The sequence below is a fragment of the Pseudomonas extremorientalis genome (genome assembly GCF_001870465.1).
Classification (GTDB): domain Bacteria; phylum Pseudomonadota; class Gammaproteobacteria; order Pseudomonadales; family Pseudomonadaceae; genus Aquipseudomonas; species Aquipseudomonas extremorientalis.
The window spans coordinates 1-56,066 of record NZ_MDGK01000017.1; the positions used below are offsets into that span (position 1 = coordinate 1).

General features: G+C 61.0%; 52 protein-coding genes and 1 pseudogene. 36 read left to right on the forward strand and 17 right to left on the reverse strand.

The genetic code is table 11. From position 1 onward, the window contains the following. Positions 1–150 precede the first annotated feature (150 nt). From recC to BFN10_RS07480, 9 genes are all read left to right on the forward strand, one after another. Positions 151–3,603 (forward strand): exodeoxyribonuclease V subunit gamma, encoded by a 3,453-nt coding sequence (gene recC, locus BFN10_RS07440; protein WP_071489139.1) that lies wholly within the window; start codon positions 151–153, stop codon positions 3,601–3,603. Next, entirely contained in the window at positions 3,600–7,274 is a 3,675-nt protein-coding gene (recB, locus tag BFN10_RS07445; protein WP_071489140.1) for an exodeoxyribonuclease V subunit beta, read from the forward strand. The genes recC and recB overlap by 4 nt, the downstream gene beginning before the upstream one ends. Beyond that, positions 7,271–9,340 carry an exodeoxyribonuclease V subunit alpha gene (gene recD / locus BFN10_RS07450; protein WP_071489141.1) on the forward strand — a complete coding sequence of 690 codons (2,070 nt, stop codon included), beginning with the start codon at positions 7,271–7,273 and terminating at the stop codon, positions 9,338–9,340. Before recB ends, recD begins: the two co-directional genes overlap by 4 nt. 142 nt (positions 9,341–9,482) lie before the next feature. Continuing rightward, positions 9,483–10,058: a regulatory sequestration protein YfiR gene (gene yfiR, locus BFN10_RS07455; protein WP_071489142.1), complete on the forward strand. Its 576-nt coding sequence runs from the start codon at positions 9,483–9,485 to the stop codon at positions 10,056–10,058. Continuing rightward, on the forward strand, positions 10,055–11,317 hold the full coding sequence (gene dgcN, locus BFN10_RS07460; RefSeq protein ID WP_071489143.1) for a diguanylate cyclase DgcN/YfiN: 1,263 nt from the start codon (positions 10,055–10,057) through the stop codon (positions 11,315–11,317). Before yfiR ends, dgcN begins: the two co-directional genes overlap by 4 nt. A gap of 4 nt (positions 11,318–11,321) precedes the next feature. Next, a complete protein-coding gene (yfiB, locus tag BFN10_RS07465; protein ID WP_071489144.1) occupies positions 11,322–11,813 on the forward strand; it encodes an outer membrane lipoprotein YfiB in 492 nt (163 codons plus the stop codon). A 288-nt stretch (positions 11,814–12,101) separates the two neighbouring features. Next, the gene (locus BFN10_RS07470; RefSeq protein WP_071489145.1) at positions 12,102–13,049 is read left to right on the forward strand and encodes a TauD/TfdA family dioxygenase; all 948 of its coding nucleotides are present in this window, start codon (positions 12,102–12,104) and stop codon (positions 13,047–13,049) included. Positions 13,050–13,102: 53 nt separating this feature from the next. After that, the gene (locus BFN10_RS07475; protein WP_071489146.1) at positions 13,103–13,951 is read left to right on the forward strand and encodes an EamA family transporter; all 849 of its coding nucleotides are present in this window, start codon (positions 13,103–13,105) and stop codon (positions 13,949–13,951) included. Continuing rightward, positions 13,951–14,898, forward strand: coding sequence for a LysR substrate-binding domain-containing protein (locus tag BFN10_RS07480; protein WP_071489147.1), 948 nt, complete (start codon positions 13,951–13,953; stop codon positions 14,896–14,898). Before BFN10_RS07475 ends, BFN10_RS07480 begins: the two co-directional genes overlap by 1 nt. Before the next feature lie 45 nt (positions 14,899–14,943). Here the strand turns inward: BFN10_RS07480 and BFN10_RS07485 are convergent, their stop codons facing one another. Continuing rightward, entirely contained in the window at positions 14,944–15,234 is a 291-nt protein-coding gene (locus tag BFN10_RS07485) for a DUF3077 domain-containing protein (protein WP_071489148.1), read from the reverse strand. A 326-nt stretch (positions 15,235–15,560) separates the two neighbouring features. Continuing rightward, positions 15,561–16,508, reverse strand: coding sequence for a LysR family transcriptional regulator (locus BFN10_RS07490; RefSeq protein ID WP_071489149.1), 948 nt, complete (start codon positions 16,506–16,508; stop codon positions 15,561–15,563). Positions 16,509–16,637: 129 nt separating this feature from the next. Here BFN10_RS07490 and BFN10_RS07495 point away from each other — a divergent pair, with 129 nt between their 5' ends. Both BFN10_RS07495 and mmsB read left to right on the forward strand, forming a co-directional pair. Further along, positions 16,638–18,155, forward strand: a complete 1,518-nt coding sequence (locus BFN10_RS07495; protein ID WP_016974890.1) for a CoA-acylating methylmalonate-semialdehyde dehydrogenase — start codon at positions 16,638–16,640, stop codon at positions 18,153–18,155. Positions 18,156–18,169: 14 nt separating this feature from the next. After that, entirely contained in the window at positions 18,170–19,057 is an 888-nt protein-coding gene (gene mmsB / locus BFN10_RS07500; protein ID WP_071489150.1) for a 3-hydroxyisobutyrate dehydrogenase, read from the forward strand. 48 nt (positions 19,058–19,105) lie between these two features. On the opposite strand, the gene BFN10_RS07505 is transcribed toward mmsB, so the two are convergent. After that, the gene (locus BFN10_RS07505) at positions 19,106–19,450 is read right to left on the reverse strand and encodes a cupin domain-containing protein (RefSeq protein ID WP_010206533.1); all 345 of its coding nucleotides are present in this window, start codon (positions 19,448–19,450) and stop codon (positions 19,106–19,108) included. Between the two features lie 375 nt (positions 19,451–19,825). Here BFN10_RS07505 and kynB point away from each other — a divergent pair, with 375 nt between their 5' ends. Both kynB and kynA read left to right on the forward strand, forming a co-directional pair. Further along, the gene (kynB, locus tag BFN10_RS07510; protein WP_071489151.1) at positions 19,826–20,476 is read left to right on the forward strand and encodes an arylformamidase; all 651 of its coding nucleotides are present in this window, start codon (positions 19,826–19,828) and stop codon (positions 20,474–20,476) included. Further along, positions 20,473–21,330 (forward strand): tryptophan 2,3-dioxygenase, encoded by an 858-nt coding sequence (kynA, locus tag BFN10_RS07515; protein ID WP_071489152.1) that lies wholly within the window; start codon positions 20,473–20,475, stop codon positions 21,328–21,330. Before kynB ends, kynA begins: the two co-directional genes overlap by 4 nt. 97 nt (positions 21,331–21,427) lie before the next feature. On the opposite strand, the gene BFN10_RS07520 is transcribed toward kynA, so the two are convergent. The 4 genes from BFN10_RS07520 to antA all read right to left on the reverse strand — a co-directional run bounded on the left by BFN10_RS07520 (position 21,428) and on the right by antA (position 25,876). Further along, a complete protein-coding gene (locus BFN10_RS07520; protein ID WP_071489153.1) occupies positions 21,428–22,831 on the reverse strand; it encodes an amino acid permease in 1,404 nt (467 codons plus the stop codon). 71 nt (positions 22,832–22,902) lie between these two features. Further along, the gene (gene antC / locus BFN10_RS07525) at positions 22,903–23,910 is read right to left on the reverse strand and encodes an anthranilate 1,2-dioxygenase electron transfer component AntC (RefSeq protein WP_071489154.1); all 1,008 of its coding nucleotides are present in this window, start codon (positions 23,908–23,910) and stop codon (positions 22,903–22,905) included. Positions 23,911–23,993: 83 nt separating this feature from the next. Continuing rightward, on the reverse strand, positions 23,994–24,485 hold the full coding sequence (antB, locus tag BFN10_RS07530) for an anthranilate 1,2-dioxygenase small subunit (RefSeq protein ID WP_071489155.1): 492 nt from the start codon (positions 24,483–24,485) through the stop codon (positions 23,994–23,996). Then, a complete protein-coding gene (gene antA, locus BFN10_RS07535) occupies positions 24,485–25,876 on the reverse strand; it encodes an anthranilate 1,2-dioxygenase large subunit (protein ID WP_071489156.1) in 1,392 nt (463 codons plus the stop codon). Before antA ends, antB begins: the two co-directional genes overlap by 1 nt. 311 nt (positions 25,877–26,187) lie before the next feature. Here antA and BFN10_RS07540 point away from each other — a divergent pair, with 311 nt between their 5' ends. Then, positions 26,188–27,168: an AraC family transcriptional regulator gene (locus BFN10_RS07540; protein ID WP_071489157.1), complete on the forward strand. Its 981-nt coding sequence runs from the start codon at positions 26,188–26,190 to the stop codon at positions 27,166–27,168. A 131-nt stretch (positions 27,169–27,299) separates the two neighbouring features. Here the strand turns inward: BFN10_RS07540 and BFN10_RS07545 are convergent, their stop codons facing one another. Continuing rightward, positions 27,300–28,175 carry a LysR family transcriptional regulator gene (locus BFN10_RS07545; protein ID WP_016974899.1) on the reverse strand — a complete coding sequence of 292 codons (876 nt, stop codon included), beginning with the start codon at positions 28,173–28,175 and terminating at the stop codon, positions 27,300–27,302. A gap of 114 nt (positions 28,176–28,289) precedes the next feature. Between BFN10_RS07545 and BFN10_RS07550 the strand changes: the two genes are divergently transcribed. Genes BFN10_RS07550 through catA form a run of 3 tightly spaced genes read left to right on the forward strand, consistent with a single transcriptional unit; the run spans position 28,290 to position 30,691 of the window. Continuing rightward, positions 28,290–29,417, forward strand: coding sequence for a muconate cycloisomerase family protein (locus BFN10_RS07550; protein ID WP_071489158.1), 1,128 nt, complete (start codon positions 28,290–28,292; stop codon positions 29,415–29,417). A gap of 12 nt (positions 29,418–29,429) precedes the next feature. Further along, positions 29,430–29,720, forward strand: coding sequence for a muconolactone Delta-isomerase (gene catC / locus BFN10_RS07555; RefSeq protein WP_071489159.1), 291 nt, complete (start codon positions 29,430–29,432; stop codon positions 29,718–29,720). A gap of 41 nt (positions 29,721–29,761) precedes the next feature. After that, complete coding sequence (gene catA / locus BFN10_RS07560) at positions 29,762–30,691, forward strand: catechol 1,2-dioxygenase (protein WP_071489160.1); 930 nt, start codon at positions 29,762–29,764, stop codon at positions 30,689–30,691. A gap of 122 nt (positions 30,692–30,813) precedes the next feature. On the opposite strand, the gene BFN10_RS07565 is transcribed toward catA, so the two are convergent. After that, a complete protein-coding gene (locus tag BFN10_RS07565; protein WP_071489161.1) occupies positions 30,814–31,287 on the reverse strand; it encodes an Lrp/AsnC family transcriptional regulator in 474 nt (157 codons plus the stop codon). Between the two features lie 144 nt (positions 31,288–31,431). Here BFN10_RS07565 and kynU point away from each other — a divergent pair, with 144 nt between their 5' ends. After that, the gene (gene kynU / locus BFN10_RS07570) at positions 31,432–32,682 is read left to right on the forward strand and encodes a kynureninase (RefSeq protein WP_071489162.1); all 1,251 of its coding nucleotides are present in this window, start codon (positions 31,432–31,434) and stop codon (positions 32,680–32,682) included. A 166-nt stretch (positions 32,683–32,848) separates the two neighbouring features. Next, positions 32,849–34,255, forward strand: coding sequence for an amino acid permease (locus BFN10_RS07575; protein ID WP_071489163.1), 1,407 nt, complete (start codon positions 32,849–32,851; stop codon positions 34,253–34,255). Here BFN10_RS07575 and BFN10_RS07580 read toward each other — a convergent pair. Continuing rightward, positions 34,201–35,091, reverse strand: a complete 891-nt coding sequence (locus BFN10_RS07580) for a LysR substrate-binding domain-containing protein (RefSeq protein WP_071489164.1) — start codon at positions 35,089–35,091, stop codon at positions 34,201–34,203. The two genes, BFN10_RS07575 and BFN10_RS07580, sit on opposite strands and share 55 nt — an antisense overlap. An 82-nt stretch (positions 35,092–35,173) precedes the next feature. Here BFN10_RS07580 and BFN10_RS07585 point away from each other — a divergent pair, with 82 nt between their 5' ends. The 5 genes from BFN10_RS07585 (at position 35,174) to BFN10_RS07605 (ending at position 40,213) form a co-directional block, all read left to right on the forward strand. Next, positions 35,174–35,938 carry a sulfite exporter TauE/SafE family protein gene (locus BFN10_RS07585; protein ID WP_071489165.1) on the forward strand — a complete coding sequence of 255 codons (765 nt, stop codon included), beginning with the start codon at positions 35,174–35,176 and terminating at the stop codon, positions 35,936–35,938. 121 nt (positions 35,939–36,059) lie between these two features. After that, positions 36,060–36,650, forward strand: a complete 591-nt coding sequence (gene mdaB / locus BFN10_RS07590; protein WP_071489166.1) for an NADPH:quinone oxidoreductase MdaB — start codon at positions 36,060–36,062, stop codon at positions 36,648–36,650. A gap of 30 nt (positions 36,651–36,680) precedes the next feature. Continuing rightward, a complete protein-coding gene (locus BFN10_RS07595; RefSeq protein WP_071489167.1) occupies positions 36,681–37,577 on the forward strand; it encodes a LysR family transcriptional regulator in 897 nt (298 codons plus the stop codon). A 103-nt stretch (positions 37,578–37,680) separates the two neighbouring features. Next, positions 37,681–38,574 (forward strand): NAD-dependent epimerase/dehydratase family protein, encoded by an 894-nt coding sequence (locus tag BFN10_RS07600; RefSeq protein ID WP_071489168.1) that lies wholly within the window; start codon positions 37,681–37,683, stop codon positions 38,572–38,574. A 193-nt stretch (positions 38,575–38,767) separates the two neighbouring features. After that, positions 38,768–40,213: a SulP family inorganic anion transporter gene (locus tag BFN10_RS07605; protein ID WP_071489169.1), complete on the forward strand. Its 1,446-nt coding sequence runs from the start codon at positions 38,768–38,770 to the stop codon at positions 40,211–40,213. Between the two features lie 4 nt (positions 40,214–40,217). On the opposite strand, the gene BFN10_RS07610 is transcribed toward BFN10_RS07605, so the two are convergent. Then, positions 40,218–40,598, reverse strand: a complete 381-nt coding sequence (locus BFN10_RS07610; RefSeq protein WP_071489170.1) for a lysozyme inhibitor LprI family protein — start codon at positions 40,596–40,598, stop codon at positions 40,218–40,220. A gap of 247 nt (positions 40,599–40,845) precedes the next feature. Between BFN10_RS07610 and BFN10_RS07615 the strand changes: the two genes are divergently transcribed. The 4 genes from BFN10_RS07615 to BFN10_RS07630 are packed head-to-tail and all read left to right on the forward strand — an operon-like array spanning position 40,846 to position 44,931. Continuing rightward, positions 40,846–42,195: a GntT/GntP/DsdX family permease gene (locus BFN10_RS07615; RefSeq protein ID WP_231999528.1), complete on the forward strand. Its 1,350-nt coding sequence runs from the start codon at positions 40,846–40,848 to the stop codon at positions 42,193–42,195. Between the two features lie 12 nt (positions 42,196–42,207). Next, positions 42,208–43,068 (forward strand): MurR/RpiR family transcriptional regulator, encoded by an 861-nt coding sequence (locus BFN10_RS07620; protein WP_071489172.1) that lies wholly within the window; start codon positions 42,208–42,210, stop codon positions 43,066–43,068. Position 43,069: 1 nt separating this feature from the next. Next, positions 43,070–44,533: an N-acyl-D-amino-acid deacylase family protein gene (locus tag BFN10_RS07625; RefSeq protein ID WP_071489173.1), complete on the forward strand. Its 1,464-nt coding sequence runs from the start codon at positions 43,070–43,072 to the stop codon at positions 44,531–44,533. Positions 44,534–44,562: 29 nt separating this feature from the next. Then, entirely contained in the window at positions 44,563–44,931 is a 369-nt protein-coding gene (locus tag BFN10_RS07630) for a glyoxalase superfamily protein (protein ID WP_071489174.1), read from the forward strand. 327 nt (positions 44,932–45,258) lie between these two features. On the opposite strand, the gene BFN10_RS30030 is transcribed toward BFN10_RS07630, so the two are convergent. Both BFN10_RS30030 and BFN10_RS30035 read right to left on the reverse strand, forming a co-directional pair. Beyond that, a complete protein-coding gene (locus BFN10_RS30030) occupies positions 45,259–46,122 on the reverse strand; it encodes a methyl-accepting chemotaxis protein (protein WP_370636473.1) in 864 nt (287 codons plus the stop codon). Continuing rightward, positions 46,114–47,178 (reverse strand): annotated as a pseudogene (locus BFN10_RS30035) (methyl-accepting chemotaxis protein); the annotation flags it as partial. The gene BFN10_RS30030 and the pseudogene BFN10_RS30035, both read right to left, overlap by 9 nt. A gap of 265 nt (positions 47,179–47,443) precedes the next feature. Here BFN10_RS30035 and bamJ point away from each other — a divergent pair. After that, positions 47,444–48,061 (forward strand): BamJ family beta-barrel-assembly machinery protein, encoded by a 618-nt coding sequence (gene bamJ / locus BFN10_RS07640; RefSeq protein ID WP_003176055.1) that lies wholly within the window; start codon positions 47,444–47,446, stop codon positions 48,059–48,061. Between the two features lie 60 nt (positions 48,062–48,121). Here the strand turns inward: bamJ and BFN10_RS07645 are convergent, their stop codons facing one another. The 3 genes from BFN10_RS07645 to BFN10_RS07655 all read right to left on the reverse strand — a co-directional run bounded on the left by BFN10_RS07645 (position 48,122) and on the right by BFN10_RS07655 (position 49,966). After that, positions 48,122–48,379, reverse strand: a complete 258-nt coding sequence (locus BFN10_RS07645; RefSeq protein WP_056858344.1) for a PA4570 family protein — start codon at positions 48,377–48,379, stop codon at positions 48,122–48,124. A gap of 162 nt (positions 48,380–48,541) precedes the next feature. After that, positions 48,542–48,883: a zinc ribbon domain-containing protein YjdM gene (locus BFN10_RS07650; RefSeq protein ID WP_071489176.1), complete on the reverse strand. Its 342-nt coding sequence runs from the start codon at positions 48,881–48,883 to the stop codon at positions 48,542–48,544. A 114-nt stretch (positions 48,884–48,997) separates the two neighbouring features. Then, a complete protein-coding gene (locus tag BFN10_RS07655; protein WP_058425717.1) occupies positions 48,998–49,966 on the reverse strand; it encodes a polyprenyl synthetase family protein in 969 nt (322 codons plus the stop codon). 239 nt (positions 49,967–50,205) lie between these two features. Here BFN10_RS07655 and rplU point away from each other — a divergent pair, with 239 nt between their 5' ends. From rplU to BFN10_RS07690, 7 genes are all read left to right on the forward strand, one after another. Next, positions 50,206–50,520 (forward strand): 50S ribosomal protein L21, encoded by a 315-nt coding sequence (rplU, locus tag BFN10_RS07660; protein WP_007950961.1) that lies wholly within the window; start codon positions 50,206–50,208, stop codon positions 50,518–50,520. Positions 50,521–50,554: 34 nt separating this feature from the next. Beyond that, positions 50,555–50,812 (forward strand): 50S ribosomal protein L27, encoded by a 258-nt coding sequence (gene rpmA, locus BFN10_RS07665; RefSeq protein ID WP_003176049.1) that lies wholly within the window; start codon positions 50,555–50,557, stop codon positions 50,810–50,812. A gap of 193 nt (positions 50,813–51,005) precedes the next feature. Beyond that, positions 51,006–52,229: an Obg family GTPase CgtA gene (gene cgtA / locus BFN10_RS07670; RefSeq protein ID WP_010206489.1), complete on the forward strand. Its 1,224-nt coding sequence runs from the start codon at positions 51,006–51,008 to the stop codon at positions 52,227–52,229. 111 nt (positions 52,230–52,340) lie between these two features. Further along, complete coding sequence (gene proB / locus BFN10_RS07675; protein ID WP_003176047.1) at positions 52,341–53,459, forward strand: glutamate 5-kinase; 1,119 nt, start codon at positions 52,341–52,343, stop codon at positions 53,457–53,459. A 15-nt stretch (positions 53,460–53,474) separates the two neighbouring features. Further along, positions 53,475–53,939, forward strand: a complete 465-nt coding sequence (locus BFN10_RS07680; RefSeq protein WP_015885841.1) for a CreA family protein — start codon at positions 53,475–53,477, stop codon at positions 53,937–53,939. Positions 53,940–54,040: 101 nt separating this feature from the next. After that, positions 54,041–54,523, forward strand: a complete 483-nt coding sequence (locus tag BFN10_RS07685; protein ID WP_071489177.1) for a glutathione peroxidase — start codon at positions 54,041–54,043, stop codon at positions 54,521–54,523. Between the two features lie 164 nt (positions 54,524–54,687). Next, entirely contained in the window at positions 54,688–55,791 is a 1,104-nt protein-coding gene (locus BFN10_RS07690; protein WP_071489178.1) for an NADH:flavin oxidoreductase, read from the forward strand. Between the two features lie 48 nt (positions 55,792–55,839). Here the strand turns inward: BFN10_RS07690 and BFN10_RS07695 are convergent, their stop codons facing one another. Next, positions 55,840–56,019, reverse strand: a complete 180-nt coding sequence (locus BFN10_RS07695) for a hypothetical protein (protein WP_071489179.1) — start codon at positions 56,017–56,019, stop codon at positions 55,840–55,842. Between the last annotated feature and the right edge of the window lie 47 nt (positions 56,020–56,066).

Consider the following 56,066-nt stretch of genomic DNA (forward strand, 5'->3'; position numbering starts at 1 on the left):
CAAGATTAAATTCCAGAACCCCTGATTGCTAACGCAGTCAGGGGTTTTGTTTTGGGCGGTCGAAAAGACAGCTAACATCCCAATTCGGCCAACAACTGCCCACAGTGCTAAAGTCCCACCCTCGATTTTGCCTTTCCCAAGGAAGCCGTTATGCCGGATGCGACGTCCCTCAGTGCTGGATTCATGGTGGTTCACGGCAACCGCCTGGACGAACTTCGCAGCCTGGTGGTCAGTTGGATGCGCCGGTACCCCTTGGCACCCCTGGAAAACGAAATCGCCCTGGTACAAAGCAACGGTATCGCCCAGTGGCTCAAGTTGGCTCTGGCCGAAGACCCGGAAGACGACGACATGGGCGGTTGCGGCATCGCGGCGGCAATCGACGTGCAGCTCCCTGGCAGTTTCATGTGGCAGCTCTACCGTATGGTTCTGGGCCGTGACGAAATCCCGCCCAAATCCCTGCTCGATAAAGCCCCACTGACCTGGCGCCTGATGCGCCTGCTTCCGGAGCTTATCGATCAGCCGCACTTCGAACCGCTGCAGCGCTTCCTCACCCACGACACCGACTTGCGTAAACGCTACCAACTCGCCGAGCGCCTGGCTGACCTGTTCGACCAATACCAGGTCTACCGTGCCGACTGGCTGGAAGATTGGGCCGCCGGCCGCCACCAATTGCGTAACGGTCGAGGTGAATCCAAACCCCTTAATCCAGCCAACTGCTGGCAAGCCGAACTATGGCGCGCGCTGCTGTTGGATGTTGGTGAAGAAGGCATGGCCAAAAGCCGCGCCGGGGTTCACCAACGTTTTATCGAGCGCATCAATACACTGGAAAAAGCGCCCGAGGGCCTGCCATCCCGCGTCATCGTTTTTGGCATCTCCTCGTTGCCCGCCCAGGCGCTGGAGGCCCTCGCCGGCCTCGCGCGCTTCAGCCAAGTCCTGCTCTGTGTGCACAACCCTTGCCGCCACCATTGGTCCGACATCGTCGCCGACAAAGACCTGCTGCGTAACGAATACAAGCGGCAGGCGCGTAAAGCGGGCATGCCGGTCACCATCGACCCACAAACCCTGCACCAGCACGCCCACCCGTTACTGGCGGCCTGGGGCAAGCAAGGTCGTGACTACATCAGCTTGCTGGACAGCTACGACGACCCCAACAGCTACCGCGCCGCTTTCCGCGACGGCCGCATCGACCTGTTCAGCGACAGCGAGCCGACAACACTGCTCAATCAACTCCAGGACGATATCCTCGAACTGCGCCCACTCAATGAAACCCGCGAACTATGGCCCGCTGTGGATCTGGAGCGTGATACCTCAATCCGCTTCCACATCGCCCACAGCGCCCAACGCGAAGTGGAAATCCTCCACGACCAACTGCTCCAACGCTTCAGCGCCGACCCCACGCTGCGCCCCCGGGATATCATCGTCATGGTCCCTGACGTCGACAGCTACGCGCCGCACATCCGCGCCGTGTTCGGGCAGCTCGAGCGCAATGACCCACGCTTCATCCCGTTCACCCTGACCGACCAAGGCCAACGCGGCCGCGACCCTCTGCTGATCGCTGTCGAACACCTGCTGAAACTCCCCGACAGCCGCTTTCCCGTCAGCGAAATTCTAGACCTGCTTGATGTTCCAGCCTTGCGCGAACGCTTTGCCATCAAGGAGCGCGACCTGCCCACGTTGCACCGCTGGATAGAAGGCGCCGGCATCCGCTGGGGGCTCAACGCCGAACAACGTGCAGACCTCGGCCTGCCAACCGGGCTGGAACAAAACAGTTGGCGTTTCGGCCTGCGCCGCATGTTGCTCGGTTACGCCGTAGGTACAGGTGCAGCGTGTGACGGTATCGAGCCCTATGACGAAATCGGTGGACTCGACGCTGTCCTGATCGGCCCCCTGGTCGCCGTGCTCGACGCACTCAACGATGCGCACCAAGCCCTGTCTCAACCCGCTCCCGCGAAGGAGTGGGGCGAACGCCTGCAACGCTTGATGCAATTGTTTTTCTTGCCGAGTAGCGAACACGACGACTACCTGCTGGGCCAACTCGAACAACTCAGAGAAGCGTGGCTGGAAACCTGCGAGTCCGTCGGCCTCAACGACGACTTACCCCTCACCGTAGTCCGTGAAGCCTGGCTAGCGGGTTTGGACCAAGGGCGCCTGTCCCAACGCTTCCTCGCCGGGGCTGTCAATTTCTGCACCCTGATGCCTATGCGTGCGATCCCTTTCAAGCTGGTGTGCCTGCTCGGTATGAACGATGGCGACTACCCGCGCGCGCAGCCCCCGTTGGACTTCGACCTGATGGGCAGTGACTACCGCCCCGGCGACCGTTCACGCCGCGAAGACGACCGCTACTTGCTGCTCGAGGCGCTGCTTTCAGCCCGCGACCAGCTCTATATCAGTTGGGTCGGCCGCAGCATCCGCGACAACAGCGATCGCCCGGCCTCGGTGTTAATCGGCCAACTGCGTGACCATCTGGCCAGTGGCTGGCACTGCGCTGACAGTGACGAGCCGCTGATCGAAGCCATGACCCAGGAGCATCCACTGCAACCGTTCAGCGCTCGCTACTTCCATGAGGGCGACTCGCTGTTCAGCTATGCGCGCGAATGGCAGTTGCTCCACGAAGCATCCGATACCACTCCGACAGAACACGGCCTGGCGCCCCATCAACAGGACGAGCCCCTGACCCTCGGCCAGCTACAAGACTTCCTGCGCAACCCCGTCAAACACTTCTTCAGCCAACGCCTGAAAGTATTCTTCGAGGCCGCCGAAGTACCGCTGGCCGACGAAGAACCCTTCGTGCTCGACGCGCTGCAACGCTACAGCCTGAGCGATAGTCTGCTCAGTGCAGCACTCACCGCGCCCGATCACTTCGACCAGGCGCTGAACGCCCAGGCTTTGCGCCTGCAAAGCAGTGGCCTGTTGCCGATGGTGGGTTTCGGCGAGTGCCTTCGCAACGAACTGATCGAGCCATTGCCCGATCTGCTGCGACGCTACCAACAATTATTGGCCCTCTGGCCCACCCCGCACCCCGGCGCCGAACCGATCAGTTTTGAGCATCGCGGCATTCAGTTGGAAGGCTGGATCAGCGGGCTGCATAGACGCAGTGATGGTGGGTTGCTCAGCGTCACCACCATCCCCAACAGCATCGGCTCGATCAAGACCCGCAAGTGGCATCGCCTGATTCGACCCTGGGTCAATCACGTGGTTGCCTGCGCTTGCGGTCTGCCGTTAAGCACCGGCTTGGTGGCCAGTGATGACACCCTGCTGCTGCCACCGCTGGATCAAGCCAATGCCCAGGAAATTCTCTGCAACTTGCTGCTCGCCTGGCACACCGGGATGAGCAAACCGTTGCCCATCGCCGTCAAGACCGCGTTTGCCTGGCTCGGCCAAACTGACCCGGCCAAGGCCGAAGCGGCCGCGGGTAAAGCCTACGAGGGTGACGGGCTCAACAACGAAGGCGAGCGCCGCGAAACCCCAGCGCTCACCCGGCAATTCCCGGACTACGCCACACTTATTGCCAGCGAAGAATTCGAAGGTTGGTGCGAAACCCTGTATCGCCCCCTGCTCAACGCCCCCTGGCGATCACTCACAAGCGAGGAGGCCGGCGCATGAACCACAAACCCTTGGCCCTGGCCTTCCCGCTCAACGGCAGCCAGCTGATTGAAGCCAGCGCCGGCACCGGCAAAACCTTCACTATCTCCGCCCTTTATCTGCGCCTTGTCCTCGGTCACGGTAGTGAAGGGGCTGGCTTTGGCCGCGAACTGCTACCGCCTCAAATCCTGGTGGTGACCTTTACCGACGCCGCCACCAAAGAGCTGCGTGAACGCATCCGTATCCGTCTGGCCGAAGCCGCACGCTTTTTCCGCACAGAAATTGAACAGCCCGACGCCCTTATCGCTGATCTGCGTGACGAATATCCCGTCGACCAATGGCCGGCCTGCGCCAATCGGCTGGACATCGCTGCGCAATGGATGGACGAAGCCGCCGTTTCGACCATCCACAGTTGGTGCCAGCGCATGCTGCGCGAGCACGCCTTCGACAGTGGCAGTTTGTTCACCCAGACTCTGGAAACCGACCACAGCGATCTGCTCGGCGAGGTGCTGCGCGACTACTGGCGGCTGTTCTGCTACCCGATGCATGACGATGCGCTCAACTGGGTGCGCAACAACTGGGTCGGGCCTGCCGCGTTGATGCCGCGAGTCCGTGCGCTGTTCGGCAGCGAACGGCCCGTCGGAGAGACCCGCGAGCCCGCCGAGCTGATCGACGCCTGCCTCCAAGAACGCCGTGAAGCGCTGATGCAACTCAAGGCACCGTGGCAGCAGTGGGCCGCCGAGCTACGTGATATCTGCCTGCAAGCCGTGGCGGCCAAGGCCGTCGATGGCCGCAAGATGCAAGCCCGCTACTTCGAGCCCTGGTTCGAGAAGATCAGCGCCTGGGCTGTTGACGACACCCTCGAACAACTCGATATCGGCACCGGTTTCACTCGCCTGACACCCGACGGCATGGCCGAAGCCTGGAAGGGCGAGCCGCCGCAGCATCCGGGTATCGATGCCATGGCCAGCCTCAAGGCTGCCCTGGATGCCTTGCCGACGCCCGACGCCGCCGTGTTGCAACACGCGGCCGGTTGGGTCGGCAAACGCTTCGAAGAGGAAAAGCGTCGACGCGCCGAAATGGGCTTCGACGACATGCTCATCCGCCTCAATGCCGCCCTGCAATCCGAGGGAGGCGAGCGTCTGGCGAGCGTGATCCGCGAGCAGTTCCCGGTGGCGTTGATCGACGAGTTCCAGGACACCGACCCGGTGCAATACAGCATTTTCGACAGCATCTACCGCATTGAAGAAAACCACCTCGACAGCGGCCTGTTCCTGATCGGCGACCCCAAGCAGGCGATCTACGCCTTCCGTGGCGCCGACATCTACACCTACTTGCGCGCCCGCCAGTCCACCACCGGCCGCCATCACACCCTGGGTACCAACTTCCGCTCCAGCCATGCGATGGTCGAAGCGGTGAACCATGTGTTCCAGCGTGCGGAAACGGGCCGGGGTGCGTTCCTGTTCCGCGAGCCGGATGGCAAAAACCCCGTACCGTTCCACTCGGTGCTGTCCCAAGGCCGCAAGGAACACTTGCAGGTCGATGGGCAAACGTTGCCGGCATTGAACCTCTGGCACTTGCCCACCGACCAGCCGATTTCCAACGTGCTGTATCGTCAGCAGCTGGCGGCGGCCTGTGCCACGCACATTGTTGAATTGCTCAACGGTGGGCAGCAGGGCAGTGCCGGTTTCCTGCAACCGGACGCGAGCTTCAAAGGCGTGCTGCCGTCAGATATTGCCATTCTGGTGCGCGACGGCAAGGAAGCCCAGGCGGTACGCGCAGAACTGGCCGCCCGTGGTGTGCGCAGCGTTTACCTGTCCGACAAGGACTCGGTGTTCGCCGCCCAGGAAGCCCACGACCTGCTGGCCTGGCTCAAGGCCTGCGCCGAACCGGACGTGGAGCGCCCTTTGCGTGCCGCCTTGGCCTGCGTCACCCTGAACCTGTCTTTACCGGAACTGGAGCGTCTGAACCAGGACGAACTCGCGTGGGAAAGCCGCGTCATGCAGTTCCGTGGCTACCGCGCAATCTGGCGCACCCAAGGCGTGCTGCCGATGCTGCGGCGCCTGCTGCACGACTTCAAACTGCCGCAAACCCTGATCGCGCGCAGTGATGGCGAGCGTGTGCTGACCAACCTGCTGCACCTCAGCGAACTGCTGCAACAAGCGGCCTCGGAACTGGACGGCGAACAGGCGCTGATCCGCCACCTGGCCGAACACCTGGCGCTCTCGGGCCAGGCGGGTGAAGAACAGATCCTGCGCCTGGAAAGTGATGAGCAACTGGTCAAGGTCGTGACCATCCACAAATCCAAAGGCCTGGAATACGACCTGGTTTTCCTGCCGTTCATCTGCTCGGCCAAACCGGTGGACGGCAGCCGCTTGCCGCTGCACTACCACGATGAACACGGCAAATCCCAGGTCAGCCTGCGCCCAACGCCCGAGTTGATCGCCCAGGCCGACAACGAGCGCCTCGCCGAAGACCTGCGCCTGTTCTACGTCGCCCTGACCCGTGCCAAACATGCGTGTTGGCTGGGCATTGCCGACCTCAAGCGCGGCAACAGCAACAGCTCCGTACTGCACCTTTCGGCACTGGGCTATTTGCTTGGCGCAGGCGCATCGCTGGGAGAGTCCGCCGGTTTGGCGCGCTGGCTCTTGGACCTTCAAGAAGGTTGCACGGCAATCAACTACGCCCAAGTGCCCGAAGCGCAAGACATCCTCTTCCACCCACCGCGCAACCAAGCCACGCTGCGCGCGCCCCTGCTGCCCAAGCGCAAGGCGGCGGAAAACTGGTGGATTGCCTCCTACAGCGCCTTGCGCATCGGCGACAGCATGAGCGCTGCCACGCTCGAAGCGCCGGAAAGCCCACAGGCCCAAAAGCTGTTCGATGACGAACGCCTCGACCCCGACGCACCCCGCGAAGTGGCGGCGTCCGGCGGTGACATTCACCGCTTCCCACGTGGGCCCAACCCTGGGACCTTTCTCCACGGGCTGCTGGAGTGGGCCGGGGAGGAGGGCTTCAACGTCACACCCGAGGCGATCGAAAAAGCCGTGGGCGCCCGCTGCAATCGGCGCAACTGGGAGGGCTGGATCACCACCCTCGGCAGTTGGCTCGGCCACCTGCTGCAAACACCATTGCCGGTGGAAAACGGTCACGTTTCCCTCAGCCGGTTGCAGCAGTACCAGATTGAAATGGAGTTCTGGTTCGCCAGCCACAAAGTCGACGTACTCGCCCTCGACAAACTGGTGTGCCAATACACCCATAACGGCGTCTCCCGCGTCGCCGCCGAACCGGTGCTGCTCAACGGCATGTTCAAGGGCTTTATCGATTTGACCTTCGAACACGACGGACGCTATTACGTCGCCGATTACAAATCCAACTGGCTTGGCCCCGACGATTCGGCCTACACCCCGGACGCCATGGAACAGTCGATCCTCGAGCATCGGTACGACCTGCAATACGTACTTTACCTGCTGGCCCTGCACCGCCAACTCAAGGCGCGCCTGCCGGACTACGACTACGACCGTCATATCGGCGGTGCGCTGTACATTTTCCTGCGTGGTACGCAGTCCGCGAGCCAGGGGGCGTATTTCACCCGGCCGCCACGAGAGCTGATCGAAGGCCTGGACCTGCTGTTCCAGGGCAAGCCGATCCCGCCCAGGGTTGAGCCCGCCTGGGAACAAGGAGTGTTGTTATGAGCCTGTCGCCATTACCGCTGGAGGAGCTGACACCCCTCAGCCGCGCCGCCGACCTGGTGCAATTGCTGGCGCGTTGGGTGGAGCGTGGCTGGTTGCGTGCCCTGGACAAAGCCTTCGTCGGCTTCCTGCACGAGCTCGATCCACAGGCTGACCCGCTGGTGCTGCTAGCCGCCGCGCTGACCAGCCATCAATTGGGTCATGGTCACGTCTGCCTCGATTTGTTCGAAACCCTCAAGGCGCCCGATTTCGCCCTGTCACTGCCGCCTGAAGGCGACCTGCAAACTGGTGCCATGCTGCTGCCATCGCAGTTGCTCGACGGCCTCGACGGCGCCCACTGGTGCCACGCGCTCGCCGCCAGCCATCTGGTCGCCCTGGCCGTCGATGGCAGCGAGCCCGCCCAAAGCCGTCCGTTGGTCCTATCCGGCAAACGCCTGTATCTGCGCCGCTACTGGACCTACGAGCGGCGCATCGATACCGCCTTGCGTCTACGGCTCGCCACCCAGGAAAACGTCGCCGCCGATCTGCCGCAGCGCCTGAGCCGTTTGTTTGACCAACCGCCGCCCGACGGCGTGATCGACTGGCAAAAACTCGCCTGTGCCTTGGCCACTCGCGGCGCATTCAGCATCGTCACCGGCGGCCCTGGCACTGGCAAGACCACCACTGTGGTGCGCCTGCTCGCGCTGTTGCAGGCGCCCGCCGTGGAAGCCGGCAGTCCGTTGCGCATTCGCCTGGCCGCACCGACCGGCAAGGCTGCCGCACGCCTCACCGAGTCCATCAGTCAGCAAGTGCTGTCGCTGAAAGTGCCGGACAACGTGAAGGAAAAAATCCCGACCCAGGTCACCACTGTCCACCGCCTGCTGGGCAGTCGCCCGGGCACGCGGCACTTCCGGCATCACATTGGCAACCCATTGCCCCTGGATGTGTTGGTCGTGGACGAAGCCTCGATGATCGACCTGGAAATGATGGCCAACCTGCTCGACGCCTTGCCGCCCCATGCACGCCTGGTGCTGCTGGGCGACAAGGACCAACTCGCGTCGGTAGAGGCGGGTGCAGTGCTCGGTGACTTGTGTCGCGACGCCGAAGCCGGCTTCTACAGCACCGAGACCCGCCAATGGTTGCAAGCGGTCAGCGGCGAAGACCTCAGTGCCAGCGGCCTGCAGGAAGACCTCGACGCCAGCCACCCATTGGCCCAACAAGTGGTGATGCTGCGTTACTCGCGGCGTTTCGGCGAGGGCAGTGGCATCGGCAAACTGGCGCGTTGGGTCAACCAGCAAAATGCCGAAGAGGCGCGCAAGCTGCTGGCGGCGCGCAGTCACGATGATCTGTTCTGCGTCAGCCTAAAGGGCGAGCACGACCACGCCCTGGAGCGTCTGGTGCTGGACGGGCAGGGTGATGGCGCCCACGGTTATCGCTATTACCTCAACCTGCTGCACAGCGCCCGCCCGTCACTTGATACCCCGCGGGAAAGCGACGCCTGGACCCACTGGGCGCAACAACTGCTGCAGGCCTTCGATGCGTTCCAACTGCTCTGCGCGGTACGCAAAGGCCCCTGGGGCGTGGAAGGCCTGAACCTGCGCATCACTGCTGCCCTGCGCAAGGTACGTTTGATCGAAGGCGACGAGCAATGGTACGAAGGCCGCCCGGTGCTGATGACCCGCAACGATTACGGTCTTGGCCTGATGAACGGCGATATCGGCATCGCCCTCAAATTGCCCGAAAGCGACGGCGGCCCCCAGGTGTTGCGCGTGGCCTTCCCGCGCAACGATGGCCAGGGCGGTGTGCGATTTGTGCTGCCTAGCCGTCTGAATGATGTGGAAACTGTTTACGCCATGACCGTGCATAAATCCCAGGGCTCCGAGTTCACCCACACCGCATTGATCCTGCCGGATGCGTTGAACCCCGTGCTCACCAAAGAATTGATCTATACCGGCATCACGCGGGCCAAGCGCTGGTTCAGCCTGATCGAGCCCCGAGGGGGTGTGTTTGAAGAGGCGGTCAGGCGCAAGGTCAAGCGCTTGAGTGGGCTGATGCTGGAATTGGGCCACGAACCGGAAAAAACTGACTGACAGGTCATGCCATTTTTCTGATTCAGTCGACTGATTTTTCTGGAAAAATAGCGGCCCCCGTGAAGACCTACTCTTCGCGGGGTTTTGCGCCGCTGTGCTATCGTTGCGGCATCATCTAAAAAACACCTGAGAGAATCGCTGCATGAACGTGGCTGTCTCGCCCACAGAGCGCAGTTTGAGCTGGAGACGCATGCTGCTGGTGGCGTTGCTGTGCGTACTCGCGCCGCGCGCCTTCGCCCAGGCGCCCGACCCCGCTGATCTTGCCGCCCAGCGCGCCCAAGCGGTCACTCAGGTGGTACTCGGTATCCTCAGTTATGCGCGCTGGCCGGTCGAGCCTGCGCAATTGCGCCTGTGCGTCGTCGGCCCGACCCAATACACCGACGACCTGATCAAAGGCACCACCCAGGCCACCGGTCGTCCGGTGGTGGTGCAGCGCCTGCTGGCCAACCATCCCGATATCGTCAACGCGTGCGATGCGGTGTACATCGGCAAACTGAGTGCCGATGAGCGTAGCCAGTTGTTCACCTCGTTGATCGGTCACCCGGTGCTGAGCATCAGCGAAGGCGGCGACCAGTGCACCGTGGGCAGCCTGTTCTGCCTGCGGGTGAGTGATGAGCAAGTGTCCTTCGAGGTCAACCTCGACTCCGTGGCGCGCAGCGGCGTGCGCATTCACCCCAGCGTGCTGCAGTTGTCCCGTCGGCGAGCGCCTGCGCCATGACTGTCACCAAAGTGCGACCTACCCTGCGCTCGGTCATCGGCAGGGGGCACCTGATCCTGGCTCTGGTGGCGGTGACCCTGGCCAGCATCTCGCTGACCCTGCTGGGTGTGCTGGCGCTGCGGGTGTATGCCGAACACAACCTGCACCTGATCGCGCGCTCTATCAACTACACCGTGGAAGCGGCAGTGGTGTTCAACGACAGCGCGGCAGCCACTGAAGCGCTCAGCCTGATCGCCTCCACCGAAGAAGTGGCCCAGGCCGAAGTCTTCGACGCCAATGGCAAGTTGCTGGCGCAGTGGATACGTCCGGATACCGGCATGCTCTCGCGAGTTGAACTGGAGCTGGCGCACACCCTGCTCGAACAACCCATCAGCCAGCCTATCCTCCACCAAGGGCGAGTCATCGGCAGCACTCACCTCACCGGTCACGGCGGTAGCCTGCTGCGTTTCCTGCTCAGTGGCCTGGCCGGGATCCTCATCTGCACCGCGCTCAGCGCGTGGATCGCTCTGCACCTGGCGCGACGCTTATTGCGCGGTATCACCGGCCCACTGCAAAGCCTCGCCGCCGTGGCCCACGCCGCCCGCAGCGAACGCGACTTCGATCGCCGTGTGCCGCCGGCGCGAATCGCCGAGTTGGACAGCCTGGGCAGCGACTTCAACGCTTTGCTCGGCGAGATGGAAGCCTGGCAAAACCATCTGCAAAGCGAAAACGAATCCCTCGCCCACCAGGCCAATCACGACAGCCTCACCGGCCTGCCTAACCGTGCGTACTTCGAAGGCCGTCTGATCCGTGCCCTGCGCAGTGCGGCCAAGGCCAAGGAACAACTGGCGGTGCTCTACCTCGACAGCGACCGTTTCAAAGAGATCAACGACAGCTTTGGCCACGCCGCCGGCGATGCCGTTCTCGTAGCGGTGGCCGAGCGCGTGCGTGCGCAACTGCGTGAGGATGACCTGGTCGCGCGCCTGGGCGGTGACGAGTTCGCCATCCTGCTGGCGCCGCTGCACAAGGTGGAAGACGCCGAGCGCATCGCCGACAAAATCATCGCCAGCATGGACCTGCCGATTCCGGTGCCCGGCAACACCCAGGTGTTGACCTCACTCAGTATCGGTATCGCCATCTACCCTGATCATGGCGCCACACCCGGCACCTTGCTCAATGCCGCCGACGCGGCGATGTACCAGGCCAAGCGTTTGTCCTCGGGCGGCCAGCAAACGGCGGAGTCGGAGAATTCCGTCGTCAACGTTCAACACAGGAGTTGACCCCTTGTTCACAACCGCGCGTTTCATGTTTATCACCTTGCTGGTGGCCCTGCTCGCCCTTGGCGGCTGCCAGACCGCTCCACCCAAAGGCCTTACCCCGGCACAAGTCGCGGTCCTCAAGCAGCAAGGCTTCGAACTGACCGACGAAGGCTGGGCCTTCGGCCTGTCCGGTAAAGTGCTGTTTGGCAGCGACGTCGAGACGCTCAACCAACCCAGCACCGACATCGTCCAACGCATCGGCAAGGCCTTGCTGGGTGTCGGCATCGAGCGCGTGCGCGTCGACGGCCACACCGACGCTTCCGGCAAGGAAACCTACAACCAGCAACTGTCCCTGCGCCGCGCGAAAAGCGTGGCGGCGGTGTTGACCGGTGTGGGCATGAAAGAAGAAAACATCCAACTGCGCGGCTTGGGCAGCAGCGAGCCGGTGGCCTCCAACGATACGGCGGCAGGGCGCACGGAGAATCGGCGGGTGTCGATTGTGGTGATTGCGGACTGAGTCACTACCCCCATCTCAACTTGAAACCCAATCAACTGTGGGAGCTGGCTTGCCAGCGATGGCAGTGTGTCAGTCAGTACATCCGGTACTGAGACACCACTATCGCCGGCAAGCCAGCTCCCACAGTTGGTTTGGCGGTGCGCATGAAACAGCGTTTGCTAAGTAACTTCTACGTAGGAAAGCTCTGCCATGACGAATTTTGATGGCTAGGCTGACGAGGTTTCGCTTTTTCGCAAACGGTGGGCTTAGTTAAATGAACGCTCCAACTAACCACCGTAAAGGATGGCGATGAATATAAACGTCAGTGATTTCCGGCAAGCAGTTTCCAAAGTTAGACTTTCAAAATGTGCCTTCGATGAACTTTTGAGCGCAAGAGAGTTGCTAGCATGTGAAAGTCAGGGGGCTCGATTCGATACCAAGGCTGCCTACATCAATTCTCTACAATCATCCGTCTTGAGTGAGGAACTAGATAGAATCCGAACCATGATCGACCATGAATGCCATGTCTTGATTCTTGATGGTTTTAAGGTCGAGAAACTTGAAAACTTTAAATCACTGATATGGACATTTGGTTCGCTACTTGGCGTACCTATGGTACAGAATCATCTGGGTCACAAGGTGATTGAGGTTTATGACAGAGGCGGTAAGAGTATTGAGGAGGGGGCTAGATACCATCAAACCCGTCAAGGTGCGTACGTACACAACGATGGAGTGAGCGATCCGCTACCTATCGATTACTTGATCCTGGCTTGCGGACAGCAAGCGCTTTTGGGCGGCGAGAGCATCCTGATTGATGCAAGCGCGGTATACGCGGAGCTGATGGCGTTTCCGGAAATATTGGAAGAGCTTAAATGCAACTTCTTTTTTGAAAACCGCGGTATGTCAGATGAAGAGCAGCTTTTCAAGGCGCCCATTCTGAGTTTTTCCAATGAAGGCATTCCACTGATCAGATACTTTCGGGTCTACATTGAATCCGCCCACATCAAAGCGGGAGTGCCGTTAACGGTGGCTCAATGTCAAGCGCTGGACTTTCTGGATACTGTTCTCGATCAGTCATCCGTTCAGCAGCGAGTGTTGCTGGAATCAGGGCAGGTACTTATTTCGGCCGATAATAAGTTTCTTCATACTCACACGCACTTCATTGACAGGAATACGCCACGTTGTGTGATAGATGATGCTGAGTCTTTGAGCGATCTAAATCGCTACATGCTACGGATGTGGTTGCGTAAACAATGACACCTCGATGCCCATAGCGTACATCCTCTACTATCCGCCATAAGCCGAGCCCCATGGACAACTCCGATATCGCGATCACGCTGGTCTTGATCTCAGCCTTCATGCACGCCACTTGGAACGCTGTCGTCCGCGCCGGCAGCAGTCGCTTCATGACCTTGGCCATGGTGGATGGCACCGCCCTGGTGATATGCCTTTTGGCGTTGCCGTTTGTCAGCGTGCCGAGCCTGGAGGTGTGGGGCTACATCCTCGTCTCCGTGGGACTCAATACGGTCTATCGGCTATTTCTGATCAAAGCCTACGAAGCGGGAGATTTCGGGCAGGTGTACCCGGTGATGCGTGGGATACCGCCGGTACTGGTCGCTTTATTTTCCTACTTTCTGTTGCATGAGCAGTTGTCACGCGAGGTGCTGGCGGGTGTGGTGTTGATTTGTGTAGGCATTATCAGCCTGACCTTTGTGCGCAGGATGACGGCGCAGATGCTCAAGCCGATCCTGATGGCGGTGTGTGCCGGGGCGTTTATCGCGGCTTACACGGTGGTGGACGCCAAAGGCGTGAGAGCCAGTGAAACGGTGTTGCAATACATCATCTACCTGACGGTATTCCAGAGCATTCCGATCCCGGTTCTGGCGTTTTCCAGGGAGCGTTTGGCCTTGATGCGAGCGATACGTGGGCATTGGCGAGTCGGCCTGTTGGGCGGTGTTTTTTACCTGGCGTCTTACGGATTGGTGTTGTTTGCATTGTCGCTGGACGCGGTGGCCAAGGTCTCAGCGCTGCGGGAAACCAGTGTTATTATCGGCGCCATTATTGCCGCGCTGTTCTTTCACGAACAGTTTGGTTGGCGACGGATGCTGTCGGCATTCGTCATTGTTTGCGGGATCATCTTGATCAAAGTGAGCACCTGATGGCCCAGCGTCCGCCTCCCACTCCGATGCTTCAAGCGTTCGTCAGCGCTGCGCAAACCGGTAGCTTTGCGCGTGCGGCGTCGCAGCTTAACCTCACCGCTAGCGCCATCAGCCATCAAATTGCAGGCCTGGAGGAATGGTGGGGCGTGCAGTTGTTTGAGCGGCATTCGCGCGGCGTCAAGCTGACGTCCGCAGGGCAGGCTTTGTTGCCAGTCACCGACGGATTTTTCAAGGCGCTGGATGGGGTCTTGCATTCACTCAACCCCGCAAAGTCCCGTCCGCTGTACCTCTCATGCACGTCCTCGCTCTGTTCGACATGGCTGATCCCCAGGATGCACGGCTCTCACACTGAGGCTTCGTTCAACCTTGATCTGGTGTTGACCAGCGCCGACATCAACAGCACCAGTCTGGAAGCGCATCAATACGATGTCGCGGTGGTGATGGGGTATGGCGATTACCCGGATCATCATGTTGAACTGCTGATGCGTGACGCGGTGTTCCCCGTTTGCTCGCCGGAATTTCTAAGGCCGAAGGGGGATATTGCGCCGGAGGATGTCGCCCAATACCCGCTGATTCATAGGATGGACGATCAGGTGTGTCCGGGGTGGGAAAGCTGGTTTGCGTTTCAGGGCCTGCCGACGCCGCCTTATCACCATGGGCCGCGCTTTCCGGATTCGAGCCTGGCGATCAGTCTGGCGGTAAAGGGCGCAGGGATTGCGCTGGGCAGGACTGCGTTGGTGTATGACCAATTGGAAAACGGTGCATTGGTTGCGTTGAAAAGCCCCGTGATGATGTCCCCTGCGGCCTACTACATCATTTGTCGAAATGGGCGGCAGTCAGAGCCGGATATTGCGCGTCTGATTGAATGGCTCAAAAACCGTGCGGGTGAGTTCCTGCGCGAAGTTCGGGCTCGGTATCCACAAATAGCCGGGACTACCGTCGTTTAAATGTTGGGAGGAGCAGGGCTCCTCCCGCACTCGAGCGGTGTTCGCTTAACGGCCCGGTGTCATCGCTTGCGTGAGGTCATCGACCACGGCTTTGCCCATCTCACACAGGTAATGCGCGGCCCACGCGTATTGCTCGCCGCGTACATCCATGGCGGCTTCCATCGCGAGTTTCTTGGAGTAGAACAGCAGGGTGGAGGCGTGCTCCAGCGCTTCCTCAATGGGCATGCCGGCGTTGACGCGGAACAGCGGTTTTTCGTTTTCGCCGTAGTCGCCGAAGGTGACTACGCCGAGGGTGGTGATGGAGGAAAGCGGTGGATCGGGGACGATTTTTGACATGATGTTTCCCAAATTTGCAGTAGGGGTCACCACGGCATGTCGCTAAACATGAAGAGGTGGCAGCTGTACACGGGTTAGCGAACCGGTAAATTTGGGAACCCGGCAGACCCGAAGGTCTCCCGCGTACAGCCGCCATAAAATGGTAGAGACAGGTAAAAAGCCTGGCAATACTTTGGCATCACATCCCAACTAATCCGAGTCGCTAAACCCGATCGCTGATGAGCAGCGAAGTCAGGAGGCTAGTGACCCAAACGGTAAGGCGCAATGGGGTAGAGAGTCTCTAGGAAACGTCCTGCAAATTAAAGCGAATCATCGTTGATGGCCCTTTAATCCGCGAACCTGATCTCCCTGGTCTCCCCCATCAACAGCCCCTGATTCTGCTCCGTCACCTCCCTGATGTAGTCCCACAACAACGTAATCCGCTTCAACTTCCTCAGATCCTCCCGGCAATACATCCAGAACTGGCGAGTGATGGAAATCTGCTCCCCCAGCACCGGTAACAACCGTGGATCCTGCGCCGCCAAAAAACACGGCAATATCGCCATCGACCGCCCTTGCTGCGCCGCCACGTACTGCGCAATCACGCTGGTACTGCGCAAACTGGCGCTGGCTCCGGGCACTACGTTTGCCAGGTACAGCAGCTCCGAGCTGAACGCCAAGTCATCCACATAGCTGATAAACGGATGCTCGGCCAAGTCCACTGGTTTGCGGATCGGCGGGTGTTGATCGAGGTATTCCTGGGTTGCGTACAGCTGCAATTTGTAGTCGCACAGTTTGCAGCACACATACGGCCCGTGTTCCGGGCGTTCCAGGGCGATGACGATGTCGGCTTCGCGCTTGGACAGGCTGATGAAGTGCGGCAGGGGCAGGATGTCTACCGAGATGGCCGGGTAGGTGTCGACGAAGTGGCTCAATTGCGGGGTGACGAAGAAGCTGCCGAACCCTTCGGTGCAGCCCATGCGCACGTGGCCGGACAACGCCACGCCGGAGCCGGAGACTTGTTCGCAGGCCATGTGCAGGGTGCTTTCGATGGACTCGGCATAGCCCAGCAAACGCTGGCCCTCGCTGGTGAGTACGAAGCCGTTGGTCCGGGATTTTTCGAACAGCAGGGTGCCGAGGGACACTTCCAGCGAACTGATGCGCCGCGACACGGTGGTGTAGTCCACCGCCAGGCGCTTGGCGGCCACGCTGGCCTTGCGGGTGCGGGCCACTTCGAGGAAAAACTTCAGGTCATCCCAGTTCAGGGAGCCCAGGGATGTGATGTTTTTTTGCATATTGGTCCGGCTTTTATGTGCGTTCTTATTAGAGATTTGCACATCTATACTCCAAAAACAGTCCGAACGCCTCATTTCCCAAGGCGGTTACGCGCCTTGTCTCTGCATAAATATAAGATTGGAGACCACATGAACGCATCTGCCGATATTTCCGTGCAACAGGTCAAGTTGCTGATCAACGGCGAGTGGGTCGAGTCCAAGACCACCGAGTGGCAAGACATCGTCAACCCGGCCACCCAAGAGGTGCTGGCCAAAGTCCCGTTCGCCACTGCCGATGAAGTCAACGCTGCCATCGATGCTGCCCACCGCGCCTTCCAGACCTGGAAGCTGACGCCGATCGGCGCGCGCATGCGCATCATGCTCAAGCTGCAAGCCTTGATCCGCGAACATTCCAAGCGCATCGCCGTGGTCCTCAGCAACGAGCAGGGCAAGACCATTGCCGATGCCGAGGGCGATATTTTCCGTGGCCTGGAAGTGGTGGAACACGCCTGCTCCATCGGCACCCTGCAAATGGGCGAGTTTGCTGAAAACGTCGCTGGTGGCGTTGACACCTACACCCTGCGCCAACCCATCGGCGTGTGCGCCGGTATCACCCCGTTCAACTTCCCGGCGATGATCCCGCTGTGGATGTTCCCGATGGCCATTGCCTGCGGTAACACCTTCGTCCTCAAGCCCTCCGAGCAGGACCCGCTGTCGACCATGCTGCTCGTCGAGCTGGCGCTGGAAGCTGGCGTGCCGGCTGGCGTGCTCAACGTGGTGCACGGCGGTAAGGACGTGGTGGATGCACTGTGCACCCACAAAGACATCAAGGCTGTGTCCTTCGTGGGCTCGACCGCCGTGGGCACTCATGTCTACGACTTGGCCGGCAAACACGGCAAGCGCGTGCAGTCGATGATGGGCGCCAAGAACCACGCCGTGGTGCTGCCGGATGCCAACCGTGAACACACCCTCAATGCCCTGGTCGGCGCCGGTTTCGGTGCGGCGGGCCAACGTTGCATGGCCACTTCGGTGGTGGTGCTGGTGGGCGCGTCCAAGCAATGGCTGCCGGACCTGAAAGCGCTGGCGCAAAAGCTCAAGGTCAATGCGGGGAGCGAAGCCGGCACCGATGTCGGCCCGGTGATTTCCAAGCGTGCCAAGGCACGCATTCTGGAGCTGATCGAAAGCGGTGTGAAAGAGGGCGCCAAGCTGGAGCTGGATGGCCGCGACATCAAGGTGCCGGGCTTCGAGCAAGGCAACTTTGTCGGCCCGACGCTGTTCTCGGGCGTGACCACCGACATGCAGATCTATACCCAGGAAATCTTCGGCCCGGTGCTGGTGGTGCTGGAAGTGGCGACCCTCGATGAGGCCATCGCCCTGGTCAACGCCAACCCGTTCGGCAACGGTACCGGCCTGTTCACCCAGAGCGGCGCGGCGGCGCGCAAGTTCCAGAGCGAAATCGACGTAGGCCAGGTCGGCATCAACATCCCGATCCCGGTGCCGGTGCCGTTCTTCAGCTTCACCGGTTCCCGTGGTTCCAAGCTTGGCGACCTCGGCCCATATGGCAAGCAAGTGGTGCAGTTCTACACCCAGACCAAGACCGTCACCAGCCGCTGGTTCGATGACGACACGGTCAACGATGGCGTCAACACCACCATCAACCTGCGCTGATCCGGGAGACGACCATGAAGATTGCATTTATCGGCTTGGGCAACATGGGCGCACCCATGGCTCGCAACCTGATCAAGGCCGGCCATGCGCTGAACCTGTTTGACCTGAACCAGGCGGTGCTCAAGGAACTGGCCGAGTTGGGTGGCACCATCAGCGATTCGCCGCGTGATGCGGCCACCGGCGCTGAGCTGGTGATCACCATGCTGCCCGCCGCCGCCCATGTGCGCAGCGTGTGGCTGAATGATGACGGTGTACTTGCCGGCATTGGCAAAGGCGTACCGGCGGTGGATTGCAGCACCATCGACCCACAAACTGCCCGTGACGTCGCCGCTGCCGCCGCCAAACACGGTGTGGTGATGGCCGACGCGCCCGTTTCTGGCGGTACTGGCGGCGCCGCCGCAGGGACGCTGACCTTCATGGTCGGCGCCACCCCGGAACTGTTCGCCACCCTGCAACCGGTGCTGGCGCAGATGGGCCGTAACATCGTGCACTGCGGTGAGGTGGGCACCGGGCAGATCGCCAAGATCTGCAACAACTTGTTGTTGGGGATCAGCATGGTCGGCGTCAGCGAAGCCATGGCGCTGGGCGACGCGCTGGGCATCGACACCCAGGTGCTGGCCGGCATCATCAATAGCTCTACCGGGCGCTGCTGGAGTTCCGACACCTACAACCCGTGGCCGGGTGTGATTGAAACCGCGCCGTCGTCCCGTGGTTATACCGGTGGGTTTGGCGCCGACCTGATGCTCAAGGACCTGGGCCTGGCTACTGAGGCTGCACGTCAGGCCAAGCAACCCGTGATTCTGGGCGCTGTGGCCCAGCAGTTGTATCAATCGATGAGCCAGCGTGGGGAAGGGGGCAAGGACTTCTCGGCGATCATCAATAGCTATCGCAAGCCCAAGTAGGGGCGGTTCCGGGAGCCTGCTAATAGTGGGCTCCCGGGTTTTTGCGGCTCAAGCAAACACAAAATATTTACGCACCGTCTCGACCACTTCCCACGTCCCCTTCATCCCCGGTTCCACCACGAAGATATCCCCAGCTCGCAAGTGAATCGGCTCCAGGCCTTCCGGCGTGATGATGCAGTAGCCTTCCTGGAAGTGGCAGTATTCCCACTTCACGTAGTCCACGTACCACTTGCCCGGGGTGCAGATCCAGGTGCCCATGATCTTGCTGCCGTCTTCGCTGGTGTAGGCGTTGAGGTTGACGGTGTGCGGGTCGCCTTCGAGTTTTTCCCATTTGCACGCGTCCAGGACCGGCAGGGGATGAGTGTCGCGCAGTACGGTGATGGGCTTGGACATGATGACTCCGAGGAAGGGAATGGAAGGATGCACCCTAAGGCCTAGGGCGTTGCGTCAGTGGTCTGAACTCGACATCGGGATGCCCAGAAGCGCAGCGGTGTGATGATCCGGAAATTACCGCGAACCCCTGTGGGAGCCGGGCTTGCCCGCGATAGCGGAGTGTCAGGCTATGAAGATGCAAGCAGTGCCACCGTCATCGCGGGCAAGCCCGGCTCCCACAGGGCACGGTGACGCATCCGGACGATATATTTGTGCGATTTCTCGTCCGTTCTTCGCAGTAAGTGCGAAAGATTTCCCGCTTCACGCCAGAATTCGCAAGAAAATTCGCAGCCGGCCCTCGTATCATTCACCCCAGTAACCGCCGAGAGCCTTGAAATGAACCCAATAAAAACGTGGTGGGATATCAGCCCGCCCTTGAGTACGGCGACCCCGACCTGGCCGGGGGATACGCCGTTCCAGGAAGAGCGCGTGTGGCAGTTCGGCCCGGAGTGTCCAGTGAATGTCGGGCGCATCACCTTGTCGCCGCACACCGGCGCCCACGTGGATGCGCCGCTGCATTACAGCGCGGACGGCGCGGCCATTGGTGAGGTGTCGTTGGATGTGTACATGGGGCCGTGCCGCGTGCTGCATTGCCTGGACAGCGGTGCGCTTATACAGCCGCACCAACTTCAAGGCCGTGTGGATAACTTGCCGGAGCGCGTGTTACTGCGTACTTATCCACAAGCGCCGCTGACCGAATGGGATTCGAATTTCACCGCCATCGCCCCGCAGACCATCGAGTTGCTCGCCAGCCTCGGAGTGCGCTTGATCGGCATCGATACGCCCTCGCTGGACCCGCAGCAGTCCAAGACCATGGATTCCCACAACGCCGTGGCGCGCCATGGCATGGCGATTCTCGAAGGCATCGTGCTCGATGACGTCCCCGAGGGCGATTACGAACTGATCGCCCTGCCGCTGCGCTTTGCCAACCTCGACGCGAGCCCCGTCCGCGCCATTCTCCGCCCGCTCAAGGAGCCCACGCGATGAGCCAATGTCCCTTCTCTGCTGACTATCAGCCGCCCGAAGAATGGCATAACGCCGAACTGAATTTTTCCGAGTCCATGAGCTACGGCGATTACCTGGACCTGGGCAAAGTCCTCAGCGCCCAGCACCCGCTGTCGCCGGACCACAACGAAATGCTCTTCATCATCCAGCACCAGACCTCGGAGCTGTGGATGAAGCTGATGCTCCACGAACTCAAGGCCGCCCGCGAACATGTACGCCTGGGCGAGCTGCCACCGGCGTTCAAGATGCTGGCGCGGGTGTCGCGGATCTTCGATCAACTGGTGCACGCCTGGGCGGTGCTGGCGACGATGACGCCCTCGGAGTACAAGGCGATTCGCCCGTTCCTGGGGCAGTCGTCGGGGTTCCAGTCATTCCAGTACCGCGAGATCGAATTTATCCTCGGCAATAAAAGCGCGGCGCTGTTGCGGCCCCATGCCCACCGGCCGGAGCTATTGAACGAGTTGAAAGTGGCGATTGCCACGCCGTCGCTGTATGACGAGGCGATCAACCTGATGATCAAGGCGGGCCTGGCGATTGATCCAAAGCGGGCCGAGCGCGACCCGACGGCGGCGACGGTTCACGATGAGTCCGTGGAGGCGGCGTGGCGTGAGGTGTACCGCGACCCGAAGCGTTACTGGGATTTGTATCAGTTGGCCGAGAAGTTTATCGACCTGGAGGATTCGTTCCGTCAGTGGCGTTTCCGCCATGTGACGACGGTGGAGCGGATTATCGGCTTCCAGCCCGGTACCGGCGGTACGGAGGGTGTGGGGTATTTGCGCAAGATGCTCGATACCGTGCTGTTCCCAGAACTGTGGCGAGTACGTTCCACGCTGTAAACAAAATGTGGGAGGGGGCTTGCCCCCGATGGCAGTGTCAGTCAGTACATCGGGTACTGATAGACCGCTATCGGGGGCAAGCCCCCTCCCACAGGCATCACTGCGCGTTGACTATCGCGTGACTTCTGCGAACCCGCAGCCGATAGGCAATGTAGATAATCCCCACCCACACCGGCATCGCATACACCGACTCACTGATGCCCGGAATCGCCAGCATCACGCTGATGATCATCACCATGAACGCCAGGCACAGGTAGTTGCTGAACGGGAACCAGAAGGTCTTGAACGACGGCGTCAGGCCCTGTTCGCCCATGGCCTTGCGGAACTTGATGTGGGTGATGCTGATCAGCGCCCAGTTGATCATCAGCGAGGCAACCACCAGCGCGAACAGCAACTCCAGCGCGCTCTTCGGTGCGACGTAGTTGACCACCACGCACAGCATCGTCACCAGGGCCGAAATCGCCAGGGCGCGGATCGGCACGCCTTGCTTGTTCAACTTCATCAGCGACTTGGGCGCATCGCCTTGCTCGGCCAGGCCGAACAGCATGCGGCTGTTGCAGTACACGCCGCTGTTGTACACCGACAGCGCCGCGGTCAGCACCACGAAGTTGAGAATATGGGCGGCGGTGTCGTTACCGATCAGCGAGAAGATCTGCACGAATGGGCTGCCGCTGTAGGCATCGCCCGACGCGCCGAGGGTTTGCAGCAGTTGGTCCCATGGGTAGAGCGACAACAGCACGGTCAATGCGCCGACGTAGAAAATCAGGATGCGGTACACCACCTGGTTGATCGCTTTCGGGATGACCTTGCGCGGTTCGCTGGCTTCGGCGGCGGTGATGCCCACCAACTCCAGGCCGCCGAAGGAGAACATGATGAACGCCATGGACATCAATAGCCCCATGCCGCCATTGGGGAAGAACCCGCCGTGGCTCCACAGGTTGCTCACCGACGCCTGCGGGCCGCCGGTGCCGCTGAACAGCAGGTAGCAACCGAGCACGATCATGCCGACAATCGCCACCACCTTGATGATCGCGAACCAGAACTCGGCTTCACCGAAGAACTTCACGTTGAGGGTGTTGATCAGGTTCACCGCCACGAAGAACACCAGCGCACTGACCCAGGTCGGGATCTGCGGCCACCAGAACTGGATGTACTTGCCCACCGCCGTCAGTTCGGCCATGCCTACCAGCACGTAGAGTACCCAGTAGTTCCAGCCGGCCAGGAAGCCCGCGTAGCCGCCCCAGTATTTGTGGGCGAAGTGGCTGAAGGAACCGGCCACCGGCTCTTCGACGATCATCTCGCCAAGCTGGCGCATGATCAGGAATGCGATAAAACCGGCAATCGCGTAGCCCAGGATCATCGACGGCCCCGCCGACTTGAGTACCCCGGCCGAGCCGAGGAACAACCCCGTGCCGATCGCCCCTCCCAAGGCGATCAACTGAATGTGCCGGTTCTTCAGGCCACGCTTGAGGCCCACCGGGTTAACCATGTCATCCGCCATTAACATTCCCTTCTACTTGTTTTTCTCAGGGTGGAGTGCACGCCGCATCTACCCCTCAGAAGTGCTGAGGGTCAGATATTACTCTGCGTGAACTTTTCGTAATACAGCTGAACGCCATCAAGTGCCTGATCCGCCAGCCATTGTTGGACGGATTCGACCATTGGAGGGGGGCCGCACAGGTACATATCCGCCGATCTGTCCCGCCATTCGGCCAGGTCGAAATGCTCGGTGAGGTAACCGCGCTTGCCGGGCCATTCGTCCGAGGGCGCGCTGAGCACTTCGGTGTAGCGAAAGTCCGGGATTTTCGCGGCGTAGGCCTGGATGCGCGCCGCTTCGCACAAGTCTTCTGCGCCACGCACGCCGTAGTACAGGTGCACGGGCTGGTCGCAGCCGTTGGCGGCCAGTTCATCGAGCATGCCCAGCAACGCCGATAACCCGGTGCCGCCCGCCACCAGCACCAAGGGTTTGGAGACGTGCCGCAGGTAGAAAGCGCCGAGTGGTGCTTCCATCACCAGTTCATCACCCACCTGGCAACGCTCGCGCAGGTAGTTGCTCATCACCCCATCGGGCAGCAGGCGCACCAGGAATTGCAATTGATTGCCCGGAAGGTTGGCGAAGGAATACGAGCGCCAACTGTCCGTGCCAGGCACCGACAGGCGTGCATATTGGCCCGGCAGGAAATCCAGTGCCTGATCCAACTGCACCTGCAGGATCGCCGTGCTGGCCGACACCTGCTCCACCGCGCTCACGGTGCCCTTGACCTGAACCGGCCCCGGCGCATTGCACAGGCTCGAATCAAAGTCGAAGTAGAACGTCGCATCGGACTTCACCCGCGTCTGGCAACTGAGCATCTTGCGCTGTTGCAGGTCGAGGTTGGACAGGGCCTCTTCGTCGACATAATCCTGGCTGTAGTCGCCGGATTCGCAACGGCCCTGGCAAGTGCCGCACACGCCTTCACGGCAATCCAGCGGGATCTTGATGCCGTTGCGCAGTGCTGCATCCAGCAGGATTTCATTGGCGCCGACGGGGAAGAACAGGGTCTTGCCGTCGGCAAAACTGAAGGCCACTTTGTGATTCATGTGTTGCTCTCCGCATATTTATAACGTGCGCTCGCCACAAGAAGCCCGGTTGCCACAAACCCCTGTGCCATAAAAGGTCGCTGCTAGAGGTGATAGAAATCCAGCACCGAGTTAATGGTGTCGTTGAGCAGCAGCGCATGCTTGCGGGTGATCAACCAGCTGTCGCCTTCCGGTTTCAGGGTATAGGTGGCGTGGCCGTAAAACTGCTCCGACGTGGCCAGGCGATAGAACAGCGTGTGCCAATTCAGTCGCACCTCCAGCGTGCCATCCGCCTGCTCGGCAACGCGCACGTTGTTGATCATGTGCAGCGTACGCGGCATCGGTGTGGCCGACGCCGCCTTGCCGGTGCGCAAACGGAACACGCGGTCTTCCAGGCCCGAACGGTTCGCGTAGTAGATCAGCGACATTTCGCGCTTGGGGTCGCGGGTGTAGACGTGTTCCGAGTCCCACTGCGGCAAGTGGAACTCACTCTGCGGGTCGAACAACTGCACATAGGCGTCCCAGTCCTGGGCGTCGCACAGCTCGGACTTGCGGTAGAAGAACTGTTCGATGCGGAACTGCAATGGGGCATTCATCATTTCACCTCCCGCAGTTTCAGCGCTTGTTGATCGAGGCCGTTGAGCAGGAACTGCTGCCAGTTGCGGTGCTGGTTCACGTAGAGGCCTTCATGGGTGAATTCTGTGCCGGTCATGGCCGGCTGGATGCCGATGGCTTCGCTGTTCGGCGTGGGCCCGGCTGCCCAGCGGTGGCTGCCGCGTGAGATGTCGCTCCAGCGTTCAAGCCGGCCTTGGAACCCGCGCTGGGCTTCGCGGAACTCCACTAGGTCATCCGGCGTGCCCATGCCCGACACGTTGAAGAAGTCTTCGAACTGGCGGATGCGGTTCTCGCGATCGGCGTCGGACTCGCCCTTCACCCCCAGGCATTGGCTGATGATCTCGGTCTTGTTCCACGCCACCGGGCGGATGATGCGCAGCTGCGAACTGATCTGGTCGAGGAAGAACAGGCTCGGGTAGATATTCAGGTTGCGCAGGCGGTGCATCATCCACTCGGCCTTCTGCTGGCCGTGCTCCTGCACCAGGCGCGGCATGATGGTGGCGTAGCCGGAGCGCACGCTGGGGTTGGGCATGTCGCTGAACAGCACACTGTGGCCATTGTTGAAGGCGAACCAGCCGTCATCGGTATTGGCGTCGCCGGCGCCGAGTTTGCTGTAGTCCAGGGTGCTGCCGGCCCCTGTGCCGTTCTCGGTGTTCACCTGCTGGCGATGCTGCACGGTGGCCACGTAGTTGTAGTGCACGGTGCTGACGTGATAACCGTCCAGGCCGTTTTCGTTCTGCAGCTTCCAGTTGCCGTCGTAGGTGTAGGCGGATTTGCCCGGCAGTACCTCCAGTTCACCGGTGGCGGACTGCGCGACCATCATGTCGAAGAACACTTTGGCGTCGCCGAGGAAATCTTCCAGGCTGTCGCTGCCATTTACGTCCAGGCTGATAAACACAAAGCCCTTGTAGCTTTCGATGCGCGCCTTTTTCAGGCCGCGCGTGGCCTTGTCGAAACCGTCCGGGTATTCCCCCGGCGCCTTGACCTTCACCAGCCGGCCATCGCTCTTGTAGCACCAGGCATGGAACGGGCAGGTGAACGTGGATTGGTTGCCTTTGCCGACCCGCGTCAGCGTGGTGCCGCGGTGCTGGCAGGCGTTGATCAACGCATTGAGGCGCCCTTCGCCATCGCGGGTGATGATCATCGGCTGGCGCCCGGCGCGCAGGGTCACGAAGTCGTGGTTGTTGGCCAGTTCGCTTTCGTGGCAGGCGTAGATCCAGTTCTTTTCGAAGATCAGTTCCATCTCCAGATCGAACAGTTCCGGCTCGGTGAACATGTCGCGGGCGATGCGGAATACTTCATCCACCGGGCGAAAGTCCAGGCAACCTTCGATAAACGTTTTCCACTGCTCGACGCTTCTTGCACCACTCATGGGAGGCACCTTTTTGATAGGGGCTGATCGGTGGTTTATTAGAGGCAGCGGGGCAGGGCGCGGGCTATCCGCTTAGTGGGGGAACCTGCGCCGGATAATTGGGCAGCAAATACCCAACCCGGTGCGCAGCGGTGACGGGATGCGCTACTGTCTTGCAGGGCAGTGGTCGCAAAAGCCGGGGTCTTATCCACTTAGTCGACCCTTGCTATCCACCCGCTGGCCATTGCGCCGGCGTGGCGCATTAATTGCTGTCGAACAACAACGACGCGCCGCCAGAGCGCGCAACAGCCTAACCGCCGTGGGTGCACCTGATGAGCAGCCAAACGATTCAACGCTTCGACCTGGAAGGCGCCCGCAGCTGGATGTCGGGCATTTGCGGGCCCCATCGCCTGGCCACCAATACGCCGGAGCGCCTGCGCTTTCACCACAGCGCCAACGTGTTCAAGTCCCGCGCCACCACCCTGGGCGTGATCGAATACGGCACCGACGTGACCATCGACATCGAAGACGCCGAGCATTTCAGCAGCTATAGCCTGAGCCTGCCGCTGGTGGGCGAACAGGAGTTGAGCAAGAACGGTGAGCGCCTGAGTTCCAACCGCGACCAGGGCGTGATCATCTCGCCCAATGAGCATCAGGTGCTGGCGATCTCCGGCGATTGCCGCAAGTTGCAGGTGGTGATCACGCGGGCGGCGATGAGTGAATCGCTGGAAGGTTTGCTGCAACGGCCGATTGAGGCGCCGCTGCGCTTTGAGTCGGTGATGGACGCAGTGGACGGTGCTTCGGCGTCGTGGTGGCGCATGGCGCGCTACTTCATCGCGGAGCTTGAGCATGGCAGCGAGTTATACGAGCAGGCCGCTTTTACCCGCGACCTGGAAAGCTCGCTGATCAAGGGCCTGATCCTGGCCCAGCCGAACAACTACTCCGAAGAACTGCGCGATGTCCTGGGCGTGAAACTGCCGCATTATCTGATCCGTGCGCGGCAGTACATCCATGACAACGCTCGGGAAGCGGTGCACCTGGAGGACCTGGAGGCCGCTGCGGGGGTGTCGCGGTTCAAGCTGTTCGATGCCTTTCGCAAATACTTTGCGTTGTCGCCGATGGCCTATTTGAAGAAGTACCGGCTGGGCGTCGTGCGCCAGGAAATCCTTGAACACGGCTCTACCCGTACCATCTCTGAGATCGCCCTGGGCTGGGGCTTTACCCACCTGGGGCGGTTTTCGGCGGAGTATCGAAAATTGTTCGACGAGTCCCCTAGCCAAACCCTGCAGCGCAAGCGCCTGCGCAGCCTTTGAATACAATGAAGATCCAAATGTGGGAGCTGGCTTGCCTGCGATAGCGATGTGTCAGTCAGCTGATGTGCCAGCTGACCCACCGCTATGCAGGCAAGCCAGCTCCCACAGGGGTTTGTAGTGTTTGGGATAAATCAGATGAGCTCTTCCACCAGTTGCAGGCAATGACTGAGCCCTGGCGACTGGTCATTCACCCGTCGGCTAAGGATGATCGGCGAGGTCGCCGTGGCCTCCACGACGGGTGTATAGCCGATGTCCGCGCGGTGCAGCACCTGCACCGAGGCGGGCACCAGCGTCACGCCCATGCCGGCGCCGACCAGGCCAATGGCGGTCTGCAACTCGTTGGTCCACTGCGCCACCTTGAGGCTCAAGCCATGGGCGTCGAACAGCGCGATCACATGGTCGGCGTAGCTGGGGCGTGGGTTGCCGGGGTAGAGCACAAAAGGTTCGGCGGCCAGTTGGGCGAGGGTGGCGGGCGCATCGAGCAACGGGTGACCGGCAGGCAGCACGGCGACCAGCCGGTCCTCCACCAGCACGCGCTGGACGATGGCCGGGTCATCGATGCGAATTCGCCCGAACCCCACGTCGATGCGCCCGGCCTTGAGCGCTTCGACCTGCTGCAAAGTGGTCATCTCCGACAGCCCCAACTCCAGTTCCAGCGCCTCATGGGTACGCAATCGGCGGATCAATTCGGGCAGCACGCCGTACAGGGTCGACGGCGCAAAACCGATGCCCAGCCACGTCTTCTCGCCCTGGCCGATACGCCGGGTGTTGTCACAGACCTTGTTCAATTGCTCCAGCAGCACGTTGGCGTGTTCATAAAAAAACCGCCCGGCCTCGGTCAGCCGCAGCGGTCGGCCACGTTCAAGCAAAATGACGCCCAGTTCATCCTCCAATTGCTGGATCTGCCGACTCAATGGCGGCTGGGCGATGTGCAGGCGTTCGGCGGCGCGGGTGAAGTTGAGGGTCTCTCCCAGCACCTGGAAGTAGCGCAGGTGACGCAGTTCCATGACGGTTCCTTTCATACCTTCAGGGTATTGTGCGAGACCCATTCTATATTGGAAGCCTTGAAAAATACGGCACAGAATCGGCTAAAACCTATAAAGAACCCAACGGGTATAGCCATGCCGATTTGCCCCATCGAGTCGATCGACACGATCATCGTCGACCTCCCCACCATTCGCCCGCACAAGCTGGCGATGCACACCCTGCAAAACCAGACCCTGGTGATCATCCGCCTGCGCTGCGCCGACGGTATCGAAGGCATCGGCGAAGCCACTACCATTGGCGGCTTGAGCTATGGCAATGAAAGCCCCGACAGCATCAAGGTCAACATCGACCGCCACTTCGCGCCGCTGCTGATCGGCCAGGACGCCAGTAATATCAACGCTGCCATGTTGCGCCTGGAGCGCAGCATCCGTGGCAACACCTTTGCCAAGTCCGGTATCGAAAGCGCGTTGCTCGACGCTCTCGGCAAACGCCTGCACCTGCCGGTCAGCGAACTGCTCGGTGGGCGTGTGCGCGACGCGCTGCCGGTGGCCTGGACCCTGGCCAGCGGCAACACCGAGCAGGACATTGCCGAGGCCGAAAAGATGCTCGACCTGCGCCGCCACCGCCTCTTCAAGTTGAAGATCGGCGCTGGTGAAGTCAGCCACGACCTGGCCCATGTGATCGCGATCAAAAAGGCCTTGGGCGACCGCGCCAGTGTGCGCGTCGACGTCAACCAGGCCTGGGACGAAGCGGTGGCACTGCGGGCGTGCCAGGTGCTCGGCGACAACGGCATCGACCTGATCGAACAGCCCATCTCGCGCAATAACCGTGGCGGCATGGCGCGGCTCAACCTGTCGAGCCCGGCGCCGATCATGGCGGATGAATCCATCGAGTGCGTCGAGGACGCGTTCAACCTTGCCCGCGAAGGCGCGGCGTCGGTGTTCGCCCTCAAGATCGCCAAGAACGGCGGCCCACGTGCCGTGCTGCGCACCGCCGCGATTGCCGAAGCGGCGGGTATCGGCCTGTACGGCGGCACCATGCTCGAAGGCGGCATCGGCACCCTGGCGTCGGCGCATGCCTTCCTTACGCTGAACAAACTGGTGTGGGGCACCGAGCTGTTCGGCCCGTTGCTGCTTACCGAAGACATCCTCACCGAGCCGCCGGTGTACCGCGACTTCCAGCTGCATATCTCCACCGCACCGGGCCTGGGCCTGGCCATCGATGAAGAGCGCCTGGCGTTCTTGCGTCGTGACAAACACTAAGAGGCGCCTGCCATGTTGTTCCACGTAAAAATGACCGTGAACCTGCCGCTCGACATGAACCCCGAGCGCGCAGCCCGCCTCAAGGCCGATGAAAAGGCCCTGGCGCAGCGCCTGCAACAGGAAGGCAAATGGCGCCACCTGTGGCGCATCGCCGGGCACTACGCCAACTACAGCGTGTTCGATGTCGACAGCGTGCAGGCGCTGCATGACCTGCTGATGCAACTGCCGCTGTTCCCCTATATGGCCATCGAAGTGAACGCCCTGTGCCGGCACCCGTCGTCGATCCATGACGACGACCGCTAGGCCGGTTTCCAGACCAATAACTACAAGATGAGGAATGCACCATGTCCATCCGACTGTCCCAGACTGCCCATGCCCAACAGTTTCTCGAAGAAGCCAGCGGCAACCTCAACGACGCTGGCAACCCGCGCACCAAGGCGCTGATCTACCGGATCCTGCGCGACACCGTGAACATCATCGAAGACCTGGAAGTGACCCCGGAAGAGTTCTGGAAGGCGGTCAACTACCTCAACGAGCTGGGCAAGCACCAGGAAGCCGGATTGCTCGCCGCCGGGCTGGGCCTTGAGCATTACCTGGATTTGCTGATGGACGCTGCCGACGAGGAAGCCGGCAAATCCGGCGGCACGCCGCGCACCATTGAAGGCCCGCTGTATGTGGCCGGGGCGCCGTTGAGCAAGTACGAGGCGCGGCTGGATGATGGCAAGGACGATGCGGTGCCGCTGTTCATGCGCGGGCAGGTGCGCGATACCAACGGCAAACCGCTGGCCGGGGCGATTGTGGACGTGTGGCAGGCCAATACGGGGGGTACTTACTCGTGGTTCGACCCGACGCAATCGGAGTTCAACCTGCGCCGACGCATCGAGACCGATGCCCAGGGCAACTACCGGTTCCGCAGTATCGTGCCGTCGGGCTACGGTTGCCCACCGACCGGGCCGACCCAGCAACTGCTGGATCAGCTCGGGCGCCACGGGCAGCGGCCGGCGCATATCCACTTCTTCATTTCGGCGCCGGGGCATCGGCACCTGACCACGCAGATCAACCTGTCGGATGACCCGTACCTGCATGACGACTTTGCCTATGCGACGCGGGATGAGTTGATCGCCGAGATTCGCTTCTGCGACGACCCGCAACTGGCGCGGGAGTTTGGCGTGGAGGGGCGGTTTGCGCAGATTGATTTTGACTTTGCGTTGCAGGTAGCGGATGCGCCGGTGGAGCAGAAACGCATGCAACGAGTCCGCGCTCTGGAAGATTAAACGCGATTCAAAATGTGGGAGGGGGCTTGCCCCCGATGGCGGCGGTGAAGCCAATATATTAATTGGCTGAACCATTGCTATCGGGGGCAAGCCCCCTCCCACAGGGTATTGTGGTGGCGTGGTTATTTGCGTACCACCAAGTCCAGCACCTCATCCCGATCCTTGATCTTCTGCAACACAATCTCCGAACGGATATCCATCACCCCCCCCGTGCGGTTCAGATGGTTCACGATAAAGTCCGAAAAGTGCTTGAGGTTGCGCGCCTGCACCCGCAGCACATAGTTGCTGGCGCCGGTGATCACGTAGGCGCTGGCGACCTCCGGCCAGCCCTGCACCTTCTTGATGAACGTCTCGTGCCAATCCTCCACATCCTGGCGCAACGACAGGTGCACGATGGCCTCCAGCTCAATCCCCAACTGCTCCGCATTCAGCACCGCACGGTAACCGCTGATGATGCCCTCGCTCTCCAGCAGGCGCAGACGGCGCAGGCACGCAGACGGCGACAGCGCGACTTTTTCGGCCAGTTCCTGGTTGCTGATGCGGCCATCCTGCTGCAGGAAATGCAGGAGGCGCAGGTCGGTGGCGTCGAGAATCATGGTTAGAATAAATCCGCGTGTTTGGGGGTTAAATTCGAATTTCCTACAGCTTAATTAGCCTGTTACCCGCCACTTTGCACGAAAATTCTCTAAAAGTTCGTTCATTATTTGGTCCATTCTTACCTATAAAAACCAGGACAGCCCATGACCACGCGAAGCCACTGCCTAGCCCTCGACGAACAAGATCCGCTGGCGCCACTGCGCCGCCAGTTTGCGTTGCCGGAGGGCGTGATCTACCTCGACGGCAACTCCCTTGGCGCCCGCCCGGTGACGGCGTTGGCACGAGCCCAGGCAGTGATTGCCGAAGAATGGGGTAATGGCCTGATCCGTAGTTGGAACAGCGCCGGCTGGGCGGACCTGCCCCAGCGCCTGGGTAACCGCCTGGCGCCGTTGATCGGCGCGGGCGACGGTGAAGTGGTGATCACCGATACCACCTCGATCAACCTGTTCAAGGTGCTCAGCGCCGCGTTGACCGTGCAGCGTCAACGCCAACCGCACCGCAAGGTGATCGTCAGCGAGGCGAGCAACTTTCCGACCGACCTGTATATCGCCGAGGGCCTGGCCGAGCTGCTGCAACAGGGCTATGCCCTGCGCCTGGTGAACAGTCCGGACGAATTGCCCCAGGCCATCGACCAGGACGTGGCGGTGGTGATGCTCACCCACGTCAACTACAAGACCGGCTACATGTACGACATGCAGGCGCTGACTGCCCTGAGCCATGAGTGCGGCGCGCTGAGTATCTGGGACCTGGCGCACTCGGCGGGCGCGGTGCCCATCGACCTGCATCAGGCCGGTGCCGATTATGCGATTGGCTGCACCTACAAGTACCTCAACGGCGGCCCGGGCTCCCAGGCGTTTGTGTGGGTCAACCCGGCGTTGGTGGATGTGGTGCGCCAGCCGTTGTCGGGCTGGTTCGGCCACACCCGGCAGTTCGCCATGGAATCGAACTACGCGCCGAGTGCGGGTATCGCGCGTTACCTGTGCGGCACCCAACCGATCACCTCGTTGGCGATGGTGGAATGCGGGCTGGAGATTTTCGCCCAGACCGATATGGCGAGTCTGCGCAGCAAGTCCCTGGCGTTGACCGATCTGTTTATCACATTGGTCGAAGCACGTTGCGCTGCTCATGAACTGGTGCTGATCACCCCGCGTGAACACGCCCGGCGCGGCAGTCATGTGAGCTTTGAACACCCCGAAGGCTACGCGGTGATCCAGGCCTTGATCGCCCGTGGCGTGATCGGTGACTACCGCGAGCCGCGCATCATGCGCTTTGGGTTTACGCCGTTGTACACAAGCTTTACCGAGGTGTTTGATGCCGTGGAAATACTGGGCGAAATCCTCGACAACCGCACCTGGGACCAGGCGCAATTCAAAGTCCGCAACAGCGTCACCTGACCACAACGCAGATAAAAATGTGGGAGGGGGCTTGCCCCCGATTGCAGTGTGCCAGCCAATACAGCGTTGACTGATCCACCGCTATCGGGGGCAAGCCCCCTCCCACAGGGAATCTGTGACAACAGTTAATAAACAGTGCAATCACAATAATAAAGGGGCACACCACGTGACTACGCCAGACACCGGCTTTGCCGAGATCACCCACCGCGAACTGGGCCTGCGGCGCCAGCTCACTTCCGGCCAGATGAGCATGATTGCCATCGGTGGCGCCATTGGCACCGGGCTGTTCATGGGAAGCGCGTACGCTATCGGGTATGCCGGGCCCAGTGTGCTGGTGAGCTACGCCATCGGCGCGTTGATCACCCTGCTGTTGATGGGCTGCCTGGCGGAGATGACGGTGGCGCATTCCACCTCGGGCTCGTTCGGCGCCTATGCCGAGTTCTACATCAGCCCGCTGGCCGGTTTCCTGGTGCGCTACGCCTACTGGGCGGCGATTGTGCTGGCGGTGGGCGCCGAGGTCACGGCGGTGGCGATGTACATGAAGTACTGGTTCGCCAACGTGCCGGAATGGGTGTGGATCGTGTCGTTTTCCAGTGTGCTGATCCTGCTCAACGCCATCAGCGTGAAGACCTTCGGCAACTTCGAATACTGGTTCTCGACGATCAAGATCAGCGCCATCGTCGGCTTCATCATCCTCGCCGTGTACGTGGTGTTCGGCTCCGGCAACCCGGAGTACGGCGTGCAGAACTACACGGCCCACGACGGCTTTTTCCCCCATGGCCTGAGTGGCATGTGGGTCGCCGTGATCGTGTCGATCTTCAGCTACCTGAGCGTGGAGATGATCGCCGTGGCCGCCGGTGAAGCGGCCGATCCGGAACAGGCGGTGAAGAAAGCCTTCCGTGCGACCATCGTGCGCCTGGTGGTGTTTTACCTGCTGACCCTGGCGCTGATGCTGGCCATCGTGCCGTGGAACCAGGCCGGGCAGACCCAGAGCCCCTTCGTCACGGTGATGCAGACCATCGGCATTCCCGGCGCCACCGGGGTGATGAATTTCGTGATTTTGATCGCAGCGTTGTCGGCCATGAACAGCCAGCTCTACATCACCACCCGCATGATGTTCAGCCTGTCCCGTGCCGGCTTTGCGCCCAAGGCCATGGGCGCCTTGAGCAAGAGCGGCATCCCGCTGAACGCGTTGCTGCTGTCCAGTTCGGGCATCGCCCTGGCGACGTTGCTCAACGTGGTGTACCCGGAAAGTTCGTTCACCTTGATGATGGCAATCTCGATGTTCGGCGCGATCTTCACCTGGTTCATGATCTTCCTTACGCACCTGTTCTTCCGTCGCTACCGCCAGCGCCACGGTGGGCCGACGCTGTCGTTCCAACTGCGCTTGTTTCCCTACAGCACCTTGCTGGGCCTGGTGCTGATGGGCGCGGTGATGATCACCACGTATTTCACCGAGGCGTTCAAGATGACGCTGGTGTTTGGCGTGCCGTTCCTGCTGATTCTGTCAGTGGTGTATTACGGGTTTTTCCGCAAGGGCAGGGCCAAGGCGTCGAGCAAGGCCTTGGCGTAACCGGGCAGGAGTTCGAACGAGCGCGCACATAACATCAGCTTCCGGCAGGCCCATTCTTCTTGCAGGGGGTGGACCTTGAAACTGGATGCCAGCGGCCAGCGCTCCAGTGCCGCCCGGGGCACGATACCCAGGCCGGCGCCGCGGGCGACCATACGGATCACTCCGTCAAACCCCTCGGCGCGGATGCGTGTTTGCAGACGGAAACCTGCGTGCAATGCCTGTTCTTCGAGGTAAACCGTCAACGCGCTGTGGGCGGCGAGGCCCACAAAGTCGTGTTGCAGGCTATCGATAAAGCTCCCTGCGGTGAACGGATGATCCAGCGGTGTGATCAGCACCAGCGGGTCATTGCGAAACGGCAGGGTCTGCAAGCCGTGGGTGTCTACCGCGTCGGAAATGATCCCGAGGTCCGCCGTGCCCTGGCGCAAGGCCTGGGTGATGCGCAGGCTCGGCAGTTCCTGCAGGTCGATGTCGAGGTTGGGGTGTTCGCGCAAAAAGTCTGCCAGCAACTCCGGCAGGTATTCGCTGAGGGCCGTGGTGTTGCACAGCAGGCGCACCTGGCCCTTGATGCCGTTGGCGTATTCCGCGAGGTCCTGGCGCAGATGCTCGGCCTGTTGCAGCAACAGGCGGGCGTGGCGGGCCAGGGCCTTGCCTGCGGGCGTTGGGGTAACGCCACGGCGGCCACGTTCAAGAAACTCGATGCCCAGCGAAGCCTCCATCGCTCGGATGCGGGCGCTGGCAGCCGCGAGGGACAAGTGGCTGCGGGCTGCTCCAGCGGTGATATTGCCTGTGTCGAAGATATGCAGGTAAAGGCGCAGGTCTATCAGGTCAAAGTGCATGGCACCAGCCTCTGGCAAAACAAGAGTCTGCCTCAGTATATGGCGAATTTTCGACCTCATCGAAAAACCGCACTATCACCCTATGAATACATTCCTCGCGTTTTACCAAGATATCGGCCCAGCCCTGACACTGCTGGTGATCGGCACCTTCATGCTCGCCGGCACCGTCAAGGGTGTGATTGGCCTGGGCTTGCCGACAGTCTCCATGGGCTTGCTCGGTCTGGCTATGCTACCGACGCAGGCTGCGGCGTTGCTGATCATCCCTTCGACGATCACCAACCTGTGGCAACTGGCGTTCGGCGGTCATTTGAGTGCGTTGCTCAGGCGCTTGTGGCCGATGCTGCTGCTGATCTTTCTCGGTACCGGGCTTGGCACGCTGTGGCTGGGCCTGAGTGGAGGGCGATGGGTAGGCCATGCGTTGGGCGGGGCGTTGCTAGCGTATGCAGTGAGCGGGCTGTTCCTGCCCACGTTCAAGGTGAAGCCTCGAACCGAACGCTGGTTGGCGCCTTTGTGTGGTGTTATCACCGGCATCATCACCTCGGCGACCGGTGTGTTTGTGATCCCCGCCGTGCCCTATCTGCAAGCCCTGGGCTTGGACCGCAATCAGTTGGTGCAGGCGCTGGGGCTGTCCTTCACCGTGTCGACCCTGGCGCTCGCTGCCGGCATGGCGTTGGACGGCACGCTCGGAGGTGGGGAGATCAATGCTTCATTGTTGGCATTGGTGCCGGCGCTGCTGGGCATGTGGTTGGGCCAGGCGGTGCGTCAGCGCATCAGTGCGGTGTTGTTCAAGCGCGTATTTTTCATCGGCATGGCGTTGCTGGGCGCCCATCTGCTGATCAGCGGTTAACAATGCGCGGGTAATTCGTGCCTTTTGGTCAAATGTATTTTGCCGCATCACCGCTTATTCCGAGGGGCCGATGTCGATAGCCTGCCGGCAGACATTGTTAACCCCTTCTGGATACCCTCCCATGAAAAAAGTCCTCCTGCTCAACGGCGGCAAGAAATTCGCCCACTCCGATGGCCGCTACAACACCACCCTGCATGACACCGCCGTGGCGGCGTTGGACCGTGCGGGCATCGACGTCAAGGTCACCCACATCGACGAAGGCTACGACGTGGCCGAAGAAGTGGCCAAGTTCCTCTGGGCGGATGTGATCATCTACCAGATGCCCGGCTGGTGGATGGGCGCGCCGTGGATCGTCAAGAAGTACATCGACGAAGTCTTCACCGAAGGCCACGGCAGCCTGTACGCCAGCGACGGTCGCACCCGTTCCGATGCCTCGCAGAAGTACGGCAGCGGTGGCCTGATCCACGGCAAGCAGTACATGCTCTCGCTGACCTGGAACGCGCCGCAGCAAGCCTTCGATGACCCGACCGACTTCTTCGAAGCCAAGGGCGTGGACGCGGTGTACTTCCCGTTCCACAAGGCCAACGAGTTCCTCGGCATGACCGGCCTGCCGACGTTCCTGTGCGTGGACGTGATGAAACGCCCGGCCATCGACGCTGATGTAGCGCGCTACGAGCAGCATCTGGCGCAGGTGTTCAATTTCTCGGTGTAAGCTGCGCTGAACCGATAACGAGGAGCGCCTGTGAAAGCCCGGTCCGATGAGCTGCAGATCTTCGTCAGCGTGATTGAATGCGGTTCGATTTCCGCCGCCGCCGAGCAAGTCGGGCAGACACCCTCGGCTGTCAGCCGTACCTTGTCGCGCCTGGAAGCCAAGCTCGACACCACGCTGATCAACCGCACCACGCGACGCATGGACCTGACCGAAGAGGGCAAGTACTTCTTCGAGCAGGCCAAGGTGATCCTGGCGCAGATGGAAGAGTTGGAGGAGCGCCTGTCATCACGCCAGCAGAAACCGGCGGGGCGCCTGCGCATCAACGCTGCCGTGCCGTTCATGCTGCATGGGATCGTGCCCTACATCGCTGAATTTCGCGGCCTCTACCCGGACATCCAGCTGGAGCTGAACAGCGATGACTTGATCATCGACCTGCTGGAGCAGAGCACCGACATCGCCATCCGTATCGGCGTCCTGGCCGACTCCACCCTGCATGCGCGGTCTCTTGGCTGTACGCCGCTGCATATCCTCGCCAGCCCCGACTACCTCAAGCAATACGGCGTGCCCACCACGGTGGCCGAGCTGGTCGATCACACGCTGTTGGGGTTCACCCAGACCGAAACCCTCAACCACTGGCCGCTGCGCCATGTGGAGGGCGATCGCTGGCTGATCCAGCCCGGCGTGGCGGCGTCCAGCGGCGAAACCGTGCGCCAGTTGGCGCTGGAAGGGCAGGGCATCTGTTGCCTGTCGAACTTCATGACCATCGACGATATCGAGGCCGGGCGCCTGGTGCCGGTGCTGGAGGCGTTCAACAGCGGTTATCGACAGCCGATCCACGCAGTGTTCTACCGCAACTCGCAGCTGGCATTGCGTATCCAATGTTTCCTGGACTTTATCCAGGCCAAGCTGGCGCGGTATGCCTGCTGATTCGTGAGCTGCGCGCAAGAGTGAATTGGGCGGTAGGGGCTTATTCGTCAGGGATGAGTGCTTGATACTGGGTTCATCACTTACCCAGTCAGGAGAGTCCTCCATGAATGTATTCATTACCGGCGCAGCAGGTTTTATCGGCGGTTCCATTGCCACCGGCCTGGTCAAGGCCGGCCACACCGTTACCGGCCTGGTGCGCAGCGCCGAGCAGGCGGCCGAGATGACCGCGCTGGGCATCAACCCAGTGATCGGCACCCTGGATGACGCGGCTGTATTGACCGAGCAAGCGCAAAAGGCCGACGCGGTGATCAACGCCGCCAGCAGCGACCACCGTGCCGCCGTGGAAACCCTGCTCGCGGCGTTGAAGGGCTCGAACAAGCCGTTCCTGCACACCAGTGGTTCGAGCATTGTCGGGGATGCGTCGGGCGGCAAGGCCAGCGATGTCATCTACTTCGAAGACAACCTGCCGGAACCGACGGTCGACAAGGCGGCTCGTGTGGCCATCGACAACCTGGTTCTGGCGGCTGCCAAAGACGGCGTGAACTCGGCGGTGATCTGCAACACCTTGATCTACGGCCACAGCCTGGGCGTGAAGCGCGACAGCGTGCAACTACCGCGTCTGCTCAAGCAGGCACGCAAGAGTGGTGTAGTACGCCATGTGGGTAGCGGGCAGAACATCTGGTCCAACGTGCACATTGAAGACGTGGTGGCGCTGTACCTGTTGGCGCTGACCAAGAATGTGCCCGGTACCTTCTACTTCGTGGAAAGTGGCGAGGCCGCGTTTATCGACATGACCACTGCCATTGCCGAAGCGCTGGACCTGGGCAAACCGCAGGATTGGCCATTGGCCGAGGCTGAAGCCGAGTGGGGCTATGAAATGGCCAACTATGGCCTGGGCTCCAATAGCCGGGTGCGCGGCAAGCATGCGCGTGAACTGCTGGGCTGGGCGCCGAAGCGTACGTCGGTGGTGGAGTGGATTCGCAACGAAATGGTGTGATGTTCACGTGATCTCCAGGTGTTGCTATCGGGGGCAAGCCCCCTCCCACAGTTGACCGAGTTCCAACTGTGGAGTGCAGTCTAGTGTGGGAGGGGGCTTGCCCCGATTGGCACGACTCGGTCTCCGAGACTAGCCCCATCTCCCTCAATTCCGTACCATTCCCCGCCTTATCCCCCGCATTACCTGGTACTCCATGAACCTCACCCGTCTGCGCGCCGATGCCCTGGCCGGCCTCACCACGTCTTTTGCGTTGCTGCCCGAATGCATCGCCTTTGCCCTGGTGGCCCACCTCAACCCGTTGATGGGGCTCTACGGCGCTTTCATCATCTGCACCCTCACCGCGTTGTTCGGCGGCCGGCCCGGCATGGTGTCCGGTGCGGCCGGCTCGATGGCGGTGGTGATCGTCGCCCTGGTGGTGCAACACGGTGTGGAGTATCTGCTGGCCACGGTGGTACTGGGCGGGCTGATCATGGTCGCGTTCGGCGTGCTGCGCCTGGGCAAGCTGGTGCGCATGGTGCCGCACCCGGTGATGCTCGGCTTCGTCAACGGCCTGGCGATCATCATTGCCCTGGCGCAGTTGGAGCATTTCAAAAGCGGTGAAACCTGGCTCAGCGGCACGCCGCTGTACGTGATGACCGGCCTGGTGCTGGTGACGATGGCCATCGTCTACCTGCTGCCGCGCATCACCCGCGCCGTGCCGCCTGCGTTGGTGGCGATCCTCGGCGTGGGGCTGGCGGTATACCTGCTCGGCCTGCCTACCCGCACCCTCGGCGACATGGCGCATATCGCCGGCGGCCTGCCGACTTTCGCGCTGCCGCAGATTCCGTGGACACTGGACACCCTCGGCATCATCGCGCCGTACGCGTTCCTGATGGCGATGGTCGGCCTGCTGGAAACCCTGCTGACGCTGAACCTCACCGACGAAATCACCGAGACCCGTGGCTACCCCGACCGTGAAAGCGTGGCCCTTGGCGCGGCCAACATGGTCTCCGGCCTGTTCGGCGGCATGGGCGGCTGCGCGATGATCGGGCAGACCGTGATCAACCTCAGCTCCGGTGGGCGCGGGCGTTTGTCTGGGGTGTTTGCCGGGGTAATGATCCTGTTGTTCATCCTGTTCCTGTCGCCGTTCATCGAGCGCATTCCGCTGGCGGCGCTGGTGGGCGTGATGTTCGTGGTGTCCCAGCAGACCTTTGCCTGGGCCTCGCTGCGGGTGATCAACAAGGTGCCGTTCAATGACGTGCTGGTGATTCTTGCAGTGACGGTGATCACGGTGTTCACCGATCTGGCTACCGCCGTGCTGTGCGGGATCGTGATTGCGGCGTTGAATTTCGCCTGGCAGCAAGCGCGGGAGCTGTATGCCGATGAGCATCTGGAGGCCGATGGCAGCAAGCTCTACCGCCTGCACGGCACCTTGTTTTTCGCCTCGACCACGCCGTTTTTGAATCAATTCGACCCGGCCAACGACCCGGCCCAGGTGACACTGGATTGCCGTCACCTGAGCTTTGTCGATTACTCAGCGATTGCCGCGCTCATGACCCTGCGCGAGCGTTACAGCAAGGCAGGCAAGCACCTGCGGGTGCTGCATCTGTCGGAGCGTTGCAAGAAGCTGCTCAAGCGTGCGCGGGTCCATCATGAGTAAGTGATCAAGGCCCGACCAGGTCTTCCAGCTCCTGGGCACGGGTCTGGGTCATGTCGAGTATGCAGCCGGAACCGTTGACCTGGTCGATGGTGCCGCCGGTGGCGGAACCGGCGAAGGCGCAATTGGCGTCACGGTACTTTATCCACAGGCGTTGCACGTCTTGCAGTTGCTGCTTGCGCGGGCCTTCCTGGGCGGCGAGCGCGGTCTTGTAGGCGCGGTTCAGGCGGGTGTCCTGCACCTTGGCTTCCTTGGTATTGCACGTGACCATGTCGGCGGTCGTGTTGGCGCTGTCCATACACTTCTTCAGCGCTGGATTGTCGGCGGCAGAAGCGGTGCCGCTGAGGGCGAGGAGCAGGGCGCCGGCGGCGAGGGATGTGCGAATCATGGTCGGTTTCCTGGTCATGAAGGGTTGCGCATTCTATGACTCAACGGCAGCGTTCGAGTTTCCGGCATCCTCTGATCTTCATGTAAGAACACCCCTCGAATTTTCATTCATCCCTGTCGGGCATATCCCAACGCGACAGCGCTTATCTGTGGGCGAAAGTTACTTTCATAAAAATTGAAAATAGTCCTCGCTAATGATTTATGAGTTTCACAACCAATTCGACGTGACCCTTTCCGAGGAGTACCGCATGGCCGCATCACCGGGCTTCGGGCTGTTGGCATACGCTGCCATCGCCATCATTGCTTTGATCGTGCTGATTGCACGTTACCGACTCAACCCGTTTATCGTCATCACCCTGGTGTCCATCGGCCTGGCGCTGATGGCCGGGATGCCGGCGGACACCATCATGGGTTCCTACGAGGCGGGTGTCGGCAAGACCCTGGGGCATATCGCCCTGGTGGTGGCGTTGGGCACCATGCTCGGCAAGATGATGGCCGAGTCCGGCGGTGCCGAGCAGGTGGCGCGCACACTGATCAACCGTTTTGGCGAGCGTAACGCGCATTGGGCGATGGTGTGCATCGCGTTCCTGGTCGGGCTGCCGCTGTTTTTCGAGGTGGGTTTTGTGTTGCTGGTGCCGATTGCGTTTACCGTGGCGCGGCGGGTGGGCGTGTCCATCCTGATGGTGGGTTTGCCGATGGTCGCCGGCCTGTCGGTGGTGCATGCCCTGGTGCCGCCGCACCCGGCGGCGATGATGGCGGTGCTGGCGTATAACGCGTCGGTGGGGCAGACCGTGCTCTACGCCATCCTGATCGGTATCCCGACGGCAATCATCGCAGGGCCCGTCTACGCCAAATTCATCGTGCCGCGTATTCACCTGCCGGGGGAAAATCCGCTGGAGCGCCAGTTCATCGAGCGTGAACCGCGTACCCGCTTGCCCAGCTTTACCCTGACCATGGGCACTATCCTGTTGCCGGTGGTGTTGATGATGATCGGTGGCTGGGCCAACGTGATTTCCACGCCAGGCACCGGTTTCAATCAGTTCCTGCTGTTTATCGGCAACTCGGTGATCGCGCTGCTGGTGGCGACATTGGTGAGCTTCTGGACCTTGGGTATCGCACAGGGCTTCAACCGCGAGTCGATCCTCAAGTTCACCAATGAATGCCTGGCGCCGACCGCCAGCATCACCTTGCTGGTGGGCGCGGGCGGCGGGTTGAACCGCATCCTGGTGGACGCAGGTGTGACCCACGAAATTCTCGGCCTGGCCCATGCCTTTCACCTGTCGCCGTTGGTGATGGGTTGGCTGTTCGCCGCGCTGATGCGAATTGCCACGGGCTCGGCCACCGTCGCCATGACCACCGCATCCGGTGTTGTAGCGCCGGTCGCCCTGGGCCTGGGTTATCCACACCCTGAACTACTGGTGCTGGCCACCGGTGCGGGTTCGGTGATCTTTTCCCATGTTAACGACGGCGGCTTCTGGCTGATCAAGGAATACTTCAATATGACGGTGATCCAGACCTTCAAGACCTGGACCGTGTTGGAGACTTTGATTTCCCTGGTCGCCTTCGGTCTGACCTATGGTCTGTCCTGCATCTTGTAACCCGGAGAGCCCATGGACATCCTCTACCAGATCCGCGCCCGCCAGGACGCCTTCAGCGCCGGCGAAGGGCGTATCGCCAAGCTGATGCTCGATGACGTGGGGTTTGCCGCATCGGCCAGCCTGGAAGCATTGTCGCAACGGGCCGAGGTCAGCACGGCCACCTTGTCGCGGTTTGCGCGCAGTGTGGGGTGCCGGGATTTACGTGACTTGCGCCTCCAGTTGGCCCAGGCCAGCGGCGTCGGCAGTCGCTTCCTCGACCCGGCGGGGTTGCCGGAACAGTCGGCGTTTCATCGGCAGATCCTGGGGGATATCGAGGCGACGTTGCGTCAGCATTTGTCGGGTTTCAACCAGGCGAGTTTTGTCGATGCGGTGAGCCTGCTGGGCAAGGCGCGGATGATCCATGCGTTTGGCATGGGCGGGCCGTCGAGCCTGTGCAGCGATGAGTTGCAGGTGCGCCTGGTGCGCCTGGGCTATCCGATTGCGGCCTGCCATGACCCGGTGATGATGCGGGTCACGGCGGCGACACTGGGGCCTGAGCATGCGTTGATTGTGTGTTCCTTGACTGGCCTCACCCCCGAACTGCTGGACGTGGTGGAGTTGGCGCGCAATTACGACGCGCGCATCGTCGCCATCACCCTGGCCGACTCGCCCTTGGCCCAATTGGCCGATGTGCTGCTGCCGCTGCAGCCGGCCGAAACCAGTTTTATCTATAAGCCCACCGCCGCCCGCTACGGCATGCTGCTGACCATCGACCTGCTCGCCACCGAGCTGGCCCTGGTCTCGCCGGACGACAACCAGGAACGCCTGCGCCGGATCAAGCTGGCCCTGGACGATTATCGCGGCGGCCCTGACAGCCTGCCGCTTGGAGACTGATATGAAGTACGACGCGCTGATACGCCAGGCATTGATCATCGATGGCAGCAACACCCCAGGCTATGTGGCTGATGTGGGGGTGCGTGACGGGCGTATCGAGGCGATTGGCGATTTGTCGACGGCTGTGGCCGAACATGAAGTCGAAGCTGCGGGCCGTGTGCTGGCGCCGGGTTTTATCGACGTGCACACCCACGATGACACGGTGGTGATCCGCCATCCGCAGATGCTGCCCAAGCTTAGCCAGGGTGTAACGACGGTGATCGTCGGTAACTGTGGTATCAGCGCGTCGCCGGTGACGTTGCGCGGTGATCCGCCCGATCCGATGAACCTGCTGGGCAGCGCTTCGGCGTTTGTGTACCCGCGTTTCAGTGACTATCGAGCGGCGGTCGAACAGGCTCACCCGGCGGTGAACGTTGCCGCACTGATCGGTCACACGGCACTGCGCAGCAATCATATGCAAGACCTGCATCGCAGCGCTTCAGCGGATGAAATCGCTGCCATGCGCGTGCAGTTGCAAGAAAGTCTCGAAGCCGGCGCCCTGGGGTTATCCACAGGCCTGGCCTACGCCAGCGCGTTCAGTGCCGAGACCGATGAGGTGCTGCAACTCAGTGAAGCACTGACGGCTTTCGGTGCGGTGTACACCACCCATTTGCGCAGCGAATTCGAACCGGTGCTGGAGGCGATGGATGAGGCGTTTCTGATTGGCCGGCACGCCCGGGCGCCGGTGATTATTTCCCATCTCAAATGTGCCGGCGCCGGGAATTGGGGGCGCAGTCCGCAACTGTTGGTATCGCTGGAGCGGGCGGCGAAAACCCACCCGGTAGGCTGTGATTGTTATCCCTATGCCGCGAGTTCTTCGACCCTGGATCTCAAGCAGGTGACTGACGCGTTTCGCATCACCATCACCTGGTCGACGCCTTACCCGGAGATGGGCGGGCGCGACCTGCAGGATATCGCCGCTGAGTGGGATGTTTCGCTGATGGACGCAGCGCGTCGCCTGCAACCGGCGGGGGCGGTGTATTACGGAATGGATGAAGCGGATGTGCGACGCATCCTGGCGCATCCGCTGTCGATGGTCGGTTCGGATGGACTGCCGGAAGATCCGTTCCCGCATCCGCGTTTGTGGGGCGCATTTCCACGGGTGCTGGGGCATTTCAGCCGGGATGTCGGGTTGTTCCCGTTGCACACCGCCGTGCACAAAATGACCGGCTTGTCGGCGGCGCGATTTGGTTTGGCCGAGCGCGGTGAAATCCGCGAAGGGCACTGGGCCGACCTGGTGCTGTTCGACCCGTTGCGCGTGCGCGATGTGGCGGACTTCAAGCAACCGCAGCGGGCGGCGGAAGGCATTGATGGGGTGTGGGTCAACGGTGTATTGAGCTACAGCGACGGGCAGGCGAACGGTCAGCGGCCGGGTCGTTTCCTGGCGCGCAGTGGGGATTTGCGTCGGGGATTTTCGTCTCTATAGTGGGCGCTCTTATGAACGGAGCGATTGCCATGCACTTAGGAAAAGTCACCCCCATCCTGCGGATTTTCGACGAGGCCAAGGCGTTGGAGTTCTACGTGGACTTTTTGGGGTTCAAGGTGGATTGGCAGCATCGTTTCGAGGCGAATTTTCCGTTGTACCTGCAGGTATCGCTGGGTGAATGCGTGTTGCATTTGACTGAGCACCATGGCGATGCGTCGCCGGGCGCGGCGGTGCGGATTCAGGCACAAGGGGTGGACGCGTATCAGCAGCAGTTGGTTGGCAAGGATTACCGGTATGCCAAGCCAGGGGTTGAGGAAACGCCCTGGAGCTCGCGGGAGATGAGCATCAAGGATCCGTTTGGGAATCGGCTGGTGTTTGTTGAGGAAGGCGAGGGCTGAGGGGTAAATCGCGGGCAATAAAAAACCGCCTTGGTAGGGCGGTTTTTTTTGCAACACCAGTTAGTGGCTGGGGTTGCTCTCTCAAAAGACGCAACCGACTCGCGTCCGAAGGCTCACGTGTTCCGGTAAGTGTGCTGGAGGTAAGGCCCAACTCACGGAGGGCCGAGTATGTCTAGGTTTGCCTGTGGCGAGGGAGCTTGCTCCCGTTGGGCTGCGTAGCAGCCCCAAGCATTCACTGCGCTCTCAACTTCAAATCTGCATCAACTTGATCAGGGCCGCTTCGCGCCCCAACGGGAGCAAGCTCTCTCGCCACCGGGACTGCGGTTCTTAAACCCGGAAGTGGCTGACCATCTGCTGCAACTGGCTGCCCAGCCGCGCCAGTTCCACACTGGACTTGGCCGTCTCGTCACTCGCCGTAGCGGTTTGCTCCGACACATCACGCACATTCACGATGCTACGGCTGATCTCTTCAGCCACGGCGCTTTGCTGCTCGGCGGCGGCGGCGATCTGCTGGTTCATCGACTGGATATTCGACACCGTACGGGTGATGTTTTCCAGCGACACTCCGGCCTTGCGGGTCAGCTCGACACTGCTGTCGGTGAGGCTGCGGCTGTTGTTCATCACGTTGGCCACTTGCTGGGTGCCGTTCTGCAAACCGGCGACCAGGCCTTCGATTTCTTCGGTGGATTTTTGCGTGCGCTGGGCCAGGCCACGTACTTCGTCGGCCACCACGGCAAACCCACGCCCGGCTTCACCGGCACGCGCCGCTTCGATCGCCGCGTTGAGGGCCAGCAGGTTGGTCTGTTCGGCCACGGCCTTGATCACGTCCATCACACTGCCGATTTTGTTGCTCTCTTGTTGCAGATGGGTCATGGCGTCGGTGGAGCGCGCGACTTCGGCGGCCAGGCGTTCGATCTGGGCGATGGCCTCGGCGACCACCTTGTCGCCGGCACGGGCTTGACCATCGGCGTCGGCAGCGGCGAGGGAGGCTTGTTCGGCGTTACGCGCGACTTCCTGCACGGTGGCGGTCATTTCGTGCATCGCCGTGGCAACCTGGTCGGTCTCGATTTTCTGGCTGTTCACGCCAGCGCTGGTCTGCTCGGTCACGGCCGACAGCTCTTCGGCGGCGCTGGCGATCTGGGTCACGCCGTCGCGGATGCCGCTGATCAATTCGCGCAGGGTGGTGCCCATGCGCTGGATGCCTTGTTGCAGCACGCCCAGCTCATCGCGACGGGTAACCTGGATATTGTGGCTCAGGTCGCCGGAAGCGATACGTTCCACCACGGCCAGGGTTTCCTGGATCGGGCGAGTGATCTGGCGGGTGATAACCAGCGCGGCAATCACGCCGACCAGCAGGGCCAGCAAGGTGCTGATCAATTGCAGGCTGCGGGCCTGGGCGCTTTCGGCGTCGCGGCGGTTCAGCTGAATGTCGTACAGCTTGTCGCTGATGGTCACGATATCGGCGCCTTGGGTGGTCATTTCGGCCCGGGCGGTGACGATGTTGGCATTGGCTGCCTTGTAGTTCTGCACGGCAGTGCGGTAGGCGCCCAGAGCGGTTTCCAGCGAGGTCAGTGCGTTCTGTTGGCTGCTACCGAAAGCGGCGCTGAGGTCTTTCAAGCCGGCGATGGTTTTTTCAATCTGTGCGGCGGCACGGGCTTCGGTGTCCGGGTTGACGTTGCCGGTGTAACCGCGCACTTCGTAACGCGCCAATTGGAACTGCAGCTTGGCGTCGGCCACGGCCTGGAACTGGGCCAGGTGCTCCGCACTGTCAGGCATTTGCTTGACGCTGCTCTCCAGCGCATTGATCTGGGCGTTGGCGATGTCGGCTTTGTCGCCCATCACCTGGCGAGAGGCATTGCCGTTACGGTAGGCCTCGCGCATTTTGGTCAGCGACTGTTGGTAAGCGGTGATGATCGCTTTCTGCTCGTTGAGCAGTTTGAGGTTTTCCGGGCTCTTGAAGCTGTCGAGCAGTTTCTGTTGCTGGGCAGCAAAGGCATCCAGGTTGGTCTGTACGGTCTGGGCCACGGCCTCGTCGCCGTTGGCGAGCATGTATTGCAGGCGCACGATGCGCAGCTTGGTCAGGGACGCGTTGAGCTGGGTGATGTCGCTCATCCAGTTGCTGCGGTCGATCAGGCCGCCCAGGCTGGTCCAGCCGGTGAGGGCCAGGATCGAGGTGAGGACCAGCACCAGGCCGAAGCCCAGGCCGAGTTTGAGGTTGACGCTGATGTTACCGAACCAGCTGTTCATCGAATGCTCCGCAAAAGTGATGTCTGTCTGCTGGGCGGTGTTGTTGTTTGAGCCAGCCAAGATGTGTAGGGCTGTATCGGCGGACGAGTTGGAATCTGAAACTTTTTATTCATGCATCAATGGGTAACCCCCGCCTGACCGACCAACGAAGCCCGCAGGCATGAGGCGCGGGGTTCATCGTGCATGCCGGTTTTATGCTAGTCTGCGGGCCCTTTTAGTTTTGGATGGCGCAGGAAACTGTGTCGCCCTACAGCGGAGCCTCTTCATGTCCGAAGTTAATCTGTCCACCGACGAAACCCGCGTCAGCTACGGTATCGGCCGTCAGTTGGGCGACCAACTGCGCGACAACCCGCCACCGGGCGTAAGCCTGGATGCAATCCTCGCCGGCCTGACCGACGCTTTCGCCGGCAAGCCAAGCCGTGTTGACCAGGAGCAAATGGCTGCCAGCTTCAAGGTGATCCGCGAAATCATGCAGGCCGAAGCCGCTGCCAAGGCTGAAGCTGCGGCGGGTGCCGGCCTGGCGTTCCTGGCTGAAAACGCCAAGCGTGATGGCATCACTACCCTGGCTTCCGGTCTGCAATTCGAAGTGCTGACCGCCGGTGATGGCGCCAAGCCGACCCGTGAAGACCAAGTGCGTACTCACTACCACGGCACCCTGATCGACGGCACTGTGTTCGACAGTTCCTACGAGCGCGGCCAGCCTGCAGAATTCCCGGTGGGCGGCGTGATCGCCGGCTGGACCGAAGCCCTGCAACTGATGAATGCCGGCAGCAAATGGCGTCTATACGTGCCGAGCGAACTGGCTTACGGCGCTCAAGGCGTTGGCAGCATCCCGCCGCACAGCGTTCTGGTGTTCGACGTCGAGCTGCTCGACGTTCTGTAAGGCCTGCTGATTACCTGTGGGAGCGAGCCTGCTCGTCCCCACAGTGTTTTGCGGTTGTGCTCATGGATGGAACTTGCCATTGAGCTCCGTGGCCGGGCGCAACGCTCGGGCATAGCAGAACAGAAACAGATTGCGCACCACCTCCTTCAACACCCCAGGTTCACTGGAACTCAGGCCATTGACGTCCAGGTCGCCCTGATCCTGCAGTTCACTCAACGCTTCTTCTTCCAGTACCGCACAGACTTCACCGGTTTCCCGATGCAGGATCCGCAGGTAAGGGTGTGGACGGTCCAGCCAGGCATCTATCAAATAAGTCATGGGTCGCATCTCCTTGATGGGGTTTCAATGAGAATAATTCTTATTCGTAGAATAGCAAGTGCCTATTGGCGATTTCCGGGTTTTTCTGTGTGGATATTGCGAGAGGTCAACGCAGAGGGCGAAACGCCATCCCGCGGCGGGCGCGGGATGGATGCAGCGTGTTCAGACTTTACGCACGAACTCGGACTTGAGCTTCATCGGGCCGATGCCGTCGATCTTGCAGTCGATATCGTGGTCGCCGTCACACAGGCGGATGTTCTTGACCTTGGTACCGACCTTGACTACCAGGGAGGTGCCCTTGACCTTGAGGTCCTTGATCACGGTGATGGTGTCGCCGTCCTGCAGGACGTTGCCTACAGAATCTTTCTTCACGGTTTCATCGCCGGTCGCTTCGGCCTCGCCAGTGGCGGACCACTCATGGGCGCATTCCGGGCAGATCAGCTGGGCGCCATCTTCGTAGGTGTATTCGGAATTGCATTTCGGGCAGGGTGGCAACGTGCTCACTAAAGCTCCTTGAAAGTCAGGATGGCTAAAAGTCGCACATTATATAGGGATTTGTGGTCTTACAGGTTGTATGAAATCTAAATGTGGGAGGAGCGCCTCCCACATGGGCCCGCGTCAATGGGTACGGGCGACCGCAAACTCACTCAGTTCAACCAGGGCATCCCGGTATTCGCTGGCTGGCAGGGCTTCCAGGCACTGGATGGCTCGGGCCACGAAATCACGCGCCAGCTGCGCGGTGTAGTCCAGGGAACCCGATGCTTCGACAGCGGCGCGGATGGCTTCCAGATCTTCGATCCCGCCTTTCTGGATCGCCTTGCGCACCAGGGCGGCCTGTTCCGGCGTGCCTTCGCGCATGGTGTAGATCAGTGGCAGGGTCGGCTTGCCCTCGGCCAGGTCATCACCGACGTTCTTGCCCAGGGTTTCGGCGTCGCCACGGTAGTCGAGCAGGTCGTCCACCAATTGGAACGCCACGCCCAGGTGATCGCCAAAGGTGCGCAGCGCTTCGGCCTGTTCGGCGGTGGCGTTGCACAAGGCTGCGGCGCTGTGGGTGGAGGCTTCGAAGAGCATCGCGGTCTTGCCGCGAATCACTTCCATGTAGGTTTCTTCGGTGGTGCTGGCGTCGCGGACCTTCGACAGTTGCAATACTTCGCCTTCGGCGATGATGCGTGTGGCCTGTGAAAGAATCTTCATCACCGGCATCGAGCCGAGTTCAACCATCATTTCGAACGAGCGCGAGTACAGGAAGTCGCCCACCAATACGCTGGGGGCGTTGCCCCACATGGCATTGGCGGTCTCACGGCCACGGCGCATGCCGGACATGTCGACCACGTCGTCATGCAGCAGGGTGGCGGTGTGCAGGAACTCGATGGTGGCTGCCAGCAGGCGCAGGTCATCGCCTTCACGGCCCAGGGCCTTGCCACACAGCAACACTAATAAAGGACGCAGGCGCTTACCGCCCGCCGACGTAATATAGTCGCCAATTTTGGAGACCAGCGGCACTTTAGAAGTCAGCTGCTTCTTGATGATGCCGTCGACGGCGCTAAAATCGTCCGCGACCGCGCGGTAGAAAGCTTGGGGTTGCATCAGCGACAGTCGCTCCAGAAGGGTTGCGCGGCATGCTAGGACCCAGGCCCCCGGGTGTCAAGGCGCGATGGACGGCCACTTGCAACACCCCTTTACCTTGCGTACAATCGCGCACCCTGAACTTCCTGGGCAGCACCTGCCTTACGCAATTGCATTCGGGACGTCCATCCCATGCAGCCATGCCAGCCAATACCTCTTCTTATAAAGCGCTGGGTGAGCAGGATTATCGGAGAAATACCATGTCGTACGCAGTAATTGTTACTGGTGGCAAGCAATACAAAGTCGCCCCAGGTGAATACCTGAAGATCGAAAAACTGGAAGTCGCTACCGGCGAATCCGTTACTTTTGATCGCGTTCTGTTGGTCGCCAATGGCGATGACGTGAACATCGGCGCTCCAGTTGTTGCTGGCGCTACCGTTGTGGCTGAAGTGATCTCCCAAGGTCGTCACGATAAAGTCCGCATCATCAAGTTCCGTCGTCGTAAGCACCACATGAAGCGTATGGGCCACCGCCAGTGGTACACCGAGATCAAAATCACCGGTATTCAGGCTTAATTTCAGCCTAATTCCTCACTAGGAGAATTGACTCATGGCACACAAAAAAGCTGGTGGTAGTACCCGTAACGGTCGCGACTCAGAAGCCAAACGCCTTGGCGTTAAGATGTATGGCGGCCAGAAAATCATTCCGGGCAACATCATCGTGCGTCAGCGCGGCACCCAATTCCACGCCGGTTACGGTGTAGGCATGGGTAAAGATCACACCCTCTTCGCGAAAATCGAAGGCGTGATCAAGTTTGAAGTAAAAGGCGCGTTCAACCGCCGTTACGTGAGCGTTGTCGCAGCTTAATTGCGAGATCGCTGGAAAAGCCCTGTCTTGCGACGGGGCTTTTTCGTTTGTGGGGTGAGTCTCTTGCAAAGCTGTTTGTAATGGGCTCAAGCGCTGGTTTTGCGGTCGCTGGTTGAGGTCGCTGCGCTCATTTTTGCAAGAGTCTTATGTCTTGGTTTCTTAAGCTCGTCCAAGCGGCGAGAGGCGTTTTGTTATGAAGTTCGTTGATGAAGTTTCCATCCGAGTAAAAGCAGGCGACGGCGGTAACGGTTGCATGAGTTTCCGTCGCGAAAAATTCATCGAAAATGGTGGCCCCAACGGCGGTGACGGCGGTGACGGCGGTTCCATCTACATGATGGCCGACGAAAACCTCAACACCCTGGTCGACTACCGTTACACCCGGCACTTCGATGCCGAGCGTGGCTCCAACGGCGGCAGCACCGACTGCACCGGTAAAAAAGGCGAAGACCTGGTACTGCGCGTACCGGTCGGCACCACGATCATCGACTCTGCGACCCAGGAAGTGATTGGCGACCTGACCAAGGCTGGCCAGAAGCTGATGGTAGTGCAGGGCGGCTGGCACGGTCTGGGTAACACCCGATTCAAGTCCAGTACCAACCGTGCACCGCGCCAGACCACGCCAGGCAAGCCGGGCGAGCAGCGTGACCTCAAGCTGGAAATGAAGGTGCTCGCCGACGTGGGCCTGCTGGGCCTGCCGAACGCCGGTAAAAGTACCTTCATCCGTTCGGTCTCGGCCGCCAAGCCGAAAGTCGCCGACTACCCGTTCACCACTCTGGTGCCGAACCTGGGCGTGGTCAGCGTCGACCGTTGGAAAAGCTTCGTGATCGCCGACATTCCCGGTCTGATCGAAGGTGCCTCCGATGGCGCAGGCCTGGGCATCCGCTTCCTCAAGCACTTGTCGCGTACCCGTTTGCTGTTGCACCTCGTGGACATGGCGCCGCTGGATGACACCAGTGCACCGGACGCCGCCGAAGTGATCGTCAGCGAACTGACCAAGTTCAGCCCGTCCCTGGCCGAGCGTGATCGTTGGCTGGTGCTGAACAAGTGCGACCAGATCCTCGAAGAAGAGCACGAAGAGCGCGTCAAGGAAATCGTCGATCGCCTGGAGTGGGAAGGCCCGGTCTACGTGATCTCGGCCATTGCCAAAGAAGGCACCGAGCGCCTGACTCGCGACATCATGCGTTATCTTGAAGACCGTGCCGACCGCCTGGCGGCCGACCCGGTATTCAAGGCAGAGCTGGCCGAACTCGACCAGCGCATCGAAGACGAGGCACGTGCTCAACTGCAGGCTCTGGACGACCAGCGCGCCCTGCGCCGCAGCGGCGTGAAGTCGGTCCATGACATCGGCGACGACGATTGGGACGAAGAAGACGTGGATGATGAAGACGGTCCTGAAATCATTTACGTGCGCGACTGAGTCGTTGCGATAAACTTGAACGCCGCTCCTTATAGAGCGGCGTTTTAGTATCCGGGTTTAACGTTATGGGCCGCGCTGGGTCGCGCAGCCCTCAATCTAAGGTTGAAGATGATGCGGAGCAAAGTGACAGGTGCGCAGCGCTGGGTCGTAAAGATCGGCAGTGCGTTGCTGACGGCGGATGGCAAGGGGCTGGATCGCGCGGCCATGAGCGTCTGGGTCGAGCAGATGGTGGCCTTGCATGAGGCCGGCGTAGAGTTGGTGCTGGTGTCGTCCGGGGCGGTTGCCGCCGGGATGAGTCGCCTCGGCTGGACCGCGCGACCCAGCGCGATGCACGAACTGCAAGCCGCCGCCGCCATCGGCCAGATGGGCCTGGTGCAAGCCTGGGAATCCAGCTTTGCCGAGCACGGTCGCCATACGGCGCAGATCCTGCTGACCCACGACGACCTGTCCGACCGCAAGCGCTACCTCAATGCCCGCAGCACCCTGCGCGCGCTGGTGGAGCTCAAGGTCATCCCGGTGATCAACGAGAACGACACGGTGGTCACCGACGAAATCCGCTTCGGCGACAACGACACCCTGGCCGCCCTGGTGGCCAACCTGGTGGAAGCCGACCTGTTGGTGATCCTCACCGACCGCGACGGCATGTTCGACGCCGACCCGCGTAACAACCCTGACGCCCAGTTGATCTACGAAGCCCGTGCCGATGACCCGGCGCTGGACGCCGTGGCCGGCAGCGTTGGCGGCGCCCTGGGCCGCGGCGGCATGCAGACCAAGCTGCGGGCTGCACGCCTGGCGGCACGTTCCGGTGCGCACACCATCATCGTCGGTGGGCGCATCGAACGTGTGCTGGATCGCCTCAAGGCCGGTGAGCGCATCGGGACGCTGCTGTCGCCGGAACGCGGCATGCTCGCGGCGCGCAAACAGTGGCTGGCCGGTCATCTGCAAACCCGTGGCACCCTGGTGCTGGACGATGGCGCCGTGTCGGCGCTGTCCCAAGGCAACAAGAGCCTGCTGCCGGTGGGCGTCAAGTTGGTGCAGGGCAGCTTCCGCCGTGGCGAGATGGTGGTGTGCGTGGCGCCGGACGGTCGCGAGATCGCCCGGGGCCTGGCCAACTACAGCGCGCTGGAAGCCCAGAAAATTATTGGACAATCCTCCGATGCGATTGTCGGACTCTTGGGTTACATGGCCGAACCGGAACTGGTTCACCGCGATAACCTGATCCTGGTCTAACCAAAGGAATACACCATGCGTGTCATGAAGGGATTGCTCGGCCTGCTGCTGGCCATGCCGTTGCTGGCCTCGGCCGAGGAAATCGGCCAAGTGTCGACGGTGTTCAAGTTTGTCGGGCCCAACGACCGGATCGTCGTCGAAGCCTTTGACGACCCCAAGGTCGACGGTGTGACTTGCTACCTGTCCCGTGCCAAGACCGGCGGCGTGAAAGGCGGCCTGGGCCTGGCCGAAGATCGCGCCGAAGCCTCGATTGCCTGCCGCCAGGTAGGGCCGATCCGCTTCAAGGGCGAACTCAAGGACGGCGACGAAGTGTTCAAGGAGCGCACCTCGCTGGTGTTCAAGACCATGCAGGTGGTGCGCTTCCTCGACAAGAAGCGCAACACTCTGGTGTACCTGGTCTACAGCGACCGCCTGATCGAAGGCAGCCCGCAGAACGCCGTGACGGCGATTCCGATTTTGCCCTGGCCGACCGCTCAGTAACCTGCAGGCGAGTTTTGCAATCGGCGTCTATGATTGCAGGCTTGCGGGCTGTAATCTCGAAGTGCCGCAATGTGAAGAACATGGGATATCTGGAGTTCGTCATGAGTGCTTTCCACGACCTGAAACTCAAAGCTTTGGACGGACAAGAGCTGCCGCTGGCGCCCTTCAAGGGGCAAGTGGTGCTGGTGGTCAACGTGGCCTCCAAATGTGGCTTGACCCCGCAATATGCGGCACTGGAAAACCTCTACCAGCAATACAAGGACCAGGGGTTTACCGTGCTTGGCCTGCCGTGCAATCAATTTGCTGGCCAGGAGCCAGGGACAGAAGAAGAGATCCAGGAGTTCTGCAGCCTGAACTACGGGGTGACCTTCCCGTTGGGCAGCAAACTTGAGGTCAACGGTCCTGACCGTCACCAGTTGTACCGCCTGCTGGCGGGCGAGGGCGCTGAGTTTCCTGGGGATATCACCTGGAACTTCGAAAAATTCCTGCTGGGCAAGGATGGGCGAGTGCTCGCGCGCTTCTCCCCACGCACTGCACCGGATGACCCGACAATTGTCCAGGCCATCGAAAAAGCCCTCAGCTAAGCGCTGCAGTTGTAATGAGCGGGCTTGTCCCGCGCTGGGCTGCGAAGCAGCCCCGACCGGCCATCACTTTTACCCCTTAATCACCCAGATCAATAGTGCTACCCAGCATGTCGCACTCCCCATATTATCCACATCATAAATACCGTCTTCCGTGGAGTGCCCCCATGCCTGTCCAAGCCTTGTTCAAACCGTTCCAGCTCGGCGCATTGCGACTGTCGACCCGCGTCGTCATGGCGCCGATGACCCGCTCGTTCTCGCCGGGTGGCGTGCCCAACTCCAAAGTGATTGAGTACTACCGCCGCCGCGCCGCTGCCGGTGTGGGGCTGATCATCACCGAAGGCACCGTGGTCGGCCACCAGGCCTCCAACGGTTACCCCAATGTCCCGCACTTCTACGGTGAAGCCGCCCTGGCCGGCTGGAAGAAAGTGGTCGACGCGGTACACGCCGAAGGCGGCAAGATCGTCCCGCAACTGTGGCATGTAGGCAGCGTGCGCCGTATCGGCACTGAACCTGACGCCAGCGTACCGGCCTACGGCCCGATGGAGAAGCTCAAGGATGGCAACGTGGTCGTGCATGGCATGACCCAGCAAGACATCAAGGACGTGATCAACGCCTTCGCCCAAGCCGCCAAGGATGCCCAGAGCATCGGCATGGACGGCGTTGAGATCCACGGTGCCCACGGCTATCTGGTCGATCAGTTCTTCTGGGAAGGCAGCAACCAGCGCACCGACGAATACGGTGGCAGCCTGGCCAACCGCTCGCGCTTTGCCATCGAGCTAATCCAGGCTACCCGTGCTGCCGTCGGCCCGGAATTTCCGATCATCTTCCGTTTCTCCCAATGGAAGCAGCAGGACTACACCGCGCGTCTGGTGCAAACTCCCGAGGCGCTGGGCGAGTTTCTCAAGCCGTTGTCTGATGCGGGCGTAGACATTTTCCACTGCTCCACTCGGCGTTTCTGGGAGCCGGAATTCGAAGGGTCCGACCTCAACCTGGCCGGCTGGACCCGCCAGCTCACCGGCAAGCCGACCATCACCGTGGGCAGCGTGGGCCTGGATGGTGAGTTCCTTCAGTTCATGGTCAACACCGACAAAGTCGCGCAACCGGCCAGCCTGGAGAAGCTGCTGGAGCGCTTGAACAACGACGAGTTTGACCTGGTCGCCGTGGGCCGTGCCCTGTTGGTGGACCCGGATTGGGCGTTGAAGGTGCGCGAAGGTCGCGAGGGCGACATCCTGCCGTTCAGTCGTGAGGCGTTGATGACGCTGGTGTGAGTGGCTGGGCTCCCTGTGATTACACAGGGAGCTTTATGCCGTCGGGCGTTAGTACTGCGGCCCCTTGTACAGTTCTTTTGTGTGATCGGTTTTGTTCAGGTCTTTATGCCCCGGTTGGCCGTAGACAGGAGGTTCTGCCCGAGATTTATCCATCCATTGTTGCTGGCGCGCCCATTCGGCGTTTGGCATGTTGACGCCATTACGTACACCCATTCCGTAAGCTGACATGTACCTTACCTCCATTATTGAAAGCCCTGCTCAGATAGCAGGTATCA

What these genes read in the sequence shown, in the direction of transcription:
- recC (WP_071489139.1), top strand. Translation starts at nt 151, where the DNA reads ATGCCGGATGCGACGTCCCTCAGTGCTGGATTCATGGTGGTTCACGGC.
- recB (WP_071489140.1), top strand. Translation starts at nt 3,600, where the DNA reads ATGAACCACAAACCCTTGGCCCTGGCCTTCCCGCTCAACGGCAGCCAG.
- recD (WP_071489141.1), top strand. Translation starts at nt 7,271, where the DNA reads ATGAGCCTGTCGCCATTACCGCTGGAGGAGCTGACACCCCTCAGCCGC.
- yfiR (WP_071489142.1), top strand. Translation starts at nt 9,483, where the DNA reads ATGAACGTGGCTGTCTCGCCCACAGAGCGCAGTTTGAGCTGGAGACGC.
- dgcN (WP_071489143.1), top strand. Translation starts at nt 10,055, where the DNA reads ATGACTGTCACCAAAGTGCGACCTACCCTGCGCTCGGTCATCGGCAGG.
- BFN10_RS07470 (WP_071489145.1), top strand. Translation starts at nt 12,102, where the DNA reads ATGAATATAAACGTCAGTGATTTCCGGCAAGCAGTTTCCAAAGTTAGA.
- BFN10_RS07475 (WP_071489146.1), top strand. Translation starts at nt 13,103, where the DNA reads ATGGACAACTCCGATATCGCGATCACGCTGGTCTTGATCTCAGCCTTC.
- BFN10_RS07480 (WP_071489147.1), top strand. Translation starts at nt 13,951, where the DNA reads ATGGCCCAGCGTCCGCCTCCCACTCCGATGCTTCAAGCGTTCGTCAGC.
- BFN10_RS07485 (WP_071489148.1), bottom strand. Translation starts at nt 15,234, where the DNA reads ATGTCAAAAATCGTCCCCGATCCACCGCTTTCCTCCATCACCACCCTC.
- BFN10_RS07490 (WP_071489149.1), bottom strand. Translation starts at nt 16,508, where the DNA reads ATGCAAAAAAACATCACATCCCTGGGCTCCCTGAACTGGGATGACCTG.
- BFN10_RS07495 (WP_016974890.1), top strand. Translation starts at nt 16,638, where the DNA reads ATGAACGCATCTGCCGATATTTCCGTGCAACAGGTCAAGTTGCTGATC.
- mmsB (WP_071489150.1), top strand. Translation starts at nt 18,170, where the DNA reads ATGAAGATTGCATTTATCGGCTTGGGCAACATGGGCGCACCCATGGCT.
- BFN10_RS07505 (WP_010206533.1), bottom strand. Translation starts at nt 19,450, where the DNA reads ATGTCCAAGCCCATCACCGTACTGCGCGACACTCATCCCCTGCCGGTC.
- kynB (WP_071489151.1), top strand. Translation starts at nt 19,826, where the DNA reads ATGAACCCAATAAAAACGTGGTGGGATATCAGCCCGCCCTTGAGTACG.
- kynA (WP_071489152.1), top strand. Translation starts at nt 20,473, where the DNA reads ATGAGCCAATGTCCCTTCTCTGCTGACTATCAGCCGCCCGAAGAATGG.
- BFN10_RS07520 (WP_071489153.1), bottom strand. Translation starts at nt 22,831, where the DNA reads ATGGCGGATGACATGGTTAACCCGGTGGGCCTCAAGCGTGGCCTGAAG.
- antC (WP_071489154.1), bottom strand. Translation starts at nt 23,910, where the DNA reads ATGAATCACAAAGTGGCCTTCAGTTTTGCCGACGGCAAGACCCTGTTC.
- antB (WP_071489155.1), bottom strand. Translation starts at nt 24,485, where the DNA reads ATGAATGCCCCATTGCAGTTCCGCATCGAACAGTTCTTCTACCGCAAG.
- antA (WP_071489156.1), bottom strand. Translation starts at nt 25,876, where the DNA reads ATGAGTGGTGCAAGAAGCGTCGAGCAGTGGAAAACGTTTATCGAAGGT.
- BFN10_RS07540 (WP_071489157.1), top strand. Translation starts at nt 26,188, where the DNA reads ATGAGCAGCCAAACGATTCAACGCTTCGACCTGGAAGGCGCCCGCAGC.
- BFN10_RS07545 (WP_016974899.1), bottom strand. Translation starts at nt 28,175, where the DNA reads ATGGAACTGCGTCACCTGCGCTACTTCCAGGTGCTGGGAGAGACCCTC.
- BFN10_RS07550 (WP_071489158.1), top strand. Translation starts at nt 28,290, where the DNA reads ATGCCGATTTGCCCCATCGAGTCGATCGACACGATCATCGTCGACCTC.
- catC (WP_071489159.1), top strand. Translation starts at nt 29,430, where the DNA reads ATGTTGTTCCACGTAAAAATGACCGTGAACCTGCCGCTCGACATGAAC.
- catA (WP_071489160.1), top strand. Translation starts at nt 29,762, where the DNA reads ATGTCCATCCGACTGTCCCAGACTGCCCATGCCCAACAGTTTCTCGAA.
- BFN10_RS07565 (WP_071489161.1), bottom strand. Translation starts at nt 31,287, where the DNA reads ATGATTCTCGACGCCACCGACCTGCGCCTCCTGCATTTCCTGCAGCAG.
- kynU (WP_071489162.1), top strand. Translation starts at nt 31,432, where the DNA reads ATGACCACGCGAAGCCACTGCCTAGCCCTCGACGAACAAGATCCGCTG.
- BFN10_RS07580 (WP_071489164.1), bottom strand. Translation starts at nt 35,091, where the DNA reads ATGCACTTTGACCTGATAGACCTGCGCCTTTACCTGCATATCTTCGAC.
- BFN10_RS07585 (WP_071489165.1), top strand. Translation starts at nt 35,174, where the DNA reads ATGAATACATTCCTCGCGTTTTACCAAGATATCGGCCCAGCCCTGACA.
- mdaB (WP_071489166.1), top strand. Translation starts at nt 36,060, where the DNA reads ATGAAAAAAGTCCTCCTGCTCAACGGCGGCAAGAAATTCGCCCACTCC.
- BFN10_RS07600 (WP_071489168.1), top strand. Translation starts at nt 37,681, where the DNA reads ATGAATGTATTCATTACCGGCGCAGCAGGTTTTATCGGCGGTTCCATT.
- BFN10_RS07605 (WP_071489169.1), top strand. Translation starts at nt 38,768, where the DNA reads ATGAACCTCACCCGTCTGCGCGCCGATGCCCTGGCCGGCCTCACCACG.
- BFN10_RS07610 (WP_071489170.1), bottom strand. Translation starts at nt 40,598, where the DNA reads ATGATTCGCACATCCCTCGCCGCCGGCGCCCTGCTCCTCGCCCTCAGC.
- BFN10_RS07615 (WP_231999528.1), top strand. Translation starts at nt 40,846, where the DNA reads ATGGCCGCATCACCGGGCTTCGGGCTGTTGGCATACGCTGCCATCGCC.
- BFN10_RS07620 (WP_071489172.1), top strand. Translation starts at nt 42,208, where the DNA reads ATGGACATCCTCTACCAGATCCGCGCCCGCCAGGACGCCTTCAGCGCC.
- BFN10_RS07625 (WP_071489173.1), top strand. Translation starts at nt 43,070, where the DNA reads ATGAAGTACGACGCGCTGATACGCCAGGCATTGATCATCGATGGCAGC.
- BFN10_RS07630 (WP_071489174.1), top strand. Translation starts at nt 44,563, where the DNA reads ATGCACTTAGGAAAAGTCACCCCCATCCTGCGGATTTTCGACGAGGCC.
- BFN10_RS30030 (WP_370636473.1), bottom strand. Translation starts at nt 46,122, where the DNA reads ATGGGCACCACCCTGCGCGAATTGATCAGCGGCATCCGCGACGGCGTG.
- bamJ (WP_003176055.1), top strand. Translation starts at nt 47,444, where the DNA reads ATGTCCGAAGTTAATCTGTCCACCGACGAAACCCGCGTCAGCTACGGT.
- BFN10_RS07645 (WP_056858344.1), bottom strand. Translation starts at nt 48,379, where the DNA reads ATGACTTATTTGATAGATGCCTGGCTGGACCGTCCACACCCTTACCTG.
- BFN10_RS07655 (WP_058425717.1), bottom strand. Translation starts at nt 49,966, where the DNA reads ATGCAACCCCAAGCTTTCTACCGCGCGGTCGCGGACGATTTTAGCGCC.
- rplU (WP_007950961.1), top strand. Translation starts at nt 50,206, where the DNA reads ATGTCGTACGCAGTAATTGTTACTGGTGGCAAGCAATACAAAGTCGCC.
- rpmA (WP_003176049.1), top strand. Translation starts at nt 50,555, where the DNA reads ATGGCACACAAAAAAGCTGGTGGTAGTACCCGTAACGGTCGCGACTCA.
- cgtA (WP_010206489.1), top strand. Translation starts at nt 51,006, where the DNA reads ATGAAGTTCGTTGATGAAGTTTCCATCCGAGTAAAAGCAGGCGACGGC.
- proB (WP_003176047.1), top strand. Translation starts at nt 52,341, where the DNA reads ATGCGGAGCAAAGTGACAGGTGCGCAGCGCTGGGTCGTAAAGATCGGC.
- BFN10_RS07680 (WP_015885841.1), top strand. Translation starts at nt 53,475, where the DNA reads ATGCGTGTCATGAAGGGATTGCTCGGCCTGCTGCTGGCCATGCCGTTG.
- BFN10_RS07685 (WP_071489177.1), top strand. Translation starts at nt 54,041, where the DNA reads ATGAGTGCTTTCCACGACCTGAAACTCAAAGCTTTGGACGGACAAGAG.
- BFN10_RS07690 (WP_071489178.1), top strand. Translation starts at nt 54,688, where the DNA reads ATGCCTGTCCAAGCCTTGTTCAAACCGTTCCAGCTCGGCGCATTGCGA.
- BFN10_RS07695 (WP_071489179.1), bottom strand. Translation starts at nt 56,019, where the DNA reads ATGTCAGCTTACGGAATGGGTGTACGTAATGGCGTCAACATGCCAAAC.